47 protein-coding genes and 1 pseudogene (2 of these 48 only partly in view) are annotated in these 57,671 nt (G+C 71.3%); 32 read left to right on the top strand and 16 right to left on the bottom strand.

Going from position 1 to position 57,671, the window contains the following annotated elements:
- Together LDL49_RS15860 and LDL49_RS15855 are read right to left on the bottom strand one after the other, a co-directional pair.
- On the bottom strand, positions 1-445 hold the 5' end (the start) of the coding sequence (locus LDL49_RS15860) for a DUF58 domain-containing protein (protein ID WP_225291793.1). 818 nt of this gene lie to the left of the window's left edge; only the first 445 of its 1,263 coding nucleotides appear in the window; the start codon lies at positions 443-445; its stop codon lies beyond the left edge, outside the window.
- Entirely contained in the window at positions 442-1,485 is a 1,044-nt protein-coding gene (locus LDL49_RS15855) for an AAA family ATPase (protein ID WP_372470370.1), read from the bottom strand. The genes LDL49_RS15860 and LDL49_RS15855 overlap by 4 nt, the downstream gene beginning before the upstream one ends.
- Before the next feature lie 408 nt (positions 1,486-1,893).
- Between LDL49_RS15855 and mraZ the strand changes: the two genes are divergently transcribed.
- From mraZ to LDL49_RS15765, 18 genes are all read left to right on the top strand, one after another.
- Positions 1,894-2,325 (top strand): division/cell wall cluster transcriptional repressor MraZ, encoded by a 432-nt coding sequence (mraZ, locus tag LDL49_RS15850; RefSeq protein WP_225291791.1) that lies wholly within the window; start codon positions 1,894-1,896, stop codon positions 2,323-2,325.
- Between the two features lie 215 nt (positions 2,326-2,540).
- The gene (gene rsmH / locus LDL49_RS15845; RefSeq protein WP_225291845.1) at positions 2,541-3,512 is read left to right on the top strand and encodes a 16S rRNA (cytosine(1402)-N(4))-methyltransferase RsmH; all 972 of its coding nucleotides are present in this window, start codon (positions 2,541-2,543) and stop codon (positions 3,510-3,512) included.
- A complete protein-coding gene (locus tag LDL49_RS15840) occupies positions 3,496-4,014 on the top strand; it encodes a hypothetical protein (protein ID WP_225291790.1) in 519 nt (172 codons plus the stop codon). Before rsmH ends, LDL49_RS15840 begins: the two co-directional genes overlap by 17 nt.
- 758 nt (positions 4,015-4,772) lie before the next feature.
- Entirely contained in the window at positions 4,773-6,503 is a 1,731-nt protein-coding gene (locus LDL49_RS15835) for a peptidoglycan D,D-transpeptidase FtsI family protein (protein ID WP_504854012.1), read from the top strand.
- 40 nt (positions 6,504-6,543) lie between these two features.
- Positions 6,544-8,076 (top strand): UDP-N-acetylmuramoyl-L-alanyl-D-glutamate--2,6-diaminopimelate ligase, encoded by a 1,533-nt coding sequence (locus tag LDL49_RS15830; RefSeq protein ID WP_225291788.1) that lies wholly within the window; start codon positions 6,544-6,546, stop codon positions 8,074-8,076.
- Positions 8,073-9,632, top strand: coding sequence for a UDP-N-acetylmuramoyl-tripeptide--D-alanyl-D-alanine ligase (locus tag LDL49_RS15825; protein ID WP_225291787.1), 1,560 nt, complete (start codon positions 8,073-8,075; stop codon positions 9,630-9,632). Before LDL49_RS15830 ends, LDL49_RS15825 begins: the two co-directional genes overlap by 4 nt.
- Positions 9,629-10,684 carry a phospho-N-acetylmuramoyl-pentapeptide-transferase gene (gene mraY, locus LDL49_RS15820; RefSeq protein WP_225291786.1) on the top strand — a complete coding sequence of 352 codons (1,056 nt, stop codon included), beginning with the start codon at positions 9,629-9,631 and terminating at the stop codon, positions 10,682-10,684. Before LDL49_RS15825 ends, mraY begins: the two co-directional genes overlap by 4 nt.
- Complete coding sequence (murD, locus tag LDL49_RS15815) at positions 10,669-12,048, top strand: UDP-N-acetylmuramoyl-L-alanine--D-glutamate ligase (protein WP_225291785.1); 1,380 nt, start codon at positions 10,669-10,671, stop codon at positions 12,046-12,048. The genes mraY and murD overlap by 16 nt, the downstream gene beginning before the upstream one ends.
- Positions 12,045-13,340 carry a putative lipid II flippase FtsW gene (gene ftsW, locus LDL49_RS15810; RefSeq protein ID WP_308016126.1) on the top strand — a complete coding sequence of 432 codons (1,296 nt, stop codon included), beginning with the start codon at positions 12,045-12,047 and terminating at the stop codon, positions 13,338-13,340. Before murD ends, ftsW begins: the two co-directional genes overlap by 4 nt.
- 12 nt (positions 13,341-13,352) lie before the next feature.
- The gene (gene murG, locus LDL49_RS15805) at positions 13,353-14,429 is read left to right on the top strand and encodes an undecaprenyldiphospho-muramoylpentapeptide beta-N-acetylglucosaminyltransferase (protein WP_225291784.1); all 1,077 of its coding nucleotides are present in this window, start codon (positions 13,353-13,355) and stop codon (positions 14,427-14,429) included.
- Entirely contained in the window at positions 14,426-15,826 is a 1,401-nt protein-coding gene (murC, locus tag LDL49_RS15800) for a UDP-N-acetylmuramate--L-alanine ligase (protein ID WP_225291783.1), read from the top strand. The genes murG and murC overlap by 4 nt, the downstream gene beginning before the upstream one ends.
- Positions 15,827-16,026: 200 nt before the next feature.
- The gene (locus LDL49_RS15795; protein ID WP_225291782.1) at positions 16,027-16,689 is read left to right on the top strand and encodes a cell division protein FtsQ/DivIB; all 663 of its coding nucleotides are present in this window, start codon (positions 16,027-16,029) and stop codon (positions 16,687-16,689) included.
- A gap of 563 nt (positions 16,690-17,252) precedes the next feature.
- Complete coding sequence (ftsZ, locus tag LDL49_RS15790; RefSeq protein WP_225291781.1) at positions 17,253-18,746, top strand: cell division protein FtsZ; 1,494 nt, start codon at positions 17,253-17,255, stop codon at positions 18,744-18,746.
- A 577-nt stretch (positions 18,747-19,323) separates the two neighbouring features.
- Positions 19,324-20,070 (top strand): YggS family pyridoxal phosphate-dependent enzyme, encoded by a 747-nt coding sequence (locus tag LDL49_RS15785; protein WP_372470369.1) that lies wholly within the window; start codon positions 19,324-19,326, stop codon positions 20,068-20,070.
- A 141-nt stretch (positions 20,071-20,211) separates the two neighbouring features.
- Positions 20,212-20,712: a cell division protein SepF gene (locus tag LDL49_RS15780; protein WP_225291780.1), complete on the top strand. Its 501-nt coding sequence runs from the start codon at positions 20,212-20,214 to the stop codon at positions 20,710-20,712.
- Between the two features lie 80 nt (positions 20,713-20,792).
- Complete coding sequence (locus tag LDL49_RS15775) at positions 20,793-21,086, top strand: YggT family protein (RefSeq protein ID WP_225291779.1); 294 nt, start codon at positions 20,793-20,795, stop codon at positions 21,084-21,086.
- Between the two features lie 106 nt (positions 21,087-21,192).
- Complete coding sequence (locus tag LDL49_RS15770) at positions 21,193-22,065, top strand: DivIVA domain-containing protein (protein ID WP_225291778.1); 873 nt, start codon at positions 21,193-21,195, stop codon at positions 22,063-22,065.
- 42 nt (positions 22,066-22,107) lie between these two features.
- Positions 22,108-24,435 carry a hypothetical protein gene (locus LDL49_RS15765; protein ID WP_225291777.1) on the top strand — a complete coding sequence of 776 codons (2,328 nt, stop codon included), beginning with the start codon at positions 22,108-22,110 and terminating at the stop codon, positions 24,433-24,435.
- Positions 24,436-24,755: 320 nt separating this feature from the next.
- Here the strand turns inward: LDL49_RS15765 and LDL49_RS15760 are convergent, their stop codons facing one another.
- The gene (locus tag LDL49_RS15760; RefSeq protein WP_225291776.1) at positions 24,756-25,361 is read right to left on the bottom strand and encodes a TetR/AcrR family transcriptional regulator; all 606 of its coding nucleotides are present in this window, start codon (positions 25,359-25,361) and stop codon (positions 24,756-24,758) included.
- A 125-nt stretch (positions 25,362-25,486) separates the two neighbouring features.
- On the opposite strand from LDL49_RS15760, the gene LDL49_RS15755 reads away from it, so the two are divergent.
- The gene (locus LDL49_RS15755) at positions 25,487-26,467 is read left to right on the top strand and encodes an SDR family NAD(P)-dependent oxidoreductase (RefSeq protein ID WP_225291775.1); all 981 of its coding nucleotides are present in this window, start codon (positions 25,487-25,489) and stop codon (positions 26,465-26,467) included.
- A gap of 48 nt (positions 26,468-26,515) precedes the next feature.
- Here LDL49_RS15755 and ileS read toward each other — a convergent pair whose 3' ends face one another.
- Positions 26,516-29,662: an isoleucine--tRNA ligase gene (gene ileS, locus LDL49_RS15750; RefSeq protein ID WP_225291774.1), complete on the bottom strand. Its 3,147-nt coding sequence runs from the start codon at positions 29,660-29,662 to the stop codon at positions 26,516-26,518.
- 437 nt (positions 29,663-30,099) lie between these two features.
- Between ileS and LDL49_RS15745 the strand changes: the two genes are divergently transcribed.
- The 3 genes from LDL49_RS15745 to LDL49_RS15735 are packed head-to-tail and all read left to right on the top strand — an operon-like array spanning position 30,100 to position 31,956.
- The gene (locus LDL49_RS15745) at positions 30,100-30,489 is read left to right on the top strand and encodes a TraR/DksA family transcriptional regulator (protein WP_225291773.1); all 390 of its coding nucleotides are present in this window, start codon (positions 30,100-30,102) and stop codon (positions 30,487-30,489) included.
- Positions 30,453-31,034 (top strand): signal peptidase II, encoded by a 582-nt coding sequence (lspA, locus tag LDL49_RS15740; protein WP_225291772.1) that lies wholly within the window; start codon positions 30,453-30,455, stop codon positions 31,032-31,034. The genes LDL49_RS15745 and lspA overlap by 37 nt, the downstream gene beginning before the upstream one ends.
- Positions 31,027-31,956, top strand: coding sequence for an RluA family pseudouridine synthase (locus LDL49_RS15735; protein WP_225291771.1), 930 nt, complete (start codon positions 31,027-31,029; stop codon positions 31,954-31,956). The genes lspA and LDL49_RS15735 overlap by 8 nt, the downstream gene beginning before the upstream one ends.
- Positions 31,957-31,996: 40 nt before the next feature.
- Here the strand turns inward: LDL49_RS15735 and LDL49_RS15730 are convergent, their stop codons facing one another.
- From LDL49_RS15730 to LDL49_RS15705, 6 genes are read right to left on the bottom strand one after another with little or no spacing between them, the layout of a single operon-like run.
- Complete coding sequence (locus tag LDL49_RS15730; RefSeq protein WP_225291770.1) at positions 31,997-33,481, bottom strand: serine/threonine-protein kinase; 1,485 nt, start codon at positions 33,479-33,481, stop codon at positions 31,997-31,999.
- Positions 33,482-33,491: 10 nt separating this feature from the next.
- Positions 33,492-33,803: an AzlD domain-containing protein gene (locus LDL49_RS15725; RefSeq protein WP_225291769.1), complete on the bottom strand. Its 312-nt coding sequence runs from the start codon at positions 33,801-33,803 to the stop codon at positions 33,492-33,494.
- On the bottom strand, positions 33,800-34,462 hold the full coding sequence (locus tag LDL49_RS15720) for an AzlC family ABC transporter permease (protein ID WP_225291768.1): 663 nt from the start codon (positions 34,460-34,462) through the stop codon (positions 33,800-33,802). Before LDL49_RS15720 ends, LDL49_RS15725 begins: the two co-directional genes overlap by 4 nt.
- Positions 34,463-34,473: 11 nt before the next feature.
- On the bottom strand, positions 34,474-35,340 hold the full coding sequence (locus LDL49_RS15715; protein WP_225291767.1) for an AraC family transcriptional regulator: 867 nt from the start codon (positions 35,338-35,340) through the stop codon (positions 34,474-34,476).
- Positions 35,337-36,896: a serine/threonine-protein kinase gene (locus tag LDL49_RS15710; RefSeq protein ID WP_225291766.1), complete on the bottom strand. Its 1,560-nt coding sequence runs from the start codon at positions 36,894-36,896 to the stop codon at positions 35,337-35,339. Before LDL49_RS15710 ends, LDL49_RS15715 begins: the two co-directional genes overlap by 4 nt.
- Positions 36,897-36,906: 10 nt before the next feature.
- Positions 36,907-38,661 carry a serine/threonine-protein kinase gene (locus LDL49_RS15705; protein WP_225291765.1) on the bottom strand — a complete coding sequence of 585 codons (1,755 nt, stop codon included), beginning with the start codon at positions 38,659-38,661 and terminating at the stop codon, positions 36,907-36,909.
- 283 nt (positions 38,662-38,944) lie between these two features.
- On the opposite strand from LDL49_RS15705, the gene LDL49_RS58380 reads away from it, so the two are divergent.
- A complete protein-coding gene (locus LDL49_RS58380) occupies positions 38,945-39,961 on the top strand; it encodes a chorismate mutase (protein WP_308016125.1) in 1,017 nt (338 codons plus the stop codon).
- Positions 39,962-40,163: 202 nt separating this feature from the next.
- Here the strand turns inward: LDL49_RS58380 and LDL49_RS15695 are convergent, their stop codons facing one another.
- Positions 40,164-41,240, bottom strand: a complete 1,077-nt coding sequence (locus LDL49_RS15695; RefSeq protein ID WP_225291764.1) for an SGNH/GDSL hydrolase family protein — start codon at positions 41,238-41,240, stop codon at positions 40,164-40,166.
- Between the two features lie 153 nt (positions 41,241-41,393).
- Here LDL49_RS15695 and dnaE point away from each other — a divergent pair.
- A pseudogene (gene dnaE / locus LDL49_RS15690) lies at positions 41,394-44,911 on the top strand (DNA polymerase III subunit alpha).
- 14 nt (positions 44,912-44,925) lie between these two features.
- Positions 44,926-46,293, top strand: a complete 1,368-nt coding sequence (locus LDL49_RS15685) for an amidase (RefSeq protein ID WP_225291763.1) — start codon at positions 44,926-44,928, stop codon at positions 46,291-46,293.
- Between the two features lie 25 nt (positions 46,294-46,318).
- Here the strand turns inward: LDL49_RS15685 and LDL49_RS15680 are convergent, their stop codons facing one another.
- Entirely contained in the window at positions 46,319-46,828 is a 510-nt protein-coding gene (locus LDL49_RS15680) for a hypothetical protein (protein WP_225291762.1), read from the bottom strand.
- 63 nt (positions 46,829-46,891) lie between these two features.
- On the opposite strand from LDL49_RS15680, the gene murA reads away from it, so the two are divergent.
- Both murA and LDL49_RS15670 read left to right on the top strand, forming a co-directional pair.
- Positions 46,892-48,202, top strand: coding sequence for a UDP-N-acetylglucosamine 1-carboxyvinyltransferase (gene murA, locus LDL49_RS15675; protein WP_225291761.1), 1,311 nt, complete (start codon positions 46,892-46,894; stop codon positions 48,200-48,202).
- 58 nt (positions 48,203-48,260) lie between these two features.
- On the top strand, positions 48,261-50,597 hold the full coding sequence (locus tag LDL49_RS15670) for a transglycosylase domain-containing protein (protein WP_225291760.1): 2,337 nt from the start codon (positions 48,261-48,263) through the stop codon (positions 50,595-50,597).
- Here LDL49_RS15670 and ybaK read toward each other — a convergent pair.
- Together ybaK and LDL49_RS15660 are read right to left on the bottom strand one after the other, a co-directional pair.
- Positions 50,578-51,072 (bottom strand): Cys-tRNA(Pro) deacylase, encoded by a 495-nt coding sequence (gene ybaK, locus LDL49_RS15665; RefSeq protein ID WP_225291759.1) that lies wholly within the window; start codon positions 51,070-51,072, stop codon positions 50,578-50,580. The two genes, LDL49_RS15670 and ybaK, sit on opposite strands and share 20 nt — an antisense overlap.
- A 20-nt stretch (positions 51,073-51,092) precedes the next feature.
- Positions 51,093-51,851, bottom strand: coding sequence for an AraC family transcriptional regulator (locus LDL49_RS15660; RefSeq protein ID WP_225291758.1), 759 nt, complete (start codon positions 51,849-51,851; stop codon positions 51,093-51,095).
- Here LDL49_RS15660 and LDL49_RS15655 point away from each other — a divergent pair.
- Positions 51,774-53,057, top strand: a complete 1,284-nt coding sequence (locus tag LDL49_RS15655; RefSeq protein ID WP_225291757.1) for an MFS transporter — start codon at positions 51,774-51,776, stop codon at positions 53,055-53,057. The two genes, LDL49_RS15660 and LDL49_RS15655, sit on opposite strands and share 78 nt — an antisense overlap.
- Positions 53,058-53,069: 12 nt before the next feature.
- Here the strand turns inward: LDL49_RS15655 and ligD are convergent, their stop codons facing one another.
- Positions 53,070-54,059, bottom strand: a complete 990-nt coding sequence (gene ligD, locus LDL49_RS15650; protein WP_225291756.1) for a non-homologous end-joining DNA ligase — start codon at positions 54,057-54,059, stop codon at positions 53,070-53,072.
- 57 nt (positions 54,060-54,116) lie between these two features.
- Positions 54,117-54,320, bottom strand: a complete 204-nt coding sequence (locus LDL49_RS15645; protein WP_225291755.1) for a hypothetical protein — start codon at positions 54,318-54,320, stop codon at positions 54,117-54,119.
- A gap of 163 nt (positions 54,321-54,483) precedes the next feature.
- On the opposite strand from LDL49_RS15645, the gene hisD reads away from it, so the two are divergent.
- The 4 genes in view from hisD to LDL49_RS15625 are tightly spaced (at most 59 nt apart) and all read left to right on the top strand, a layout consistent with a single transcriptional unit that may run on beyond the window.
- Positions 54,484-55,806 (top strand): histidinol dehydrogenase, encoded by a 1,323-nt coding sequence (gene hisD, locus LDL49_RS15640; RefSeq protein ID WP_225291754.1) that lies wholly within the window; start codon positions 54,484-54,486, stop codon positions 55,804-55,806.
- Positions 55,807-55,814: 8 nt separating this feature from the next.
- The gene (locus tag LDL49_RS15635; protein ID WP_225291753.1) at positions 55,815-56,900 is read left to right on the top strand and encodes a histidinol-phosphate transaminase; all 1,086 of its coding nucleotides are present in this window, start codon (positions 55,815-55,817) and stop codon (positions 56,898-56,900) included.
- Positions 56,901-56,959: 59 nt separating this feature from the next.
- Positions 56,960-57,553 (top strand): imidazoleglycerol-phosphate dehydratase HisB, encoded by a 594-nt coding sequence (gene hisB / locus LDL49_RS15630; RefSeq protein WP_225291752.1) that lies wholly within the window; start codon positions 56,960-56,962, stop codon positions 57,551-57,553.
- Positions 57,550-57,671: the 5' portion of a CG2302 family histidine operon protein gene (locus LDL49_RS15625; RefSeq protein ID WP_225291751.1), read on the top strand. 34 nt of this gene lie beyond the right edge of the window; 122 of the gene's 156 nt are visible here — the first part of the coding sequence; it begins with the start codon at positions 57,550-57,552; its stop codon lies off the right edge, out of view. Before hisB ends, LDL49_RS15625 begins: the two co-directional genes overlap by 4 nt.

The following is a 57,671-nucleotide window of genomic DNA, read 5'->3' as shown; positions in this document are numbered from 1 at the left end:
GCCCGAACGGGTCGGTGATGCGCACGGACAGCGGGCCGATCGTGTAGCGGCCCCGCAGGTCGGAGCGGACCCGGTAGTCGATCTCCCGGATCCCGCGCGACTCCACCCGGTCCAGTACGAACCGGGGCCGCACGCCCAGCGCGTACGGAACGGTGTCCTCGATGAGCAGCAGCCCGGTGGGCAGCCGGGTGACGTTCTCCAGGCGCAGCGTCACGGTCGCCTCACCGCCCACCTCCGCCCTGGCCGGGTCGAGGCGCCGCGCGCAGCTCAGCCGGTAGCGGGTACGCGCCACCACCATCGCGGCGAGCAGCGGCAGCGCCGTCACCAGGACCCCGATCCTGAACAGGTCGTTCTCGCCCAGGAGGAAGGCCATCAACATCGCGGCCACCCCGGAGGCCAGGAACGAGCGTCCCCGGGAAGTCAGCGCCCGCAGTCCGTCTCTCACGACGCTCGCGTCTCCGGCACGGGCACGCGCCTGACCAGCTCGGTCACCACCTGCTCGGGCAGGCGGCGCTGGCCCTGGGCCTCGACGCTGGGCAGCAGCCGGTGCGCGAGCACCGGCACGGCCAGCTCCTGCAGGTCGTCGGGGATGACGTAGTCGCGCCCGGACAGCGCCGCGTTCGCCCTGGCCGCCCTGACCAGCTGCAGGGTCGAGCGCGGCGAGGCGCCCAGCCGCAGGTCGGGGGAGCGACGGGTGGCGACCGCGAGGTCGATGGCGTACTTCTTGACCGGCTGCGAGACGTACACGCCGCGTACCGCCTCGATCAGCGCGCGCACCTCGGCGGTCGTCGCGACCGGCTGCAGCTTGTCCAGCGGTGGGGTGCCGCCGTGCACGTCGAGCATCTCCAGCTCGGCCGAGGGCTCCGGGTAGCCCATCGCGACCCGCGCGGTGAAACGGTCGCGCTGGGCCTCGGGGAGGGGATAGGTGCCCTCCATCTCGATCGGGTTCTGGGTGGCGATCACCATGAAGGGCGCGTCGAGCGGGTAGGTCACCCCGTCGACCGTGACCTGACGCTCCTCCATGCACTCCAGCAGCGCCGACTGCGTCTTGGGCGAGGCCCGGTTGATCTCGTCGCCCACCACGATGTTGGCGAACACCGGTCCCGGCTTGAACTCGAACTCCCGGGTCTGCTGGTTGTACGCGCTCACACCGGTGATGTCGCTGGGCAGCAGGTCCGGCGTGAACTGGATGCGCCGGACCGGACAGTCGATGGACCTGGCCAGCGCCTTGGCCAGCATGGTCTTGCCGACTCCCGGCACGTCCTCGATCAGCAGATGGCCTTCGGCCAGCAGGACAGTCAGGGTGAGGCGGACGGCGTCCCCTTTGCCCTCGATCACCGACTCGATCGCCTGCCGAATCCGGTGCGCGGTGGAGACCAGCTCGTCGAGCCGGCTAGGGACGTCATGGGTTACTGCCACCAGGCCTCCATGAGAAGTGCTACGGCAGTCCCGCGTGCCGGGGCGTGATTGCGGGAGCCATGCCATTCCTTTTCCATTGTGTGTACGACCCTACGACGCTGGGGGTTCTTGGGCGACTTTTACCGATATTCCAGAGAACCTGCCCCGAGTTGCGGTTGTTGCGTCATACGGGTGCGAATCCCGTGACAGTGGCCCGCGCGATGCGCTCCACTTTCCACCACGCGGCGCTTCGTGAAGCGCTTGATCCGCTAATTCCATGGTCATTCCAACCCTCGACACGCCCATGAGGGTTGGGCCGCGCCCCACCGCCCCCCACCCGACGACGTGGCTCTGACCTGCACTAACGCGCGGCGATCTAGTGACGAAGCGGCTGGGAATCAGTTGACGGTGGGGAGAAGTGGAGTATGGTGGTGCGCAGTGGAGGGCCCGGTGCGCCAGCGCTGAGCGCTTCGCTAGGCACGGGAGGTGGGGCCGATGTTCCTCGGCACCCATCAGCCGCGTCTGGACGACAAGGGACGGCTGTTCCTGCCGGCTAAGTACCGTGAGGAGCTGGCGGAGGGTCTTGTGATCACCAAAGGCCAGGAGCGATGCCTCTACGTCTTTCCCGTAGAGGAGTTCCAGCGCATTACCGAGGCTCTCAGCACCGCCCCGGTCACCGCCAAGGCGGTGCGCGACTACAGCCGCGTCTTCTTCGCCAGCGCGTCCGACGAGACGCCTGACAAGCAGGGGCGCATCACGATCCCGCAGAGCTTGCGCCAATACGCGGGCCTCGTGCGTGACTGCGCGGTCATCGGGGCCAACACCCGGTTGGAGATCTGGGACGCCCAAGCCTGGGAGACCTATCTCGAAGCGCAGGAGCAGGCGTTCGCCGATCTGTCGGAGGAGGTGCTGCCAGGGATTCTCTAGAGCCACGGTCGATCCGTCGGAGATGTCGTTCGGCGAGGTCTCCACCCGCAACCACTGCCCGCCAGCTGATGCACCTTCCCCGGTGTCAGATGGCAGGCGTCCACGAAGAGGGTGCGGATGGGGACCTGGCCGGACGGCGCCGGGTGGGGGCCAGGTGGGCCGATGATCGTCCGGACGCGTCATCCGCGAGCAAGGACGCGAGAGGGGGGTTGGAGATGTACGACAACGCAGGCACGGGCGGTCACGTTCCGGTCATGCTCGACCGCGTATTGGAGCTCTTGGCTCCGGCGCTGACCGGCCAGGAGCCCGTCGTCGTCGACGCCAACCTCGGCCTCGGTGGCCACTCGGAGGCCCTGCTCGCCGCTCATCCGTCTCTGCACCTGATCGGCATCGACCGCGACCCGTTCGCGATCGAGTTCTCCACGCGCAGGCTCGCCCCCTACGCCGACCGGACCACGCTGGCCCACGCCTCGTCCGACGAACTGGCCGACGTGCTCGCCCGCGCGGGCCGCGCCACCGTCGACGCGGTGCTGTTCGACCTGGGGGTGTCCTCGCCGCAGCTGGACGAGGCCGAACGCGGATTCGCCTATTCCTATGACGCTCCGCTCGACATGCGGATGGATACGGATCAAGAGCTCACAGCGGAGAAGGTGGTCAATACCTACTCGGCCGGGGAGCTAACCCGCATCCTCCGCGATTACGGAGAGGAACGGTTCGCACCGCGTGTCGCACGGCTAATTATCCAGGAAAGGGCCAAGGGCCCCATAACGTCGACTAAGCGGTTGGCCGAGATCGTTCGTCAGGCGATTCCAGCCGCCACCCGGCGCACTGGGGGCAACCCCGCCAAGAGAACTTTCCAGGCGCTGCGCATCGAGGTCAACGCGGAGCTCGCCGCCCTGGAGGCGGCGCTGCCCGCGGCGCTCGACGCGCTGGTGCTCGGTGGGCGAGTCGTCGTGCTCTCCTACCACTCCCTGGAGGACCGGCTCACCAAGCAGGTCCTCGCGGCGCGAACCAAGGACACCGGCCCCCCCGGGTTGCCCGTCCCGCTGCCGGCTCATCAGCCGCGGTTCCGCCTGTTGACGAGGGGAGCCGAGCTCCCAAGTGAAGAAGAGTTGGCCCGCAACCCGCGGGCGACCTCGGCCCGGCTACGGGCGGCAGAGAGGATCCGTGTTGACCACCAGGACTGAGCAGGAGAGCAGGCGAGGCGCGGCCGTCCGCGGCGTACCGCCGAAGACGGCGCCCAAGCCCGGCCCGCGCAGGCCCGGCGTGCCTCACCAGTCCAAGCCCATCCCGCGATCGCGCCCCGACGCTCCCGAGACGACCGGTCCCGGCGGGACCCCGGCGAGCCGGGAGCGGGCGCGCCCGGCGCTCAAGCGACGTCCGTCGCGGGGGCGCCAGCGGGCCCCGTTCGTGCTGCTCGTCGTCGGGCTGATGTGCGGCGGCCTGCTGAGCCTGCTCCTGCTCAACACCGTTCTCGCGCAGGACTCCATCACCGCGGCCAACCTGCGTAAAGAGATCGAGGTGGCACGGCAGGCCAACGAGGACGCCAAGCTCACCAACGAGAAGAACATGGGTCCCGGCCCGATCGCCGACCAGGCCGAGATGCAGGGTCAGCACCGTGACTGGGACAAGCCCAACGTGCTGACCGAGGCGGGCGCCGTCACCAGCCAGGCGGACCAGGGACGGTGAGAGACACAGGCGGCAGGGGGCAGGGTCCCGGCCGCGGCGGCGCCGGTTCCCAGGGAGGGCCCGGCGCCTCTCGCCGTACCCCAGGCGGGCCGGGGCGGCAGGGGCGGCAGGCGGGATCGGCTCGCTCGGAGGGGGCGGGCCGGCCCGACGATCCACCCAAGGAGCCGCGAAAGCGCCCGGACCCGCTCGATCTCCCCTTCGGGCCGTTCGTCAGGGACGACGGCCGCGACGACGGAGACGACCGCGGGGCCCGGCGCCCGCAGGACCCGGCTGACGGGCCTCGCGGCCGCTCCCGCGAGGACGAGCGTGACGGTCCGCGTGGCCGGCCCGCTCCCGACGAGCGTGACGGTCCGCGCGGCCGATCCCGTGAAGACGACCGTGACGGTCCACGTGGCCGGTCCCGGCAGGGCGGTGACGGGCCGAGGTGGCGTTCCCGGCAGGACGGGGACGACGCCGCCAAGGAGCGTGCCCGCCAGCGTTCCGTACGCCCGCGCCCGGAGGCCGAACGCCCCAGGGACCGCATACCCCCGGCCAGGGACACGCGCTCCCGCGCCCGCCAGGACGACGGCCCGCTCCGCCGTACCCGCGAAGAGGTCCCCCGTGACGTGCGCCGGCCCCGCGACGAGGGTCCCGGCGACGGCAGGCTCCGCCGTACCCGCGACGACGAGCACACGCGCGCGCAGCCCGCCGGGCGGCGCGGCGGCGAGGGGCCGCCCCGCAGGCCCCCGGCGCCCCCGCGCCCGCCCAAGCCGTCGCCCGTGCTGCGCCTGGGCAACCCGCGCCGACGCATCAACATCGGCCTGATCGGCATGACGTTCATCCTGTCGATCTTCGGCGGCCGGCTCATCCAGATGCAGGGCCTCGACTCCAAGGTCTATGAGGCGCGGGCCGTGGGCCAGCGCACGCAGACCGAGGACATCCCGGCCAAGCGCGGGTCCATCACCGACGTCAACGGCCACGCGCTGGCCGTCACCGTCGAGGCCCGCGAGATCGCCATCGACCCCAGCAAGATCAAGGACACGGTGCGGGCGAAGATCACCGCCGTGCTCGCCGCGCAGCTCGGCCGGCCCCAGGAGGAGATAGCCGCCAAGCTGGCCAAGACCGACACCCAATACCAGCTCCTGGCCAGGGACGCCGACCCGATCGTGGCCAGCCGCCTGCTCAAGGCGGAAGTGCCCGCGCTGACCACGAAGAAGACCTACCGCCGCGTCTACCCGGGTGGTGACCTGGCGGGCAGCCTGATCGGGTTCGTCGGCGACGAGCAGAGCGGGCTGGGCGGCATGGAGCAGGCGCGCGACACCCTGCTGAAGGGGCGCGACGGCCAGCAGCGCGTCGAGACCGGGCGCGACGGCCAGCGCATCCCCATGACCAGCAGCCAGCGCACGGTCCCGGTCGACGGCCGCGACGTGCGGCTGACCATCGACCGCGACATCCAGTGGGCCGCCCAGCAGGCGGTGGCCAAGCAGGTGAGCGACTCCGAGGCGAGCAGCGGCACGGTCATCGTCATGGACGTGCGCAACGCGCAGATCATCGCCATGGCCAACGCCCCCGAGCTCGACCTGAACAACTGGCGCAAGGCCCCCCCGGCCCTCTACGTCAACCGGGCCGCCTCCGACGTCTTCGAACCCGGCAGCACCAACAAGGTGATCACCGCCGCCGCCACCCTGGAGGCCGGCGTGGTCTCGCCCGACACGGTCTTCCAGGTCAAGGACAACATCAGGTGCGCGGACCGGGTGCTGCACGACGCGCACCCGCACAAGCCGGAGCCGATGACCTACCGCCAGGCCGTGGCCGAGTCCAGCAACGTCGCCACCATCATGGCCGCGCGCAAGGTCGGCAGCGAGCGCCTTTACCAAATGCTGAAGAGCTTCGGTTTCGGCGCGCAGCCGGGCGGCGGCGTGCCCAACGCGGAGGCCGGCCTGCTGCCCAACTACAAGAACTGGTCGGGCAGCCAGAGCTGCACGATCGCCTACGGGCAGGGCGTGTCCGTGACCGCGCTGCAGATGGCCAGCGTCTACCAGACCATCGCCAACGGCGGCGTCAAGGTCGAGCCGCAGATCATCGCCGGCACGACGGACGAGTCGGGCAGGTTCGTACCGTCCGCTCCCGGTAAGCAGACCAGGGTGGTCAGCGACAAGACCGCCAAGGAGATCATCACCATGCTGGAGACCGCGGTGAGCGCCGAGGGCACCGGCGAGCTGGCCGCCATCCCGGGATACCGGGTGGCGGGCAAGACCGGCACCGCCAACCGCTACGACGCCCAGCTCGGCCGCTACGACGGCTACACGGCGTCGTTCGCCGGATTCGCTCCGGCCGACGCGCCGCGGCTGGTCGTGCTGTCCGTGCTGCAGAATCCCAAGAAGGACCACTTCGGGGGCCAGGTGGCGGCCCCTGTTTTCAAGGACGTGATGACGTTCGCCATCAAGAGCAAGAAGATTCCGCCGACCGGCTCGGCCGCACCCACGGTGCGGGCGCGCGCGGGACAGTGACCAGGGAAGGTACGCTGCGGCCGTGCGTCCCCCGTCGTCTATGCGTCCAACGACCAGTCCGCCCCGCCCGCTGACCGGGCTGGCGACCATGCTCGACGCCGATTCCGGCACGTCGCGGTCGCCGTACGCCCCGCTCACCGGTGTCACGATCGACTCCCGCCATGTACGGCGCGGAGATCTTTACGTGGCCTTGCCGGGCAACCGGTCCCACGGCGCCGATTTCGCCGCCGAGGCCATGGCGCGCGGCGCCGTGGCCGTCCTCACCGATCCCGGCGGCCGCGCCGCCGCCGCCGAGACGGGCCTGCCCGTCCTCGTCGTGCCCGACGTACGAGCCGTGCTCGGGCAGGTCGCCTCCTGGGTCTACGGCCGGCCGGCCGACGACATCCAGCTGCTCGGCGTCACCGGCACCAGCGGCAAGTCCACCACCTCGTTCCTGCTCGAAGCCGGCCTGCGGGCCGCGGGCCACACCACCGGGCTGGTGGGCGGCGTCGAGATCCGCGCCGGCGACCTGCGCTTCGAGCCCAGGCTGACCACCCCCGAGGCCACCGAGCTGCACGGCCTGTTCGCGCTCATGCGCGAGGCGGGGGTCACCGCGGCGGCTATGGAGGTCTCCAGCCACGCCCTGGCGCTCGGCCGGGTCGACGGCCTCCACTACGACGTCGCCCTGTTCACCAACCTGTCGCAGGACCACCTCGACTTCCACAAGGACTTCGACGACTACTTCGCCGCCAAGGCCAGGCTCTTCCAGCCCGAGCTGGCCCGCCTGGGCGTGACGAACCTCGACGACCCCTACGGCCGCGAGCTGCTGTCGGTGGCGAAGGTGCCGATGACCACGTTCTCCGCCCTGGGCGCGCCCGAGGCCGACTGGCGGGCGCTCGACGTGCGGCTGGGCGCCGACGGCAGCACGTTCCGCGTGACCGGTCCCGGCGGCGTCGAGGCCGACGCGCAGATCTCGCTGCCCGGCCCGTTCAACGTCGCCAACGCGCTCGGCGCGATCGTCACGCTCGTCGAGGCCGGGGTGCCGCTGCAGACCGCCGTCCACGGCGTCGGCACGCTCGTCGGCGTCCCCGGCCGTATGCAGCGCATCACGGAGGCGGGCGACGAGTTCCAGGCGATCGTCGACTACTCGCACAAACCCGCCGCGGTCGAGTCGGTGCTGCGCTCGCTGCGCGAGGTCACCGCGGGCCGGCTGGTCGTCGTGCTCGGCTGCGGCGGCGAGCGCGACGCGGGCAAGCGCCCGGTCATGGGCGAGTCCGCGGCGAGGCTGGCCGATGTGGCCATATTCACGAGCGACAATCCTCGTTCCGAGGACCCTCTGGACATTCTGGCCGCGATGATGGAAGGAGCGCTCCGCGTTCCGCAGCACGACCGCGCTCATGTGATCATTGAGCCCGACCGCGCGTCCGCGATCGACCTGGCGATCGGCCGGGCCGGGCGTGGCGACGTGATAGTCGTGGCAGGCAAGGGTCACGAGCAGGGCCAGTACGTTTCAGGTGAGGTGATCCCCTTCGACGATCGCGAAGTGGTCGCCGGAGCGATCGACGCACGCAAGGAAAGCAGGAAGCACGCATGATCCCGTTGCCTCTGGCCAGGATCGCCGAGATAACCTCGGGCGCCCTGTCGGGCATGGCCGACCCTCGCGCCGTGGTGCGCGGTCCCGTCGTGATCGACTCACGGGGCGTAGAACCGGGATCCCTGTTCGTCGCCCTGAAGGGCGCGCGGGTCGACGGCCACGACTACGCCGCCCAGGCCATCCGGGCCGGCGCCGTCGCCGTGCTGGCCACCAGGCCGGTCGAGGCCCCCACGGTGATCGTCCCCGACGCCGCCGCCGCGCTGGCCGACCTGGCCACGGCCCACGCCGCCGCGCTGCCCCAGGCCACCGTGATCGGCGTGACCGGCTCGGCCGGCAAGACCTCCACCAAGGACCTCCTGGCCAGGCTGACCGCGCGCATCGGGCCGACCATCGCGCCCGTCGGCTCGTTCAACAACGAGCTCGGCCACCCGCTGACCGTGCTGCGGGCCGACGCCGACACCCGCTACCTGGTGCTGGAGCTCAGCGCCCGCAACATCGGCCACATCCAGGCCCTGGCCCGCATCGCGCCGCCGCGGATCGGCGTGGTGCTCAACGTCGGCACCGCCCACATCGGCGTGTTCGGCGGCAAGGAGGCCATCGCCAAGGCCAAGGGCGAGCTCGTCGAGGCGCTGCCGCGCACCGGCGTGGCCGTGCTCAACGCCGACGACCCGCTGGTCCTCGAGATGGCCTCGCGCACCGACGCCAGGGTCACGCTGTTCGGCCGCTCCGAGGCCGCCGCGATCCGCGCCGAGGACGTCGTCGTCGACGAGCGCGGGCGCGCCTCGTTCACGCTGCGCACCCCGTCGGGCTCCGGGCAGGTCCGGCTCAAGCTGTACGGCGCGCACGCCGTGGAGAACGCCCTGGCCGCCGCCGCGGCCGGTTACGAGCTCGGCCTGCCCGTCGCCACCATCGCCGCGGAGCTGTCGGAGGCCACGCCGCGCAGCCGGTGGCGGATGGAGGTCACCGACCGCCCCGACGGGGTCACGGTCGTCAACGACGCCTACAACGCCAACCCCGACTCGATGCGGGCCGCGTTCGAGGCGTTCGGCGTGCTCGGCAAGGGCCGCCGCCGCTTCGCCGTGATCGCCGCCCTGCGCGAGCTGGGGGAGGACAGCGCCGCCCTCAACGAGGAGCTGGGGCGCCTGGCGGGCGGTTCCGGGCTGGCGGGCCTCATCGTCGCCGGTCCCGACGCCCAGCCGGTGCTTCAGGGCGCCTACGCGGCCGCTCAGGCGGCCGCCGCCGCGGGCCCGCCGCTCGCGGGAGGACCGCCGTTCTCGCCCGCCGCGGGCGCTCCACCGTTCCCCCAGGCCGCGGTCGCGCCGTTCCCGCCGGGTGCGGGCGGCCCGTCGCTTCCCCCGGTGATCGGCGGCCCGCCGATGGCGGCAGGGCCGGCGCAGCCGCAGCAGACGCTCATCCTGCATGTGCCCGACGCCGCCGCCGCGGCGGCCGAGCTGGCCGGGTGGCTGCGGCCGGGTGACGCGGTGCTGGTCAAGGGGCCCAGGGCGATGGGGCTGGAGCGGACGGCCGAGCTGTTGCTCGGGGGGGCCACGCAGTGACCGACATCATCATCGCCGGTGCGGTGGGGCTGATCCTCTCGATGCTCGGGACGCCCCTGGCCATCAGGTTGTTCTCCCGGCGCGGTTACGGCCAGGAGATCCGCGAGGAGGGCCCGTCCGGGCACCACGGCAAGCGGGGCACGCCCACCATGGGCGGCACCGTGATCGTGCTGGCCTCGCTGCTCGCCTACGGCGCCTCCCGCCTGGCCACGCTGTCGGCGCCGACCGTCTCGGGGATGCTGGTGCTGTTCCTGATGACCGGGCTCGGCGCGGTCGGCTTCCTCGACGACTTCATCAAGATCTACAAGCAGCGCAGCCTCGGCCTGCGCAGCGGCGCCAAGGCGCTCGGCCAGCTCGTCATCGGGGCGATCTTCGCGGTACTGGTGACCCAGCAGGCCAATGTCTACGGCATCACTCCCGCTGAGCCCAGGCTGTCGTTCCTGCGCGACTTCGGGCCCTCGCTCGGCATCGTGGGCTTCACCATCTGGGTCCTCATCATGATCGTCGGGTTCTCCAACGCGGTGAACCTCACCGACGGTCTCGACGGCCTGGCCAGTGGCGCGACCGGGGTGGTGCTCGGCGCGTACGTGCTGATCGGCAACTGGCAGCTGCGCAACAACTGCATCGACCAGCTCGGCCCCAACTGCTATTGGGTGCGAGACCCGCTCGACCTGGCCGTGGTGGCCGCGGCCGTGCTCGGGGCGCTGATCGGGTTCCTGTGGTGGAACGCCCCGCCCGCGAAGATCTTCATGGGCGACACCGGCTCGCTGGCCCTGGGCGGCGTGCTGGCCGGTCTGGCCATCGCCACCCGCACCCAGCTGCTGCTCATCATCCTGGCCGGGCTGTGCGTGATCATCACGATGTCGGTGATCATCCAGGTCGGCTTCTTCAAGATGACCGGTAAACGGGTGTTCAGGATGGCGCCGCTGCAGCACCACTTCGAGCTCAAGGGCTGGGCCGAGACCACGATCGTGGTCCGCTTCTGGCTCATCGCCGGTCTCTGCGCGGCCCTCGGGCTAGGGCTGTTCTACGTCGAATGGATGCCCAAGTAATGGCCCTCACCTGCGTGGCCGGGCTCGGCGTCTCCGGCACGGCCGTGGCGCGGGTGCTCGCCGCGCGGGGTGAGCCCGTCGTCGTGGTCGAGGCCGCCGAGGACGAACGCCGGCGCGCCGTGGCGGCCGAGCTCGCCGGGCTCGGCGTCGAGGTGCGCTTCGGCCCGATGGAACTGCCGGCGGGCGTCACCCGGCTCGTCACCACCGGCTGGGCGCCGCACCACCCGCTGATCGCCGCGGCCCTGGAGGCGGGCGTCGAGGTGGTCGGGGAGGTGGAGCTGGCCTGGCGGCTGCGTCCCGTCCAGGCGGCCCCGTGGCTCGCGCTGACCGGCACCAACGGCAAGACGACCGTGGTCCGCATGCTCACCTCCATCCTGCTGGCCGCCGGGCGCAAGGCGCTGGCGGTGGGCAACGTGGGCCTGCCCGTGGTCGAGGCCGTGGGGGAGCCGTACGACGCCCTGGCCGTCGAGCTGTCGAGCTTCCAGCTGCACTGGTCGAGCACGCTCGCCCCGCACGCCGCCGCGATACTCAACGTGGCGCCCGACCACCTCGACTGGCACGGCTCGATGGAGGCCTACGCCGCGGCCAAGGGCCGCATCTTCGAGCGCGCGGGCACCGTGGTCTACAACGCCGACGACCCCGAGGCGTCGCGGCTCGCCGCCCCCTACCCGGACAAGGTCGGCTTCACGCTGCGCGTGCCCCGGCCCGGCCAGCTCGGCGTGGTGGAGGACCTGCTGGTGGACCGGGCGTTCGTGGCGAACCCCGCCGAGGCCGCCGAGGAACTCGCGACCCTGGCCGACGTGCGCCCCCTCGCGCCGCACAACGTGGCCAACGCGCTCGCCGCCGCCGCGCTGGCCCGCACGCTCGGCGTCGCCCCCGACGCCGTACGCCAGGGCCTGCGCGACTTCGTGCCCGACCCGCATCGCATGGCGCACGTCGAGCGGGTCGGCGAGGTCGACTACGTCGACGACTCCAAGGCCACCAACCCGCACGCCGCCGCCGCGGCGCTGTCGTCGTACCCGTCGATCGTGTGGATCGCGGGCGGCCAGCTCAAGGGCGCCGACGTCGACGACCTGGTACGCCGGGCGGCGCCCAGGCTGCGCGGCGCGGTGCTGCTCGGCGTGGACCGCGCCCGGATCGCCGAAGCTCTGGCGCGACACGCGCCGAATGTCCCCGTCGTGGACATCTCCGCCCAAGACACTGGTGCGATGGATCGTGTCGTCACCGAAGCCGCCAGGCTCGCCTCCCCCGGAGACACCGTGTTGCTGTCGCCGGCCGGCGCGTCGCTGGACATGTTCGCCAACTACCCGGCCCGAGGGGAGGCCTTCGCGCGAGCCGTACGCGGCCTGGAGGCGGCCACGTGAGCACGACCACCTCTCCGCAGGCCCCGGAGCGGCCACGGCAGAGCGCGGTCGAAGGGCCGACCGGCTGGATCCGCGACCAGCTCGCCGTGCTCAAGGAGCTGCTGGACAAGCCGCTGGCCAACTACTACCTCATCATCGGCTGCAGCGGGCTGCTGCTCGCGCTCGGGCTGATGATGGTGCTGTCGGCCTCCAGCATCGAGGCGATGCAGAAGACCGGCGACCCGTTCACCTGGTTCATCAAGCAGTCGCTGTCGGCCGGTCTGGGCGTGACGCTCATGTGGGTCTGCTCCCGGCTGCCGCACAAGTTCTTCCGCTGGGCGGGCTACCCGCTGATGGCGCTGTCGTTCATCGGCCTGGTCATGGTGCTGTTCATCGGCTCGTCCCAGCTGGGCGCGCAGCGGTGGATCGACGTCGGCTCCTACAGCATCCAGCCCTCGGAGCCCGCCAAGCTGGCCCTCGCGCTGTGGGGGGCCGACCTGATGGCCCGCAGGGCGCGGCAGGGCCGCATCGAGTGGCGGCAGCTGCTCATCCCGCTCATGCCGGGCACCGCGCTCCTGGCCGTCATGGTCATGTTCGGCCGGGACCTGGGCACCACGCTGGTGCTGTTCATGGTCTTCCTGTCGTTGCTGTGGGTGGTGGGCGCGCCGGTGAAGCTGTTCGGCGGCATCCTGTCGCTCGCCGTGCTGGCCACGCTGATCATGATCAAGGTGGAGCCGTACCGCATGGCGCGCATCGGCGCGTTCCTCAATCCGTGGGCCGACGCCCAGGGCGACGGATACCAGGCCGTACAGGGGCAGATGGCCATGGCCTCCGGCAGCTGGTTCGGGCTCGGCCTGGGCAGCAGCCGGGCGAAGTGGAGCTGGCTGCCCCACGGCGAGAGCGACTTCATCTTCGCCATCCTGGGCGAGGAGCTCGGGCTGATGGGGACCCTGACCGTGGTGGTGCTCTTCGGGCTGCTCGGCTACGCGGGCCTGCGGGTCGCCGCCCGGGTCAAGGACTCCTTCGTACGGCTGGCCGCCGCCGCCGTCGTGGCCTGGATCGTCGGCCAGGCCGTCGTCAACATGGGCGCGGTGCTCGGCGTGGTGCCCATCACCGGCATCCCGCTGCCGCTGCTCTCCTACGGGGGGTCGGCGCTCCTGCCGACCCTCGCCGCCCTGGGGATGCTGCTGTCCTTCGCGAAACGTGAGCCGGGCGCGCGCGAGGCTCTGGCCGCTCGTGGCCCCGGACCGGCCGTACGGGCCCTAAGCTGGCTTGGCCTGGGGGGAACGACCAAAGGCCGAGTGAGACGTTAGGGAGTGACCTAGATGAGGGTGGTCCTCGCCGGTGGCGGGACGGCCGGGCACATCGAGCCGGCTCTCGCCCTTGCGGACGCGCTGCGCCATTATGACCAGCGCATCGGCATAACCTGCGTGGGCACCGAACGCGGCCTCGAAACCCGCCTGGTCCCGGCCAGGGGATACGAGCTCGAGCTGGTGCCGGCCGTGCCGCTGCCGAGGGCGATCACGCCCCGGCTGCTGACCGTGCCCGGACGGCTGGCCGGGGCGGTCAACGCGGTGGCGGCGATACTCGACCGCGTCCAGGCCGACGTGCTGGTGGGCTTCGGCGGCTACGTGGCGACCCCGGCCTACCTGGCGGCCAAGCGGCGCGGCCTGCCGATCGTGGTGCACGAGGCCAACCCGCGGCCCGGCCTGGCCAACCGGCTGGGCGCCCGGCTCACCGACCACGTCTTCACCGGCTTCCCCGACCACGTGCTGGGCAAGGCCGAATACATCGGCACCCCGCTGCGCCGCGAGATCGTCTCGCTCGACCGGCTGTCGATGGGCGACAAGGCCCGCTCCTGGTTCGGGCTGCAGACCGACCGGCCCACGCTGCTGGTGTTCGGCGGCTCCCAGGGGGCCAGGTCGCTCAACGAGGCCGCGCTGGCCGCCGCGCCGGTCCTGCGCTCGGCGGGCGTGCAGGTGCTGCACGTGCTCGGCCCCAAGAACACCGTCGAGCGCGAGCCGCCGCCCGGCGACCCCCAATACGTCCTGCTGCCCTACGTCGACCGCATGGATCTCGCGTACGCCGCCGCCGACTTCGCGCTGTGCCGCAGCGGCGCGCTGACCTGCGCCGAGCTCACCGCGGTCGGGCTGCCCGCCGCCTACGTGCCGCTGCCGCACGGCAACGGCGAGCAGCGGATCAACGCCGAGCGCATCGCGGCGGGCGGTGGCGGGTTCGTGGTCGGCGACGCCGACCTGTCATCTGATTGGATCGTCCACAACGTCCTTCCCGTGCTCCACAGTCCCGAGCGGGTCGTGGCCCTGTCGGAGGCCGCCTCCAGACTGGGACGGAAGGACGCCGATATCATTCTGGCCAGGAAAGTGTTGGAGATAGCCCGATGAGTCTCGTCAAGCTGGTCGATCCCGTCGCCGCAGAAGAGCTGGGGCGCGTGCACTTCATCGGCATCGGCGGCGCGGGGATGTCCGGGATCGCGCGCATCCTGCTCAAGCGCGGGGTGCGGGTGTCCGGCAGCGACGCCCGCAGCACCGATCAGGTCAACGAGCTGCGCGAGCTCGGCGCGATCGTGCACATCGGCCACGCCGCCTCCCACATCAGGGACGTCGACACCGTGGTGGTCTCCACCGCGATCCGCGACTCCAACCCCGAGCTGGGCGAGGCGCTCAAGCAGGGGCTGCGGGTCATCCCGCGGGCCGCCGCGCTCGCCTCCGTGATGGCCGGGCGCAACGGCGTCGCCGTCGCGGGCACCCACGGCAAGACCACCACCGCCTCGATGATGACCGTCGCGCTGCAGAAGTGCGGGGCCGACCCGTCCTACTGCGTGGGCGGCCAGCTCGTCACCACCGGGCTGGGGGCCGACGAGGGGTCGGGGGAGGTGTTCGTCGCCGAGGCCGACGAGAGCGACGGGTCCTTCCTCATGCTGGCCCCCGACATCGCCGTGGTGACGAACGTCGAGGCCGACCATCTCGACAACTACGGCGATCCGCGGGCCGTGCACGACAGCTTCGCCCGCTTCGCCGACCGCATCGGGTCGCTGCTGATCGCCTGCGCCGACGACCCTGGCGCGGCGGAGCTGGCCGAGGTGGCGCGGGCGCGCGGCCTCAAGGTCATCACGTACGGCGAGACGGGCGACTACCGCGTGAGCGACGTCAGGCCCGACGGATTCGGCACCACGTTCACGATCCAGGGCATGGGCGAGGTCCGCCTGGCCGTCCCCGGGGCGCACAACGCGCTCAACGCCACCGCCGTGGTGGCCGTGGCCGTGGCGCTGGGGCTGCCGTTCGAGGAGATCAGAGACGGGCTGGCGACCTTCACCGGGGCCAAGCGGCGCTTCGAGGCTAAGGGAGAGGCGGGCGGGGTCGCGGTGTTCGACAGCTACGCCCACCATCCGACCGAGCTGGCCGCCGACCTGAGGGCCGCGCGGGACGTGGTGGCCTCCTACTCGGGCGACGGGCGGGTCATCGCGATCTTCCAGCCGCACCTCTACTCGCGCACCAGGTTCTTCGCCGAGGAGTTCGGGACGGCGCTCGGGCTGGCCGACGAGGCGATCGTGCTCGACGTCTACGGCGCCCGCGAGGACCCGGAGCCCGGCGTCTCGGGGGCCATGGTGGCGGGCCGGGTGCGGCTGCCGGCCGAGCAGGTGGTCTACGCCCCGGACCGGGCCTCGGTGCCGGCCCTGGTGGCGGCTCGGGCCCGTGGGGGCGACATCGTGCTGACGATGGGCGCGGGCGACGTGACGGAGCTCGGACCGCAGATCCTTGAGCAGCTCTCCGCGGGATGACTCGGGGGTCCGCTATGCCCGGCGGCCGGGTGGCGGGGGTCTGGCGGTGGGGCTCTGGCGTGGCGCCGTGGGTGGTGGCCGGGCGCGGCGTAGGTTCGGTGGCGCACAGCGTGTGCGGCGTGGGCGGTGACTCCTGCGCGCCGTAGGTTCGGTGGCGCACGGCGTGCCGGTTGCGCAAGGTGGGCGACCCTGGGAGGGCGATGAAGGCGCGCAACGCTTTTCTGGTGCTGCTGACCGCCGGAGTGGTGGGTTGCGCCGTCTGGTTGATCTTCTTCTCGCCCGTGCTCGGCGTACGTTCGATCGACATCGTGGGAAATGTCACAGTGCCTGCTGAGCGCATCGAGCGACAGGCCGGAGTGCCCGAGCTGCACCCGCTGGCCACCGTCGATCTGGCCGGCGTGGAGGCCCGGGTGATGCAGATCAGGCAGCTCGCCTCGGCCAAGGTCGACCGGGTCTGGCCGGGCACGCTGAAGATCGAGGTGGTCGAGCGCGAGCCGATCGCGGCGATCACGGCCGGGGGCAAGGCGGCGCTGATCGACAAGGGGGGCGTGGTCATCGAGATCCAGGACATGGTCCCGCCCGGCCTGCCGACGCTCAAGGTGGACCGCCCGGCCGCCGGCGACCCCGCGACCATGGCCGCGCTGCGGGTGATCCAGTCACTGCCCGACGACCTCGCGGCCAAGGTACGGGGGGTCCGGGCCTCATCGCCCGAGGGCGTGTCGCTGGAGCTCTCCGACGGCCGCAGCGTCGTCTGGGGCGGGGCCGACCGGGGCGCGGACAAGGCCCGTATCCTGGCGATCCTCCTGCGCCGCAAGGCCGACGTCTACGACGTGAGCTCTCCCGACGTGGTGACGCTCAAGTGAGCCGGACCCCACCGACGTGGTGACGCTCAAGCGCCGGACCCACCCCCGTGGCGACGGTCCGGCGCCCGGGCGTGTTGACGGTCCACCGTCGGGCGTGTCGATGGTCCGGCGCCGGGGCGTGTCGACGGTCAAGTGCCCGAGCTCCACCCTGCCGCCGACGGAGCTGTCGTCCGGCGTGATCCGGGGGTGGGGTTGGCGCGTCGTATGGGATATGCGTCGCATAAAGGGCGGCGCACCTGTCAGCGCGCGCCGATCATGACGTCTGGCGATGGCCGAGTCTGTCCGGGATGGGGGTCCCGGCGTGAGAGCCTGTAACACGGCGCGTGGCAGAGGAGGGTTCCGACCTGGCGGGACGACGGAGCGAAACGGACAGCCCGCGACACGCCGGACGTGCTTGCGGCGCGGTTAGTTGACCCGCCCGGAGCGTAACTCCTACTGTCCGTATCAATCCTCAGGTTGACATAAATCTGAATCTCAACTTGAGGTTGAGAGTTAACGAAGCAGAGAACGCGGAGACGATCCGCACCGAAATGGCAAGTCAACGAGCGGAAAGGCCCCTCGTCGTGGCAGCACCGCAGAACTACCTCGCGGTCATCAAGGTCGTCGGCATTGGCGGCGGCGGAGTGAACGCCGTCAACCGGATGATCGAGGAGGGACTCAAGGGCGTCGAGTTCATCGCGATAAACACCGACGCCCAGGCGCTGCTGATGAGTGACGCCGACGTCAAACTCGACGTGGGCCGCGAGCTCACCCGCGGGCTGGGCGCCGGCGCCAACCCCGATGTGGGGCGCAAGGCGGCCGAAGACCACCGTGAGGAGATCGAGGAGGTCCTCAAGGGGGCCGACATGGTCTTCGTGACCGCGGGCGAGGGAGGCGGCACCGGCACCGGCGGCGCGCCCGTCGTGGCGAACATCGCCCGATCGCTCGGCGCGCTCACGATCGGTGTCGTGACCCGGCCGTTCAGCTTCGAGGGCCGCCGCAGGGCCTCGCAGGCCGAGGCCGGCATCGAGACCCTGCGCGACGAGGTCGACACGCTGATCGTGATCCCCAATGACCGGCTGCTGTCGATCTCCGACCGGCAGGTGAGCGTGCTCGACGCGTTCAAGGCGGCCGACCAGGTGCTGCTGTCCGGTGTGCAGGGCATCACCGATCTGATCACCACGCCTGGCCTGATCAACCTGGACTTCGCCGACGTCAAGTCGGTCATGTCCGGCGCCGGTTCGGCGCTGATGGGCATCGGCCACGCGCGCGGTGACGACCGCTCGGTCGCCGCGGCCGAGATGGCGGTATCCAGCCCGCTGCTGGAGGCCAGCATCGACGGCGCCCACGGCGTGCTGCTGTCGATCGCCGGCGGCTCCGACCTCGGCCTGTTCGAGATCAACGAGGCCGCCCAGCTCGTGTCGATGGCGGCCGCGCTCGACGCCAACATCATCTTCGGTACGGTCATCGACGACGCCCTCGGCGACGAGGTCCGCGTCACCGTGATCGCCGCCGGGTTCGACGACGTGCCGCCGCCGGCCGAGAAGCCGCTCCCGCGCCCGCAGAGCCGTCCCGCCGCCGCGTCCACGGCTCCGCCCGTGTCGTCGCCGGTACGCCCCAGCGTCTCGGCGCCCAGCGTGAAGGCCGAGCCCGCGCCGCAGCGTTTCGACCCGCGTCCCGAGCCCCGGCCCGAACTGCGTCCCGAGCCGCGCTCCGACTTCAGGCCGGAGCCTCGCCCCGAGCCGCGCTCCGACTTCAGGCCCGAGCCTCGCCCTGAGTCCCAGTCCGAGCCGCGGGCCGATCTCCGTCCCGAACCGCCGCGCCCGGACCAGCGGTCCGACTTCCGCTCCGACCATCGGCCCGAGCCGGTGCGTCCGGTGGAGAGCACGCCCGAGCCGGCGGCCCACGAGCCGATCGCCGACGAGCCCTCCGGCCCCGTCTCGATCCCGCGGCCCACGCCCGAGCCCGCCAATCCGCCCACGCCCATCACCTCCCGCATGTCGGAGCCCGCCAAACGCCGTCCGGTGGTTTTCGAGGAGCAGGAGGAGGAACTGGACGTCCCCGACTTCCTCAAGTAGCCCGACTCTCCGCCGCTCCTTCCTCACTGGGCCTCGACGGTCCTTCACCGGGGGAATGGAGCGGCGCAGCCGCGTTCGGGGCCGGTTCGTCCAGCCGGGTGATCTGACTCACCTGGCCGGGCGGTCGGAGCCAGGTAGCGGGGGTGATCGGACTCACGTAGCGGGCCGGCCGGGGTCGCGTTTCCGGGTGATCGGACTCACGCAGCGGGGCCGGCCGGGGTCGCGTTTCCGGGTGATCGGAGTCGCGTGGCGCCGGGCTGGTCGGAATCAGGTGGCCGAGATCGCCTTGGCGCGCAGCAGGGTGCCGTCCTCGCGTGGGCCGCGGTGGCCGGACTCGCGTAGAGGTGGAATGGTCGGACTCAGGTGGCCGGGGAGGTCGGAGCCGGGGTGACCGGACTCACGTGCCTCGTCACGGCGGCCGGCCCCGTGCGGGGTCAGCGGCCGTCTTCCTGGAGGCCCCCGGCCCCGTGCGGCGGGTGGGGCCCACCGGGCTTGCCGTACCAGAAAAACAGTGCCGCACCACATGGGAGGCGCGCCCTGCGGCATAGAGATACCCGAGCGGAGCGAAGAGGTGGACGTGAGCGTGAGTACGGACGAGACCGACCGGACGCGGCGGGACGAGGGTGACCCGGCGCGGCGAGAGGAGATCGCGGCGGCGCTGGCTGAGGTGGAGGGGCGGATCTCCGAGGCGTGCCGGGTGGCCGGGCGCGATCGGAGCGAGGTGACCCTGATCGCCGTGACCAAGACCTACCCCGCCTCCGACGTACGCATCCTGTGCGAGCTCGGCGTCCGTGAGGTCGGCGAGAACCGCGACCAGGAGGCCGCCCGGAAGGCGGGCGAATGCCGGGAGCTCCCCCTGACCTGGCACTTCGTCGGCCAGTTGCAGACCAACAAGGTCCGTTCAGTGGTCTCCTACGCCGACGTGATCCACTCCGTCGACCGGCCCAGGCTGGTCGAGGTGATCAGCCGGGAGGCCGGGAAGCAGGGGCGCCAGGTCGGCTGCCTCGTGCAGGTGGCGCTCGACGACGACCCGGCCAGGGGCGGCGCCAGGCCCGCCGACGTACCGGAGATCGCCGACCTGATCGCCGCGGCCGCGCACCTGTGGCTGGGCGGGGTGATGGCCGTGGCGCCGCTGGGGGAGGACCCGGGCAAGGCGTTCGCCCGGCTGCGAGAGTTGGCCGCCGCCGTACGGGAGCGCCACCCGCGTGCCACGATGCTGTCGGCGGGCATGAGCGATGACCTCGGCGCGGCCGTCGCGCACGGCGCGACACACGTTCGGGTCGGTACGGCGTTGCTCGGTCGTCGCAAGCCCTTCGTCAGGTAATGTCCCGTCAAGTGGGTCTTACAGGCCCGCTACCACCAGTAGAGGTCGATCAGCGGTGAGCTCCAAGGGGGTACGGCTACCGCCTCGGACCCGGCGACAGGCCCGAGCGAGTGCGACCATGAGCAGGAGGACGACGTAGCGATGGCCGGCGCGATGCGCAAGATGGCGGTCTACCTCGGTCTCGTGGAGGACGACCGCTACGAGAGGTATGAGACCTACCCCGACGAGTACGCCTACGAGGACGAGCCCCCGCGGACCGGCGAGGAGCGAGCCGTAGCGGTCCAGGAACGCGACGACGAGGCAGACTCCGGGGTCCCCGCGCCGAGGCCATCCACGACCGTCCTGGAGCGCCGTACGACCGATCTGGCGCGCATCACCACCCTCCACCCCCGGACCTACAACGAGGCCCGGACGATCGGCGAGCACTTCCGCGACGGCACCCCGGTCATCATGAACCTGACCGAGATGGTTGACAGCGACGCAAAACGCCTGGTCGATTTCGCGGCAGGTCTGGTCTTTGGCCTACATGGCAGCATTGAACGTGTTACCAACAAGGTGTTCCTGTTGTCCCCAGCCAATGTCGAGGTGACCGCCGAGGACAAGGCTCGAATCGCGGAACGCGGGTTCTTCAACCAGAGTTAGAGTCTCTGTATGTCTATCGCACCCAACCAGGCCTCACCGGGGCTCGGCGGGCACATCAGAAGTGGAGGCGCGGCCAGACCGTGGGGATCGTAAGCCAGATCTTGGTCGTAGTCCTGTCTCTGTACTTGGTGCTGCTCATCGGCAGGATGATCTTTGAGACGGTCCAGGCGTTCGCCCGTCAGTGGCGTCCTTCGGGCGTCGTGCTCGTCCTTGCCGAGGCCACCTACACCGCAACCGACCCACCTCTCAAGTTCCTCCGCCGTTTCATTCCCCCGCTCCGGTTGGGTACGGTGGCCTTTGACCTAAGCTTCACAGTCCTCTTCATCGTCGTCCTGCTCTTGATCCAGATCGCCGGATTGCTGGGCACGCGGTGACGGGGGCCGAGAGGCACCGGTCGTGATCCAACTCGTGTCCGCGCTGAAGTGATTCGGGTTAACCGTCCCTCCGGACAGACTCCAAGCGCGCCAAGGAGACCAAAAGATGCCGCTGACGCCCGCTGATGTGCGGAACAAGCAGTTCAGTACCACTCGGCTACGGCCGGGCTACGACGAGGAAGAGGTCGACGCCTTCCTCGACGAAGTCGAGGCTGAGCTCGACCGCCTGATCCAAGAGAACGAGGAGCTCCGCGCCAAGCTGGCCGAGTGCCTGCGCGGTAAGGTGCCCGGGGGCATGAGCATGCCCATGGCCTCCGCTCCGGTGCAGGAGCAGCCGAAGCCCGAGATGATGATGCCGCCGCAGCCGGAGCCGATGAAGGTTCCCGAGCCGCAGCAGCAGCCTCAGCCGGTCCCCGTCATGAACATGCCTCCGGCCGAGGACAACATGGACACCGCGGCCCGCGTGCTCGCGCTGGCCCAGCAGACCGCCGACCAGGCGATCTCCGACGCCCGCCGCGAGGCGGACGAGACGGTCACCCGCGCCCGCCGCGAGGCCGACGAGATCCTCACCAAGGCTCGCCGCCAGGCCGAGCAGGTCATCGGCGACGCCCGTGCCCGCGCCGAGACGCTCGAGCGCGACGCGCAGGAGCGTCACCGCCAGGCCATGGGTTCCCTCGTCCAGACCCGTGACGAGCTGGAGCGCAAGGTCGAGGAGCTGCGCAGCTTCGAACGCGAATACCGCAGCCGCCTCAAGCTCTACCTGGAGAACCAGCTCGCCGAGCTGAACGTCTCCGCGGAAGGCAGCGGTGGCTTCCCGGTCATGACCGGCGGCGGTCCCTCGGCGGCGGCTCCGGCCATGTCGCACGCGGTGCCTCAGGGTGGTCAGCAGCCTCTTCCCGGTGGTCCCAACCCGTTCGGCGGTGACTCCCCGCAGGGCGCTTTCCCCGGCGGTGACGGTCAGCACAACGACCGCCGGTAAAGTAGCGGGTCATCAAGGACCCGTCACTCGAAAGAGCCCTTTGTGATCCTAATCAGTGCTGGTTTGGTGCTCGCGGCGGTTGTCTTGCTGATCGCGGGCTTCGTTCTGGCAAAGCCGTTCCTGATCATGTGGTCCATCGTGGTCAGCGTGCTGTCCGCGCTGTTCCTGGTGATCGGGGCGCTGCTGCGGCGTCACGAGCTGTTTCCCGGTGGTGGGCGGGCCGCTGCGCCGGCCACCCCGCCGGTGGGGCACGCCCCGGCCGGCCTGCCGCATGGCCAGACCCAGCCGGGTCCCCTGGGGGCCCCGATGGGAGCGCCGCCGTCGCCGCGTCCACAGACGCTCCAGCAGACGGCCACCGCGCCGACGCAACGCCGTCCCGCGGTGCGCGGGATCTCCCCGGACGCGCTCGTCCTGGTGATCCCCGGACGCAAGCGCTATCACGTCCCGGGTTGCCGCCAGCTGATCGGACGGGATCAAGAGGAGCTCACGTACGAGGAGGCGCGCGAGGAGGGCTTCACGCCCTGTACGGCGTGCCTGCCGGATGCAGCGCTCGGCGGACGGCAGCTGCCGCCTGCCGCCGGCCCCGAGCCCGCTGCCACCTCCAAGCCCGGCGGCACTGAACCCGCCGTCACCCCCTTGCCCGGCGCCGCGTCCGCTTCCGGCCCCGTTACCGGCTCCGTGTCCGCCATGGGCCCCGCGCCGGTCGGCGGCGTCAAGCCTGGTTCCGCGCCTTCATCGGCTCCCAAGCCTGGTTCAGGCCCTTCATCGGCTCCCAAGCGTGGCCCCGAGCCTCCGCAGACTCCCAAGGTCCCCGCGGACCTCCGGGCCGAGGCGCCCGGCGCCACGCGCGACCTGCGCCCCCCGGTGTCCGGCGGCCCCGCCAAGCCGAAGCCCGACTCGAAGGCCTCCACCCCCGCCCCGGACCCGGCCGATGCTCCGGCCGAGCCGACCGGCTGGTTCGCCCGCCCCTCGGCGGAGCCCGCCCCGTCGTCCAGCGCGACGACCAAGCCGGCCGCTTCAGGACCCGCCAAGGACCGCACGGAACCCCCGTCATCCGACCCTTCCGCCGGCCCGAGGCTGGCCCCGTACATCACCACGATGCCGTCGTCCGGGCAGCCGCCGTCTGGTCAGCCTGGGAGCGGTAAGTCGTCGCCCGGCAGGCCCGGGAGCGGTCAGTCGTCGTCTGGTCGGCCTGGAAGCGGTCAGTCAGCGTCTGGCAAGCCTGGGTCGGGTCAGTCGTCCTCCGGCCCGTCCGGAAGCGGCCGTACGTCGTCCGGCCAGCTCGGAAGCGACCGTACTGAGACAGGCAAGCCCGGGAGCCGCCAGCCTGGGGTGACCGACAAGCCGGAGACGCCCGGAAGGCCGCAGACGCCCGGAAAGCCGGGAGCAGGCCGGGCCGGAGAGCGCCCCTCGTCTGTCGCGGCAGAGGCCGCCCCGGACCTCGACGACTCTGGGCCCGCGACGGCGCCTCAGCGTGCCGTACAGGCGGGAGATCCCGCGCCGCAGCGTCCCGCACCCGGCAAGGGCGGCTGGAGCCCGTCGTCGGAGCAGCCTGAGCGCCCGGCCGTGGCGCCCGAGCGTCCCGCCTCGTCGGCCGAGTCCGCAGCCAAGCCCAAGGGCCCCCTGCCTGCGGGGCCGACCGCGTCCGGCAAGCCGGGGCGGCCTGGATCCGGAGGTGAGGCGTCCGGGGCCAAGGGAGAGCGGTCGGAGCCGGTGGGCGGGACCGTGATCATGCCGGTGCAGCCAGGAGCCGGTTCCGGGCCGACGTCCAAGGCAGAGGGCGCAGGGTCCACGAGCGGGCCGCGCCCGGCCAGCGGGAGACCCGCTGCCGGTACGACGCCCGCGGAGAGCAGGCCCGCGGAGAGCTCCAAAGCAGCCGAGAGCGCCAAGGCAGCAGCCAAAGCGCCCGAGCCCGCATCCGGGCCCACGCCGCCCAAGCCGGACAGCACCGCCTCCGCCAAGCCGGACAGTGCCTCGTCCGCCAGGTCGGGTAGCGCCTCGTCCGCTAAGCCGGATAGTGGCTCGTCCACCAAGCCGGAGAGTCCCTCGTCCGCTAGGCCGGACAGTGCCTCGTCCGCTAAGCCGGACAGTGGCGCTTCCGCCAAGGAGTCCTCTGGCCGGGGAGACGTCGACCCCGCCAATGAGGCGACCGCCAAGGATGGCAAGCCCGGCAGTGAAGGCGCGGGGAAGAGCGGGCGGTCGGCCACGGTGAAGGTCATCATCGGCACCCGCCGCTACCACAGCACCGCCTGCCCCCTCATCCGGGGCGCGGGCGACACGGGTGTGGAGACCATGACGATCTCGCAGGCGGAGTCGGCGGGCCTGACCAGCTGCTCGGTCTGCCAGAACGACCGCGAGTCCGTCGGCTAGGTGAGCCCGGGCGTAAGCCTCGACGTTGGCTCAGCGGCCCACGTAGAGGTCGCCCGTGCGCTGGGCCGCTGAGGTCCGGTCGAGGCTGGCCCCGGCGGCCATACAGATCATCGGCGAGACGGGCTGGCCACCGGGGCTCTTCGCCTGCGGAAATCGCTCCGGCCTCCCTTGAGGACCGCACGGCCCGGGCCAAGCGGCAGAGCGAGCGGGCCCGGTGGGGCGGGTCGGGTCGAGCGCCAGAGCGAGCGGGCCGGTAAGGCGTGGTCCAGGTGGGGTTCAGCGGGGTGACACGCGGGTGGGGCTCTGCGGGTGGGGCGTGGTCAGGTGGGGTCCCGTCGGGCGTCCATGGGTGATGTGGGCCAGCCGGATTCGAGGAGGTCGAAGATGGCGTTCATCGCGGCCAAGGGGTCTGCTTCCGTGCCCGCGAGCTCCGGGATCTCCAGGACGTAGCGGGCGAGAGCGCGGACGGTCATATCGGCGGGGTCGCGGCCGCTCTCCGCGGCGATCGCCGCGGCCAGGGCGCCCTCGCCCGCTATCCAGAGCTTGCGGGAGTATTCCCGCAGGGCGGGCGTGCCCACGATCAGGTCGCGTTTGCGCCGAAGGTCGGGCGGCAGGTCTTCGGTGAAGGGTCCCCGGCTCGCCAAGCAGCGGCGCAGGGCTTCCAGCACCGACTGGCCGGAGGGGCGGTCGCGGATCGCGGCGACCAGCCACACGTGTCGTTCGGCGCCGTCGTCGAAGATCAGCGCTTCCTTGCCGTCCGGCACGTGCGCGAACAGGGTGGCGATGGACACGTCCGCCTCGTCGGCGATCTGCGCGACGGTGACGCCGTCGTAGCCGTGCTCGGAGAACAGCCGCAACGCCGCGTTCGACAACGCCCTGCGGGTCTGTGCCTTCTTGCGCTCGCGGCGCCCCATCGTCGTCGCCATGCCCCCAGCCTATCGTGAAACTAGAATGCATCTGAAACTATAGTGATTATAGTTTCTTAGTCAGTATGCGTCTGGTCGTGCTCGTGGTGCCGACATGACGACCTCACAATCTCAAGGAGCCGGACATGTCCTCCCTCCACCACCCAGCCCCCTGGGACGTGCGCCGCCTGCCGCCCGCCGAGGGTAAGAACTTCCTGGTCACCGGCGGCAACGCGGGCATCGGATACTTCGTCGCGGAACAGCTCGCCGGCACAGGTGCCACCGTCATCCTCGGCAGCCGGGACCCCGCCAAGGCGGAAGCGGCTCAGGTTTCGATCCGCGCCCGGGTCCCCGGCGCGCGCGTCCGTCACATCCGCCTGGACCTCGCCGATCTCTCCTCGCTCGAAGCCTCCGTGGACGCGCTGGGACTGGAGAGTCTGGACGCGGTCGTCTGCAACGCCGGAGTGCTGCTCGACCAGCCGCCACGGCGCGAGACCGAGGACGGCAACGAGCTGATGTTCGCCACCAATCACCTGGGGCACTTCGCGCTGACCTGGTGGCTGGCACCGCTGCTGACGGCCGCGTCCGCGAGCCGGGTGGTCACCACCGGCAGCTTTACGGCCAAGTCCGAGAGCCTGGATCTCGACGATCTCCAGAGCACGCGTGATTACCGGCCGAAGCGGACGTACGCGCGATCGAAACTCGCGCAGATGCTCTTCGGACTCGAACTCGACCGTCGCCTGCGCGCCGCCGGCAGCACGACGCTGAGTGTGCTCACCCACCCCGGCGGCGCACTCGACTCCCTCACCCCATCACGCCCGCCGGTCCACCTGAGGACCACCGGCGAACGGCTGCGCGGACTGCCCGCCGGCCTCCTCCTCCAGAGCAAGGAGGCCGCCGCCTGGCCCGCCGTCCGGGCCGTCCTCGACCCGTCCGTGCGGGGCGGCCAGCTGTGGGGGCCCCGGGTGTTCGGGATCCGCGGTGAGCCCACCCTCGAACCCCTGCGCGGCCACCTGGCCGACCCCGATCTCGCGGCGCGCGTGTGGACCGCCAGCGCCGACCTGACCGGGCTCGATCCGAGCTTCGGCCTCGGGGGAGCCGACAGCCGATCGATCCGAAGGGCGTAAAGGGGGTGGGACGCGGCCAAATGACACGTCCCACCCCTTAGCGGCTCGTCAGGCGCGGCGCAGCTGGAAGGTCAGCCCCAGGTCCGTCTCCGAGTGTGACGGCAGCCCGTCCTCGGTCCCCTCCGTGACGGTCGTGGCGAGTACTTCCTCCGCCACCGCCTGCCACCCCGACCGCAGCGCCTGGGCCAGGTCCGGGTCGGTGGACGACCACCACAGGGAGATCCGGTCCGTGATGGTCAGGCCCGTCGACTTGCGGGCCTCCTGGACCAGGCGGATGACCTCGCGCAGCAGACCGGCCCGGCGCAGCTCGTCCGTCAGCTCCAGGTCGAGCGCCACCGTCTCGCCGGTGCCCGTGTCGACGGCGCCGGTCTCGACGGCCCAGCCCGAGCGCGGCTGCTCGGTGACGATCACGTCGTCGGGGCCGAGCGACACCGCGCCGAGCTCCGGTACGTCCACCGTGGCAGAGGCGCCGGAGCGGAGGGTGGGCGCCAGGGAGGCGGCCTCCGCCGCGCCGACGGCCGCCGCCACCAGCTTGGTCTGCGAGCCGAACCGCTTGCCGAGGGCCCGGAAGTTGGGCTTGACGGTGTAGGACACGAGATCGGCGCTGAAGCCGGACATGTCCTCGAGAGCCTGGACGTTCAGCTCGTCGGCGATCAGATCACGCAGTTCGGACGGGAGCGAGGGCCAGCCGTGCGCCCCGACCAGGGCCCGGCCGAGCGGCTGCCGGGTCTTGACGCCGGACGAGGCGCGGGCCGAGCGGCCCAGCTCGACCAGCCGCCGTACCAGCGCCATCCGCTCCGACAGCGTGGGGTCGAGCAGGTCGTCGCGTACGGCGGGCCACGAGGTCAGGTGTACGGAGGAGGGCGCGCCCTCGCCGCGCAGCACGTCCCACAGGTAGTCGGTGACGAACGGCGCGATGGGCGCCATCAGCCGCGTGACCGTCTCCAGGCACTCGTACAGCGTCGCGAACGCGTCCGCCGACCCCTGCCAGAAGCGGCGGCGCGAGCGGCGCACGTACCAGTTGGACAGGTCGTCCAGGAACTCGGCCAGCCGGCGCCCGGCCCGCTGGGTGTCGTACTCGTCCAGCGCGTCCGTGACCTCGGCCACCGTCCGGTGCAGTTCGGCCAGCGCCCAGCGGTCGAGCAGCGGCCGCTCGGCCGCCGGGGTCGCCTGCGCCAGCCGCTCGGGTGTCCACGACTCGGCGTTGGCGTAGAGGGTGAAGAACGACGCCGTGTTCCAGTACGTCAGCAGGACCTTGCGGACGATCTCCTCGAGGGCGTTGTGCCCCACGCGGCGGGCCGCCCACGGTGAGCCGGAGCAGGCCATGAACCAGCGCAGCGCGTCGGCGCCGTGCTGGTCCATCAGCGGCATGGGCTCCAGGATGTTGCCCAGGTGCTTGCTCATCTTGCGGCCGTCCTCGGCCAGGATGAGCCCGAGGCAGAGCACGTTCTCGTAGGACGACTGGCCGAACACCAGCGTGCCCACGGCCATCAGCGAGTAGAACCAGCCACGCGTCTGGTCGGTGGCCTCGCAGATGAACTGCGCCGGGTAGAGGCCCTCCGGCTTGCCCCGCGCGCCCCACTGGGCGAACGGCATGGACCCGGAGTCGTACCAGGCGTCGATGACGTCGGGCACGCGGCGGGCCTCGGCCGAGCAGGTCGGGCAAGGGAAGGTGACGTCGTCGACATACGGGCGGTGCGGGTCGAGCGCGGACACGTCGCGGCCGGCCAGCGTGCCCAGCTCCTCCATCGACCCGACGCACGTCACGTGGGACTCGTCGGCGGAGCACACCCACAGCGGCAGCGGCGTCCCCCAGTAGCGCGAGCGCGACAGCGACCAGTCGACGTTGTTGCGCAGCCACTCGCCGAACCGGCCCCACTTGATGGTGTCGGGGTACCAGTTGGTCTTGGCGTTCTCGGCCAGCATCTGGTCCTTGACCGAGGTGGTCCGGATGTACCAGGAGGGGAGCGCGTAGTAGAGCAGTGCCGTGTGGCAGCGCCAGCAGTGGGGGTAGCTGTGCTCGAAGTGGTCGCCGCGGAACAGCAGGCCGCGGGCCCGCAGGTCCGCGGTGAGGCCCTCGTCGGCGTCCTTGAAGAACTGGCCGCCGACCATCGGCACGTCGTCGAGGAAGCGGCCGTCGGGGCCGATCGGGTTGACGACCGGCATGTCGTAGCGCTTGGTCACCGCCAGGTCGTCGGCGCCGAACGCCGGAGCCTGGTGGACCAGCCCGGTGCCGTCCTCGACCGTCACGTAGTCGCCGAGCACCACGTAGTGGGCGCCGGGGATGTCGACCAGCTCGAACGGCCTCGTGTAGGAGGTGTGCTCCAGCTCGCGGCCGGTGAAGCGGGCGACCTCGGTCGCGCCCTCGCCGAGCACCGACAGCAGCGGCTCGGCGACGACCAGCACCTCGCCGTCCGCCGTACGGGCGGCGACGTAGGTGACCTCGGGGTGCACGGCCACGGCGGTGTTGGAGACCAGCGTCCACGGCGTCGTCGTCCACACCAGCAGGGCGGCGCCGAGCTCGCTCAGCGGGCCGGAGGTGACGGGCATGCGCACGTAGACCGACGGGCTGGAGACGGTCTCGTAGCCGCCGGGCTGGCCCAGCTCGTGGTCGGACAGGCCGGTGCCGCAGCGCGGGCAGTAGGGGGTGATGCGGAAGTCACGGAACAGCAGGCCCTTGTCGAAGACGACCTTGAGCGACCACCAGACCGACTCGATATAGGACGGGTCCATGGTCCGGTAGGCGGTGGACAGGTCGATCCAATAACCCATCCGCTCGGTCATCTGCTCGAAGGCGTCGACGTGGCGCAGCACCGACTCGCGGCACTTGGCGTTGAACTCCGCGATGCCGTACGCCTCGATGTCCTTCTTGCCGGTCAGGCCGAGCTCCCGCTCGATGCCGACCTCGACCGGCAGGCCGTGGCAGTCCCAGCCCGCCTTGCGCGGCACGCTGAAGCCCCGCATCGACTTGTAGCGGGGGAACAGGTCCTTGAACACCCGGGCCTCGACGTGGTGGACGCCGGGCAGGCCGTTGGCGGTGGGCGGGCCCTCGTAGAAGGTCCAGGAGGGGTTGCCGTCGTTCTGCTCGACGGAGCGCTCGAAGATCTTCCCATCCCGCCAGCGATCGAGGACCTCGCGCTCGAGCGCGGGCAGGTCGACCTGCGCGGGAAGAGGGCGGAAAGAAGGGGAAGACATCTCGGGCGGGCCTCCACGCGATCACTGATTGACAGGGAGCGTGAAGGGACGAAGCCGTGCGGCCCCGCGGTACCACCCTTCTTGACCTCGGAGAGGCCCTCTTCGTTTGGTCTGCGGCCGGGTCTAGTGAGCTCGTGAGAGCCGTTCTTCCGGCGGCTCCGGGGTGATGTCCGTCACAGACGGGCCCCATCAACGCCTTGCAGCTTCACACCATAACGCAGAGTGGGCCGCAAAGCTTCCGGGTTGGCGGGCAGCAGGTAGTGAACTCGTAAACCCCGACAAAGTTGTGGAATGGGCGCCTCTGGGGAGGAGTTGAACGTGCGAGGCGGGATATTACGGGAGAGGTAAATCGTCCGGCGGGTCGTTTGCTGTTCTGTTATGGGGGACCTAAGCTGCCCGCACCATTTACGGCCTTGTTCCAGCATGGGGAGGTAGCCATGGCGCCAGTCACGCAGACCGCTACACCGTCGATGTGGTCTGAGGAGGAGCTCGCCGACGTCCGCGGCCGGCTGCAGAGCGAGATCGACGAGCTCAACGCCGACATTCTTCGCCATGAGTCCGAGATCGCCTCGGGTGACGTCACGCAGGGAGCCGGTGACGACCAGGCCGACGCGGGTGCCAAGACGTATGAGCGCGAACGCGAGATCGCCCTTACCCTGAATGCGCGCGACCTCGTCGCGCAGAACGAACGTGCGATCGCCCGGATCGACGCAGGGACCTATGGAGTGTGCGAATCGTGCCACAAGCCGATCGGCAAGGAACGTCTGCAGGCGTTCCCGAGGGCGACGCTGTGCGTGGCCTGCAAGCAGAAGGAGGAGCGCCGGTAGGGGGGCGGCGCGGCCGCCTCTTCGCGGTCCTCGTCGTGCTGGCGGTCGTGATCTACGCGACCGATCTGATCACCAAGACGCTCGTCCTGCGGACACTCGAAGGCAAGGCGCCCCTGGTGGTCATCCAGGACGTACTGCAGTTCCGGGTGATCTTCAATTCCGGTGCCGCCTTCAGCATCGGCACCGGAATGACGATCATCTTCACGTTCATCGCGGCGGGCGTGGTCGTGGCGATCCTCCGCACGGCCCGCAAGATGCGCAGCCTGCCGTGGGCGATCACGCTGGGGCTGCTGCTCGGCGGGGCACTGGGCAACCTGACCGACCGGCTGCTCCGCTACCCGTCCGGGATCGGCAGGTCCGTGCAGTTCCAGGGGCACGTGGTCGACTGGATCGAGGTGCTGCCCGGACACTTCCCGGTGATCGACTACTTCCCGGTGTTCAACGTGGCCGACTCGGCGATCGTCTGCGGCGGGATCCTCGCGGTGATCCTGGCCTGGCGGGGCTACCAGATCGACGGCACCAGGGAGGGCGGCAAGCGTGGCTGACCAGCGTAGCCTCCCGGTGCCCGACGGGCTGGAGGGCGAGCGGCTCGACGCCGCGATCTCGCGCCTGTTCGGCTTCTCCCGCACCCGCGCCGCCGAGCTGATCGTCGCGGGCGAGGTGCTCGTGGACGGGCACGCGCCCGCCAAGTCCGACCGGGTGCACGCGGGCGCCTGGCTCGACGTGACCCTGCCCCCGCCGGTCAGCACGCCCATGCCGGTCGCCGAGCCGGTGCCCGGCATGTCCATCGTGTACGAGGACGACGACATCGTCGTGGTCAACAAGCCGATCGGGGTGGCCGCCCACCCGACCGTCGGCTGGACCGGCCCGACCGTGATCGGCGGCCTGCTCGGCGCCGGCCACACGATCGCCACCAGCGGCGCGGCCGAACGGCAGGGCATCGTGCACCGGCTCGACGCCAACACGACCGGCGCCATGGTCGTGGCCAAGAGCGAGCACGCCTACTCCCACCTCAAGCGCGCCTTCAAGGAGCGCACGGTCGACAAGCGCTACCACGCGCTCGTCCAGGGACATCCCGACCCGTTCAGGGGTACGGTCGACGCGCCCATCGACCGGCACCCGTCGGGCGACGGCCGGTTCGCCGTGGTCGCCGGGGGCAAGCCGTCGGTCACCCATTACGACACCATCGAGGCGTTCCGGGCGGCCTCGTTGCTGGACATCAAGCTGGAGACCGGCCGTACGCACCAGATCCGGGTGCACATGTCCGCGCTGCGCCACCCGTGCGTGGGCGACCTGATGTACGGCGCCGATCCGACGCTCGCCGCCCGGCTGGGCATCACCCGGCAGTGGCTGCACGCGGTGTCGCTCGGCTTCGAGCACCCGAGCTCGGGCGAGTGGCTGACGTTCACCACCGACTACCCCGATGACCTGCGGCGGGCCCTCGAAACCGTGCGCGACGAGTCCTGACCGGCTCCCCACCTCCTGCGTGACGCGCGCTGTCCGCGCCCTACTCGGCGTTGTCAGCCGGAGGGACGTCGACGGGCTCGGCGGGCTCCTCGCTGGCCTTCGCCGAGGTCTTGGTGCTCTTCTTGGGGGTCTTGCTCTTGGTGGGTGTGGCCGAGGGCTTCTTCGTCGGCTGCTTGGTCGGCTCCTTCTTCTTCGCCGGCTCCTCCTTCCTCTTCGTCGGCGTGCCGGTCGGGGCCGGGGTGGGCTTGCCGGTCCGGTCGCTGGAGGGCGGGGTGCTCTGCCGTACCTGGTTCTGGTCGGTGGTCGGCTCCTGTGTCCGGGTGCGCGTCTGCGTGGGCGTCGGCGTCGCCGAGGGGGTCGGGCCCGACGGGCGGACATTGGTCGTACGCACCACGGCCGGGACCGTCGTCACCGGCGGGCGGGCTTGGGACTGCCGGTTCGTCCACCACGCAGCGCCCGCGGTCAGGACGACGAGGGCCAGCGTGCAGGCCGCGACGGCGGTGAGCGGCGGCCTGCGACGTCTCGCGTGTCGCGCCGGGGCCGCTTCAGCGACCGCGTCCGGCTCGGCCACCGCGTCGGGCGCGACCATGGCCCCCGGCCCTGCCATGGCTGCGGGCACGGCCATCGCCCCCGTTTCCGGCATCGGGGCCCCTTTGGGCACCGTGGGCGGCGTCGGGACGTACACCGGCGCGGTCTCCTCCGGAGAGCCGCCGATCAGCAGCCGGTGGATCCGGTGCTCGGCCTCGTCCAGCGTCATCCGCTCGGCCGGGTCCTTGCGCAGCAGCCCGAGGATGACCGGGGCCAGCATGCCCGCGCGGGCCATCGGGGCGGGCTCGGAGTGCAGCACCGCGCCCAGCGTGGCCAGCGCGTGGGGGCGCTGGAACGGCGACTGTCCCTCGACGGCGTAGTACAGCGTCGCGCCCAGCGCCCACAGGTCCGAGGCGATCCGGGCCTCGCCGCCGGACGCCCGCTCCGGCGCCATGAACGCGGGCGTGCCGAGCAGCACCCCGGTCCTGGTGACGGGTGCCTCGCCTTCGGTGGTGGCGATGCCGAAGTCGGTGAGCACCGCCCGGCCGTCCGGGGTGAGCAGCACGTTGTCCGGTTTGACATCGCGGTGCAGCACACCGGCGGCGTGCGCGGCCCGCAGCGCCTCCAGTAACTGCAGCCCGATGTCGGCGGCCTCGGCCGGTGCCATCGGGCCGTCATCGCGCACCAGCTCGCCGAGGGTGCGCGAGTGGATGAGCTGCATGACGATCCACGGATGGCCGTGCTCTTCGAGCACGTCGTAGACGGCGGCGACGCCGGGATGCGCCACCCGCCCCGCGGCTCTGGCCTCGCGGAAGGTACGCACGGAGAAGACATCTCGCTCGGGGTCGGTCAGGTCAGGAGGGGGATGGATCTCTTTGACCGCCACATCTCGGCCGAGTACTTCGTCGTGGGCCTGCCAGACGGTTCCCATCCCACCCTGGCCGATGGTCCTGATCAGTCGGTAACGTCCGCCGACCAGCAGCGCAGAATCGGACATGCTCCGCCGCCTACCCGATAAAAACCCGGACAAGCGCGGTCACTGTGGCTGCTGTCGCCAGAATCACCAAGAATGGGGCGCGTAGCAGGAGTGCGACCACGGCCGCGCCCAGTCCCGCCGCGCGGGCGGGGTCGAAGTGGAGCTCGCCGTGTTCGGTGAACATCTGCACCGCGATGAGGGCGGCCAGCAGCGCCACGGGCACGAGCTCGGCGAAGCGGCGGACCCGGGGGTGGTCGAGCACCCGGCGCGGTGCCGCCAGCCCGGCCAGCTTGAGGACGTAACATCCGGCGCACACGGCCGCGATCGCCCACCACAGTGTCATCGGACCAGCACCGCCAGCACGACGACCGCCGACAGCAGCACCGGCACGCCCGGCGGGAAGAACGGCGTGGCGCAGAGCGCGACCGCCGCGCCGGCCACCGCCAGCCACCTGAGCTGGGCGCTGCCCGCCAGGCGCGGCCACAGAATGGCCAGGAAGGTGGCCGGGCCGACCGCGTCCAGCCCCAGCATGCCCGGATCGCCGAGAAACGACGTGCCGAGCGCTCCGGCCAGCGTGGTGAGGTTCCAGGTGACGTACAGGCTGGTGAAGGTGGTCACGAACGCGGTGCGGGCCGCCTCGGGTGAGGGCTGGGCGAGCGTGACGGCGGTGGTCTCGTCGATCACGCCCTGCGCGGCGAGCAGCCGGCGCGGGCCGCGTACCCGGAGCAGGTCGGCCAGGCGCAGCCCGTACAGGGTGTTGCGGCCGCCCAGCAGCAGCGCGCCGGCGGCGGCCGCCACCAGGTCGCCGCCCGCGCCCACCGCCCCGGCCAGCGCGAACTGCGAGGCGCCGGTGAACGCCAGCAGGCTCAGCACGCACGCCTGCGCCACGCCGAGGCCCGCGGTGATCGCCGCGGCGCCGAAGGCGAGCCCGGACAGCCCCACGGCCAGGCCCACGCCAAGACCGTCCCGTATCGCGGCGGAACGGTGTGTTGTCTGTCCCATAGAACTTGAGGCTAGGTGAAGTGGAAATCGCCAGTCTTGTACGTTCCTGCTGACCGTTGGTAGGCCGCGGGTGGCACGCCCACGATGCGTTTGAAGTGCCGGTTCAGGTGGGCCTGGTCGGTGAAGCCCACCTCGGCGGCCACCTGCGCCGGCCGTACACCCGAGTCCAGGAGCCGGCGGGCCCGCTGGATCCGCATGGAGATCAGATAGGCGTGGGGCGGCAGGCCGGTCGCGGCCTTGAACGCGCGCAGCAGCGGGAACGGCCGCGCCCCGACGGCCTGCGCGAGATCGTCCAGGGACGGCGGGTCCACCAGGCTCCCGTGCAGGACGTCCAGCGCCTCGGCGACCGCCCGTCCGCCCTCGGCGGGCAGGACGGCGGACGGGCGCGGCGTGGCGTGCCGGATCAGCAGGCGGGCGAAGAAGCCGCGCATCAGCGACGAGGCGGCCAGCGCGTCACCGCGCTCGGCGGCCAGGTGCGCCCGGCCGAGCAGCGCCGCGACCGCCTGGTCCCGCACCACCTGCTCGGGGAAGAACGGCGTGGCGTACGGCAGGCCGAGCTCGGCCGCGAGCTCCGAGAGCGTCTCCACCGAGGGGTAGAGCATCCGGTACGACCAGCCGCCCGCCACGCCCGCCTGGCCGGTGTGCACCGCCTCCGGGTTGACCAGCACCACCTCGCCCGCACCGGCCCGGTGCAGGTCGCCGCGGTAGTCGAACTCCTCCACGCCGTCGAGGATGAGCCCGATGGCGTAGCCGTCGTGCACGTGCCGGGTGAAGCGGTGGGTGACGTAGCGGGCCTTGAGCAGGTCCAGCTGGGGCAGCGCCGGGTGGCGCCAGAAGCGCGCCCGCTCCTTCGCCACCTCGTCCACCGGGTCGTTCATCGGGGCCTGAACGTCTTGACGAACTCGTCGAAGTAGTGCCGGTCCTGGTCCCACCATGAGTCGGCCGTGTCCCAGTAGAGGGCGAAGTGGCGGCCGTCGGCGGTGCGGAAGCCGCGGTTGATCACGTGGATCAGCAGGCTGCCGCGCATCCTGGTGAACTCCCAGTCGGCGGCCGGCCGGCCGAGGTAGGTCGTGGCCCGGATGCCGATCCGCCGGTAGCGTTCGAACTCCCCCTTGGCCTGGATCTCCTTCTCCAGCTCCGCCCAGCGGCGCTCGGGGTCGGCCAGGGGCTTCTCGGGGACGGTCCACTCGACGATCATCTGGCCCGGTGTGCCGGGGCCGGTGATGGTGATGCTGTCCCTGGTGGGGTTCTTCTTGGCCTGCCAGCCCTCGGGGAGGCCGATCGAGAAGCGCCCGGTGGAGTTGACGAGCCGGCGCCAGCCGTCGGGCAGGCGCGCCGCGGTGGGGGTCGCGGACGGCTCGGGGGTGCGGGTGGGGGAGGGGCTCGTCGTCCCGCTGGAGGTCGAGGTGGGGGCGGGGCTCAAGGTAGGGGTCGGGGTGGACGTGCCGACAGGGGATCGCTGGGAGGTGATGACGTACCAGCCGCCCGTGCCCAGCGCCGCGACGGCGATCACGACCGCGGGCACGGCCATCAGCCACCCGCGCCGCCGGGGCCGCACGGCCACGGTCCTCGCGGGCCCGAACCCGCCGGGCTGAGGAGTGGGATGCCCGACATATCCGTGCATGATGGGCTCGGCGGCGGCGGCCCGCAGCAGGTGGGCGGCTTCGTCGGCGGACATCCTCGCGGCCGGGTCCCGGTGCAGCAGGCCCATGATCACCGGGCCGAGCACGCCCGCCCTGACCGGCTGCCCCGGCAGATCGCGCAGCACCGCCGCGACCGTCGCCGCCCACGAGTCCCGCTTGAACGGCGGCGCACCCTCGACGGCCGCGTACAGCGTCGCGCCCAGCGACCACAGGTCGGACTCGGGCCGGGCGGGCTCGCCGTTGAGACGTTCGGGCGGCATGTAGGCGGGCGTGCCCACCAGGCCCCCTGTGGCGGTCAGACCGGCCTCGGCCTCCAGCGAGGCGATGCCGAAGTCGGTGAGCACCACCCGGCCGTCGTCGGCGAGCAGCACGTTCTCGGGCTTCACGTCGCGGTGCAGTACCCCGGTCGCGTGCGCGGCCCGCAGCGCGTCGAGCACCCTGCCGCCGATCATCGCGGCCTGCGCGACGGGCAGCGGCCCGTGCTCGCGGATCACGTCGGCCAGCGACCGCGAGCGGATCAGCTGCATGACGATCCACGGGCGGCCGTCCTCCTCGACGACGTCGTGGATGACGATCACCGACGGGTGGTCGAGGCGGCCCGCCGCCCTGGCCTCCCTGATGGTCCTGCGGTTGAGCTCGGCCCGCTTGTCCTCACCGACGCCTGTGTAGCGGACCTCCTTGATCGCCACCGTACGGTCGAGCAGCTCGTCGTAGGCACGCCATACCACGCCCATCCCGCCCTCGCCAAGCGGTTCGATGAGCCTATATCGGTTGCTGACCTGCCTTTCCACGCAGGGAAGCCTACTTGGCCGGGGTGAAGGTCGCGGCGAACGTGTCGAAGAAGTGCTTGTCCTTCTTCCACCTGCTCTTGAGGTTGTGCCAGTAGATCGCGTAGCCGCGGCCGTTGGCGATGAAGCCGCGGTTGCGCACCCTGGTCGGGCCCGTGTTGGTGTTCCAGGTGAAGTCCCAGTCCGCGGCGCCCTCCATGTAGTCGACCGCCTTGATGCTGATCTTCTTGTAGCCGCCGAACCCGTATTTGGCGGTCCGCTCCTGCTTCTTCCAGTCCTTCACGGGGTCCTTGCCGGGGTTCGTCGTCATCTCGAACATGATGTACGCGTTGCTGCCCGCACCCTTGCCATGGAAGGCGATCTGGTTGCTGTTGTGCCGGTACCTCGTCCAGCCCTTCGGCAGCGCGACGGAGAACTTCAGCTTCTTGTTCGTGTACATCTTCCAGCCGTCGGGCACCGCGGCGGCCGTCTTGGTGGGTGTCGACGTCGGCGTCGGCGCGGCGGACGGGCTGACTGACGGTGTGGCGGACGGCGTGGCCGATGGAGCCGCGCTGCTCGGGGTGGTCTTCGGCGGCTCGGCGGTCCCCGCGGGCGGCTTGGCCGAGTCCTTGACCGGAGACGTGACGGACGCGGACTTGGTCACGTCCTCCGGGCTGCCCTTGGCCGAGCGCAGGCCGAGATAGCCGCCCAGGCCCGCCACGAGCACGACCGCGACGATCACGCCGACGATCGGACCCCACCGCCGGCCGTCGTGCCGGACGGCGTTCCGGGTGGACTGGAGAGGTTCCTCGGGAGGCGCACCGGTCGCCGGGGTGAGCCGCACACCCGTCTCGGGTGGGTCGGCGGCCACCGACGCCAGCAGGTTGGGGTCGGTCGGGGTGTCGTCCACGGCAGGCGGGATCACCGCGGTCGGCGCGGGCGTGGACATCGAGGACTTCCGTGACCGTTGCTGCGTGATGACGGCCCGCAGCAACTCGCCGGTCTCCTCGTAGCCGAGGCGCTGCACCGGCTCCTTGGTCAGCAGGCCGCTGATCACCTCGCTGAGCGGCCCGGCGTGGGGAGCCGGGTCCGGTTCGTCGGTCAGTACGGCGTGCATGGTCGCGAGCGCCATGCCGCGCTCGTGGGGCGAGCGGCCTTCCACCGCCGTGTAAAGGGTCGCGCCGAGCGACCACAGGTCCGACTCGCGCCGTGCGGGCAGCCCTTTGAGCCGCTCGGGCGCGATGAACGCCGGAGTGCCCGCCAGCCCCGTCACCGTGAGCTGCGTCTCCGTCTCCAGCGTCGCGATGCCGAAGTCGGTGAGCACCACCCGGCCGTCATCGGCGAGCAGTACGTTCTCCGGCTTGACATCCCGGTGCAGGACGCCGGACTCGTGCGCGCGATGCAGCGCGTCGAGCACGGCCAGGCCGATCTCGGCCACCCGCTTGGGCGGCAATGGCCCGTCCTGCTTGATCACTGCTCCCAGGGAGCGTGACTGGACGAGCTGCATGACGATCCAGGGCCGGCCGTCCTCCTCGATCACGTCGTGTACGACGATCACGTTCGGGTGCTCGAACCTGGCCGCTGCCCTCGCCTCACGCATCGTGCGCCGGTTCAGCAGCTGCACCTCGTCACCCAGGGCGGCGGCGTATCTGACCTCCTTGACCGCGACCGTGCGGTCGAGAAGCTCGTCATGGGCTCGCCAGACGATGCCCATGCCACCCCTGCCGATGGGTTCCTGCAGCTGGTAACGACCGGCGATGCGGCGTCCGTCCCGCTTGCGATCCGACATCAACGGCCTCGTACCCTCCTCTAGGCCAGGAAATACTCCCATAGCGAGGGATCAACGGCGACTCGCCTGAAGGCTAGTCCGCTATGTGAGAGGGGGAGTCCAGCAGGTGGAGGGCCGGTGTAAAGTTCAGACATGACTTGTCGCTACGCGTTTACCGAGCCGGCTCCGGGAGGGCCGGTCGGCTAGCGACCACCCGGAGTCGGCAACAGGCAGAGACGCCATCGTCTCTGCCTTTTTGATTTCCCGCCGGTTCCAGGGGAGCCGGCCGATGTGGGGAGCCGAGATGTCATCGACCTTGGAACGGCACGTGGTGACCGTGGGCGGCCTGCGGGTGGGCGACGGCCCGGCGGTGGTGATCGACCGCCGGATCAGCCTGCGCGGGCCGGGCGGGGCAACCGGGGCCTCCGGGCCTGGCGGGCTCGGCGGGGCCTCCGGTCCTGGTGGGCTGGGTGGGACCACCGGGCCTGGCGGGTCCGGCGCGGCGATCGGGTGGGACCGGGTGGAGGCCTGGCGTGACGGGGTGACGCTGGTCGAGCCGGGCTCGGCGGCCGACCTGCCGGCGATCGCCGAAGCGGCCGACGGCGTGGTCATCGGGGCGGCGTGGACGCGCGACATCCCCCTGGTGCGGGCCGTGGCCGGGCTGGGCCTGCCGGTGGTGGTCGAACGCCGGGCGTCGGCGACCCTGGAGGAGTGGCTGGGGCTGGCCGACTACTGCGCCCTGGAATGCGACGACCGGGTGATCCTGTGCGAGACGGGACGGCTGGACCTGGGGCTGCTGCGGGCCGCGCGGGCGGCGTCCGGGCGTCCGGTGCTCGCCGACGTGAGCGCGGACCTCGGGCTGTCGGCGGCGGCGGTGGCGGCGGGCGCGGACGGCCTGATCGTGCGCCGCCCCGTTGGGAGTACGGGTGACGCCCTTCGGACCGAAGAGCACGGGGAGGCCGATGTGCGGCTGGCAGAGGAGGCGGTGACGCTCGTCGGAGCGCTGCTCCGTCCCGAGACGCCCGCCACGCTGCCCAAGTGCAGGCAGGCGATCGACCGGGTGGACGCGGCGCTGGCCACGCTGCTGGAGCGCCGCGCCGCGCTCGCCGGGATCGTCCAGACCCTCAAGCCGGTGGGCGGCTTCGCGGGCCGCGACATGGCGCGCGAGCGCGCACTCGTCGCCCGGATGGCCGAACACGCCCCCGAGCTGGGTGAGGCCCGGCTGGTCCCCATCATGAACGCCGTCATCGAGGCAGGCCTGAGCCTGGCCGAGGAACGATCAGCCAACGGCCGGAGCCCCCGACCGGAAACGACGACCTAGAGGCAACAGACGTTCACCGGGTGCCTGTTCGTCCGCTCGCCCGGAGGGGGCGCCCCTCTGAAGGAGCCTCGGCCACGTGGGGCCGTCTCCTTGCGCGCCCCCGGCGAGGGTCCGCCCCTAGGGGTTTCTGCCACGTCGGGCCGTCACAGGGGCCGAGGCGGTCGTGTGACGAAACGCCCGGGGAAACCCTTGCGGCGACGCACTAGAAGCGGCCGTCGCCTGCGCTCGGGGTCGTGAGGTGGAAGTTGTTCATCGGCCGCCCCGGCCCGGCGGCGATCCGTGCGTTGATCAGTTCGGCGAACCGCCGGTAGCCGGCCCCCGTCGGGTGGAAGCTGCGGCTGTTGACGACGAACTCGTCCAGGTTCAGCGCCAGCCCGTTCACGTACGGGTCGGGCCGCCCCACCTCGTGCCCGGCGAAGGCGTCATAGGCGTCCACGTACTCGACGCTCCCCGTCCCCCCGAACGCCACGATCTCCCGGTCGAACTCCCCGGCCACCCGCGCCACGACGTCGTTCAGCTGCCGCGTCATGCCGTTGAGCCACCGCTGGTCCTCGACGGTCAGGTTGTCGACCCCGTCCGGCGGCGCGGCGGGGAACGGCCGGGGATAGCCGAGCACGATGATGCGCGCGTTCGGCGCCCGGCTCCTGAGCTCCCGCAGCACCTTCGTCATGCTGGGCCGCAGCCCCGCGATCCGCTTGGCCACCTCCGACTGCTGGTCGACGCACGCCGAGGACCAGGGCAGCTTGACGATGCAGCCGGTGAGCACGCTGGTGAACCCGGCGTCGTTGCCGCCGATGCTGAGCGTCACCAGGCTGGCGGCCGCGCCCACTCGCTCGATCTGCGGCTGCTGGCCGTACTGGCCGGAGAAGAGCTGGCGGGTGGTGGCGCCGCTGCAGGCCCAGAAGGCGCTGCCGCCGCCGAACCGGTGGGCGCCCGCGACGAGCGGGACGTAGGAGCCCGGTGAGCGGTGGCAACGGTCGGCGCCGCTGTTGACCGGCCGCGCGGCGCGGTCGTACACGCCCTCGCCGGAGGAGTAGGAGTCGCCGAGCGCCACGTACGCGCCGCTCTGCGCGGCCTGCACCGGCGACAGGCGGGTCAGGACCGGGAGCCGGCCGGGCGGCGGCCCCCCGGTGGGACAGCCCGCGCCGATGGTGGCGCAGGCCAGTGAGGTGTACAGGCCCAGGGGAGCACCCGCGAGAGCGAGCGCGGCGCCGAGCAGAGCGGCCGCGGCGACCTGGACGATCTTCCCTTTCGTCCCGTTCAGCGCGGCCTCCCCCAAGCGGTGACAAGTCCCCCAGGAAGCCTAATCGACCCGTGATCGTCGCGACCTGCCTTCAGGGTGAGGACGCCCGTTCCGTACGACATCAGGACTGTCGGTGGCGGCCACTAGAGTCGGAGCGCAGACCACGATTCAGACGGGAGGCGCCGCTCCATGTCGTCCAGCGACTCGTTCGTGCATCTGCATGTCCATACCGAATACTCGATGCTCGACGGGGCCGCGCGCCTCGAGCAGCTGGTCGGTCGGGTCGGCGAGCTGGGGATGCCGGCGATCGCGATCACCGATCACGGCAACCTGCACGGCGCCTACGACTTCTACCGGCGGGTCACCGCGGCGGGCGTCAAGCCGGTGATCGGGATCGAGGCATACTTCGCCCCGGAGTCGCGCCACACCAAGAAGCCGGTGCTGTGGGGCGAGCCGCACCAGAGGCGCGACGACGTCTCCGCGGGTGGCCACTACACCCACATGACGATCTGGGCGCGCGACAAGGTCGGACTGCACAACCTGATGCGGCTGTCCTCGCGCGCCTACACCGAGGGTTTCGTCCGCAAGTGGGCGCGGATGGACGCCGAGATCCTCGCCGAGCACGCCGCCGGGCTGATGGCCACCACCGGCTGCCCGTCGGGCGAGGTGCAGACCAGGCTGCGGCTCGGCCAGTACGACGAGGCGCGCGCCGCCGCCGCGAAATTTCAGGAGATCTTCGGCAGGGACAACTTCTTCCTGGAGATCATGGACCACGGCCTCGACATCGAGCGCCGGGTCCGCGACGGGCTGAGCCGCATCAGCCGCGACCTCGGCCTTCCGCCGCTGGTCACCAACGACTCCCACTACACCTACGCGTCCGACGCCGCCGCCCACGACGCCCTGCTGTGCGTCCAGACCGGAAAGCAACTGTCCGACCCCGACCGGCTGCGCTTCGACGGCAGCGGCTACTACCTCAAGAGCGCCGCCGAGATGCGCGCGGTCGACTCCTCCGACCTGTGGGCCGAGGGCTGCCGCAACACGCTGCTGGTGGCCGAGAAGGTCGATCCGACCGGGTTCTTCGCGTTCAAGAACCTGATGCCCACCTATCCGGTCCCCGAAGGGACGACCGAGCGGGAGTTCTTCCGCAAGACGGTCTGGGAGGGCATGGAGCGGCGCTGGCCGGCGGGCTTCGACGACGAGCATCGCCGTCGGGCCGCCTACGAGATGGGCGTCATCGAGCAGATGGGCTTCCCGAGCTACTTCCTCGTGGTCGCCGACTTCATCATGTGGGCCAAGGAGCAGGGCATCCGGGTCGGTCCTGGCCGAGGCTCGGCGGCGGGCTCGCTGGTGGCCTACGCGATGGGCATCACCGACCTCGACCCGCTGCCGCACGGCCTGATCTTCGAGCGGTTCCTCAACCCCGAGCGCGTCTCCATGCCCGACGTCGACATCGACTTCGACGAGCGCAGGCGGGCCGAGGTGATCCGCTACGTGACGGAGAAGTGGGGCGCCGACAAGGTCGCCATGATCGTCACGTTCGGCACCATCAAGGCCAAGGCCGCCGTCAAGGACGCGGGCCGCGTCCTCGGCTTCCCCTACGCGCTCGGCGACAAGGTGTCCAAGGCGTTCCCGCCCGCGGTGATGGGCAAGGACATCCCGCTGGCGGGCATCTTCGACGAGGGCCACCCCCGCTTCGCCGAGGCGGGCGAGCTGCGCCGGCTCTACGCCGACGACGTCGATGCCAGGGCGGCGATGGACCTCGCCAAGGCCTGGAGGGCCTGATCAGGCAGACCGGCGTGCACGCCGCGGGCGTCATCATGTCGGCCGAGGTGCTCACCGACCACGTCCCGGTCATGCGCCGCGAGTCCGACGGCGCGATCATCACGCAGTTCGACTATCCGGCCTGCGAGGCGCTCGGCCTGCTGAAGATGGACTTCCTTGGCCTGCGCAACCTCACGATCATGGACGACTGCCTCAAGATGATCGAGGCGACCTCCGGTGAGCGGATCGACCCGCTGACGCTGCCGCTCGACGACCGCAAGACCTACGAGCTGCTCGGCCGGGGCGACACGCTGGGCGTCTTCCAGCTCGACGGTGGCGGCATGCGCTCGCTGCTGCGGCTGATGAAGCCCGACGGCTTCGACGACTGCTCCGCTCTCATCGCGCTCTACCGCCCCGGCCCGATGGGCGCCGACTCGCACACCAACTACGCGCTGCGCAAGACCGGCCGGCAGGAGATCACGCCGATCCACGCCGAGCTGGAGGAGCCGCTGGCCGACATCCTCGGCACGACCTACGGCCTGATCATCTATCAGGAGCAGGTCATGGCCATCGCGCAGAAGGTCGCCGGGTTCTCGCTCGGCAAGGCCGACCTGCTGCGCCGGGCGATGGGCAAGAAGAAGAAGTCCGAGCTGGCCGAGCAGTTCGCGTCCTTCGAGAGCGGCATGCGGGCCAACGGCTACTCCGCCGCGGCGATCAGGAGGCTGTGGGACATCCTGCTGCCCTTCTCCGACTACGCCTTCAACAAGGCCCACTCCGCCGCCTACGGTCTCATCGCCTACTGGACCGCCTACCTCAAGGCCAACCACCCGGCCGCCTACATGGCCGCGCTGCTGTCGAGCGTCAAGGACGACAAGGACAAGTCAGCCCTCTACCTCCACGAATGCCGCCGCATGGGCATCAAGGTGCTCCCGCCCGACGTCAACGACTCCGACTTCGACTTCACCCCGCGCGGCGCCGACATCCGCTTCGGCCTGTCGGCGATCCGTAACGTGGGCGGCAACGTCGTCGACGGCATCATCGCCGCGCGCGGGCAGAAGGGCCGCTTCGCCGACTTCACCGACTTCCTGCGCAAGGTCCCGGCGCCCGTCTGCAACAAGCGGGTGATCGAGTCGCTGATCAAGGCGGGGGCCTTCGACTCGCTCGGCCACGTACGCAAGGGCCTGATCCTGGTGCACGAGCAGGCCGTCGACGCGATCGTCGACATCAAGAAGCACGAGGCCATCGGCCAGGACTCCCTGTTCGGCGCCGTCGAGGACCAGACGTTCGACGTACGGATCCCGGTGGGGGAGTGGGACAAGCGCACCCTGCTCCAGTTCGAGCGGGAGATGCTCGGCCTGTACGTCTCCGACCACCCGCTGTTCGGTCTGGAGCACGTCCTCGCCTCGGGGGCCGACTGCTCCATCGCAGAGCTCCAGGACGACAGCCGCACCGACGGGCAGATCGTCACGGTCGGCGGCATCCTGAGCGGCCTGCAGCGCAAGCTCACCAAGAAGGGCGAGACCTGGGTGCTCACCCAGCTGGAAGACCTCGAAGGCGCGATCGAGGTGCTGATCTTCCCGTCGGCCTACCAGCTGAGCTCGACGATCCTGGCCGAGGACGCGCTCGTCTTCGTCAAAGGGCGCCTCGACAAGCGGGAGGACGTGGCCAAGATCATCGCGATGGAGGTCACGGTGCCCGACTTATCGCGGGAGCCGGGCGGGCCGCTGCTGGTGAGCCTGCCGCTGACCCGCTGCACGCCGTCGGTGGTGGGGCGGCTGAAGGAGATCCTGGCCGCGCATCCCGGCACGTCGGAGGTGCATCTGCAGGTGTGCGACGGGCCCAGGACGACGGTCATGCGGGTCGGCGACGGGCTCCGGGTGGCGCCGTCGACGGCCCTGATGGGCGACCTCAAGCAGCTCCTCGGCCCTGCCTGCCTAGGCACGTGAGCGACAATCGGATCGTGACCGCACCGCACTACCTGACCGCGACCGAGATGGCCCACCTGGTCAGGACTCACCAGGTGAGCGCCGTCGAGCTGCTCCAAGCCCACCTCGACCGCATCGAGCAGGTCAACCCCCAGGTCAACGCCATCGTGACGCTGGTCGCCGAGCAGGCGCTGGACGCCGCCAAGGCCGCCGACGCCGGTGAGGTGACGGGGCCGCTGCACGGGGTGCCGGTGGCGCACAAGGACCTCGTCGACACCAAGGGCATCCGCACCACCTACGGGTCGCCGATCTACGCCGACCACATCCCCGAGAAGGACGACGTGATCGTGGAGCGGCTCAGGTCGGCCGGGGCGATCCTCGTGGGCAAGACCAACACGCCGGAGTTCGGCACCGGCTCCCACACGGTCAACGAGGTGTTCGGGGCCACCCGCAACCCCTACGACCTGTCCAGGTCCGCCGGGGGCAGCAGCGGCGGGGCGGCAGCGGCGCTGGCGTCCGGGATGGTGCCGCTCGCCGACGGGTCCGACATGGGCGGGTCGCTGCGCAACCCGGCCTCGTTCTGCAACGTCGTGGGGCTACGGCCGACGCCGGGCCGGGTGCCCGCCCTGTCGGACCAGGCCGCCTGGTACACGCTGTCCGTCCAGGGGCCGATGGCCAGGACGGTCGACGACCTGACCCTGATGATGTCGGTTATTTCGGGATTCGACGCTCGGTCTCCGTACTCGATCACCGAGGACTTCACCCCCGACGGGCGCGACGTCGCCGGGCTGCGCGTGGCCTGGAGCCCCGACCTGGGCGGGCTGCCGGTGGACCCCGAGACGGCGGCGGTCACCGCGACGGCGCCTGGCGTGCTCGAACAGCTCGGCGCGCGCGTCGAGCAGGTCGAGCTGGACCTGTCGGACGCCGACGACGCCTTCCGCGTCTACCGGGCCTGGTACTACACGCTCGCCTTCGGCGAGCTCGACGGGCTGGGCGCCAACACCGCCTGGAACGTCGAGCAGGGCCGCAAGCTCACGGGCGCCGACCTGGCCAGGGCCGAACGCCTGCGCAGCGGCCTCTACCACCGCATGGCGGCCTTCTTCGACACCTATGACGTGCTGATCGCCCCGGTCAGCCAGGTGCCGCCGTTCCCCGTCGAGCACCCCTACGTGAGCGAGATCAACGGGGTCCGGCTGCCCGACTACCTGGCGTGGATGCGCTCCGCGTACTGGATCAGCGTCCTGCACGCGCCCGCCGCGTCGGTCCCCGCCGGGTTCACGCGGTCGGGGCTGCCGGTCGGCGTGCAGATCGTCGGCCGGCCGTTCGCCGACGCCACCGTGCTGCGCGTGGCCCGCGCCTTCGAGCGGGCCACCGAGCACGGCCTGCGCCGCCCGCCCCTCTGACCGGCGGTCCTTTGAGAAGGCGCCGTCAACCGATCCCGTACGGCTTGCGCAGCGGCGACTCGCGATACCCGTGCATGCCCTCCAGCAGCCCGAAGAAGCCCACCGCGACCAGCGGCCAGGACACGATCACGCCCGTGGCGGTCAGCGCCAGCGACCCGGGGACGACCTTCACCCCGGGCTCGGCCGCGGCCTCCACGACCACCACGCCGAACGTGAACGTCGAACCCACCCAGAGCGTGAGGAACGCCGCCAGCACCCCGCCGGCGCCGAGCCCCAGCAGCACGGCGAGCTGGTGCCGCCGGCCGAGGAACCACGCGAGCGCCCCGCAGGCCAGCCCGAGCCCGCCGGTGATCACCGCGTACCATCCGTCGGCGGCGATCAGCGCCTGCGTGGACGGGTCCGCAAGCACCGGCCCCTGCGGCGTGACCTGGTACGGCGCGCGGGGAGACAGGTGGGACCACAGCAGTCCGGCCAGCACGGCCAGGGTGGCGAGGATGAGGACAGTAACCGCAAATGCGCGAACATGCCTCGCCACGCCGCTCCCCCTCACATTTACCTCTTAATCAGGTCGATCGTATCTCCCGGCTAGGCTCGCTTCGTGATTGAAGACAAGGTCTGGCTGATCGAACCCTCCGGCCCCCTCAGGGGTGACGTCGAAGTACGCGGGTCCAAGAACGCGGTGTCCAAGCACATGGTCGCCGCCATGCTGGGCACCGGGGAGAGCATCATCCACAACGTCCCCGAGGTCGGCGAGGTCGGCATCACGGCGGCGATGCTCGACGCGCTGGGCATCAACGTGGAGATCGACCGGGGGGAGATCCGCATCGGGCAGGGCCCGGAGATCAGGCCGCGGGTGCCCGACGCGTTCACCGGCCTGAACCGCATCCCCATCCTCATGCTGGGCCCGCTGCTGCACCTGGCGGGGGAGGCGTTCGTGCCGCTGGTCGGCGGCGACCCGATCGGCCGGCGGCCGGTGAACTTCCACGTCGAGGCGCTGCGCGCGATGGGCGCCGAGGTCGAGGTGGGCGACACCGGGATCTTCGCCAAGGCCAAGCGGCTGAACGGAACCCGGCTGGAGCTGCCCTATCCGAGTGTCGGGGCGACCGAGACGATCCTCATGTCCGCGGTGCTGGCCGAGGGCAAGACCGTGGTGAAGAACGCGGCGATGGAGCCCGAGGTCGTGGAGCTGGCGCTGTTCCTGCAGCGGATGGGCGCCAGGATCGAGCTCTCGCCCGACCGCAGGATCGTCATCGAGGGCGTCGAGCGGCTGCACGGCGCCTCCATCTGGCTCGCGGGCGACCGCATCGAGGCGTTCTCCTACCTCGCGGCCGGCCTGATCACCGGCGGCGAGGTGCGGGTGCACGGCTGCCCGCAGGACCGGCTGGTCACCGCGATCACCACGCTGGCCAGGATGGGCGCCCGGTTCGACATCAACGACGAATACCTGTGCGCCACCGCGCCGCCCGAGGGGCTGCGCGCGGCGGCCGTGCAGACCGACACGCATCCCGGGTTCATGACCGACTGGCAGACGCCGCTCATGGTGCTGTTCACGCAGAGCCAGGGCATGTCGGTGCTGCACGAGACCGTCTTCGAGAACCGCCTGGTGTACGTCCCGGCGCTGCAGAAGATGGGCTGCGAGATCGAGGTGTTCGACCAGTGCCTGGGCGGCCCGGCCTGCCGCTACCACGACACGAACGCCAGGCACTCGGCCGTCGTGCGGGGCGTGTCACAGCTCAAGGGCGCGGACGTGACGCTGCCCGACATCCGGGCCGGATTCTCGGCCGTGCTGGCCGCCGCGGTGGCGGACGGGACCTCGACGCTCCGCGGCGTCAACCACATCGAGCGCGGCTATCACCAGCCGTTCGAGCAGTTCGCGTCACTTGGTCTGAATATCCGCAGACAACAGTAAAGACGCGCGAGGCCGGTGTTTGCCGGGGCCTTCCCAGCCGCAGATCATCTGAGTGACTGTGCTCAGATCCGTCGGCGTGCTCGCCGTGGCCGGGGCGATCGGCGGGGTCCTGGCGGCGGCGCTGGCCGCCCCGGTCGTGACCGGGGCGGGCCTGTCCGCCAAGAACGTCGCCACGACGTTCGTCGACCTGCCGCCCGCCCCTCGTGAGGAGCCGCTGTCCCAGGTGACCCGCCTCCTCGACCGGAACGGCAAGCAGTTCGCCCAGTTCTACGAGGCCAACCGGACGACGGTCCGGCTCGACCAGGTGGCGCCCGTGATGCGCAAGGCGATCGTGGCCATCGAGGACGCCCGGTTCTACGAGCACGGCGGCCTGGACGTCAAGGGCACGCTCCGGGCACTGCTCACCAACACGCAGGCGGGCGGGATCAAGCAGGGCGGCTCGTCGCTCACCCAGCAGCTGGTCAAGAACATCCTGGTGGAGGGCGCCCGAAGCGACGCCGAGCGCGACCGGGCCCGCGCGCCCAACCTGGCCAGGAAGATCACCGAGCTGCGGTACGCGCTGGCGATGGAGGAGAAGTACCGCAAGGACGAGATTCTGGAGAAATACCTGAACATCGCGTACTTCGGCGCGGGCGCTCATGGCGTCGAGGCGGCGGCCAGGCGGTTCTTCTCGACCACGGCCGCCCGCCTTACCCTGACCCAGGCGGCCACGCTCGCGGGGGCCGTGCGCGTACCGTACTCGACCGATCCCTCGCTGGGTGAGCGGCACCTGGACCGGCTGCGGCAGCGGCGCGACATCGTGCTGGACCGGATGGCCGGGGTGGGCGCGATCTCGCCGCAGGAGGCGGCCGCGGCCAAGCAGACCGGCCTCGACCTCAAGCTCCGGCCCGAGCCCGGCGGCTGCGCGCAGAGCGACTACCCGTTCTATTGCTATTACGTTCAGCGGGAGCTCCTGACCAACCCCGCCTTCGGCAACACCGCGGTCAAACGGCAGGCCAGGATGAGCACCGGCGGTCTGGTGATCCGTACGAGCCTCGACCCGGTGGCGCAGCGGGCCGCCGAGCACGCCATCCGGCGGCGGGTGCACCCCGACGACACCCAGGTGGCCGCCGAGGCCATGGTCGAGCCGGGCACCGGGCGGATCACGGCGATGGCGGCGAGCAAGCGCTTCGGCCGCAACCCGGGCAACAAGAAGAACGGCGCCAGGACCACGTTCAACCTGCCGGCCGACATGGCGCACGGCGGCGGGATGGGGTTCCAGGCCGGCTCCACGTTCAAGGTGTTCACCCTGGCCACGGCGCTGAAGCAGGGCTGGCGGTTCGGAGACGGGTTTCAGACGCCCGGCGAGCTGACGCCCGATCAGGGCTATCGCGACTGCCACGGCCGGCGCGTCAACGACCCGCGCACGACCATCTACAACGCCTCCGGCGAGGGCGCCGGCGGCCCGCACAGCCTGGAGACCGGCACCTGGAAGTCGGTCAACATCTTCTACATGATGCTGGAGCGCAAGGTCGGCCTCTGCAACGTGGTCACGACCGCCAAGGCGCTGGGCGTCTCCCGCGCCGACGGGACGCCGCTGCGCGAGGTGCCCACGTTCACGCTCGGGGCCAACGAGATGGACCCGGTGACGGTGGCGGCGGCGTTCGCGACGTTCGCGGCCAGGGGGAGGTACTGCCGGCCGCTGGCGATCGTGGAGATCACCGGCCGGGCCGGCGAACGCACCCGGGTGCCGCCCGCCTGCGAGGAGGCCATCGACCGGCCGGTGGCCGACGCGGTCAACTGGGTGCTGCGCGGCGTCTTCACCGAGGGCACCATGCGCGGCCAGAGCATCGACCGCCCCGCGGCGGGCAAGACGGGCACCAACAACGGCTACACCTCGGCGTGGTTCGCCGGGTACACCCCGGACCTGGCGGCGGCGGTCAGCGTCGGTGACATCAGGGGCGCCTACCGCTTCCCCCTGCAGAACGTCCAGATCGGCGACGAGTACTACGGCTCCGTGCAGGGCGCCTCGCTACCGGGCCCGATCTGGGTCGACTCGATGCAGGAGGCCCTGCGCGACACCGCCCCGTCGGGCTTCCCCGGCCCCGACATGTCCCGCTTCGGCGGCGGCTACACCCCGGGCCTGAAGGAGGCGCTGGAGGCGGAGGCGAAGGCCCGCCACGAGCACGAGCGGCCCGCCTGGGACAGGCACCGGAAGTTCGCCCACCGCAGACGCTTCACGTTCATGGAGCCATGGAACCGCCGGGACGTCCGGGAACCGCGGCATCGCCGTGACGCCCTGGAACGGCGTCCCGACGATGCCCTGGAACCGCGGCGTCCCGGTGGGCCACGGCGTCCCCGTGATCTCCTGGAGCCACGTCATCGCCGTGAAAGGATCAACCGGCACCACCGATAGCGGCGGTAAGGGCGCCGGTCAGCGAGATCAGGTTGGCGGGGGCGGTCTCGATCTGCAGCCCCCGCTTGCCCGCGGAGAAGTAGATCGTCGCGAACTCCAGAGCCGACGCGTCGACCACGGTCGGCAGCCTCTTGCGCTGGCCGAGCGGGCTGATGCCGCCGACCACGTAGCCCGTGACGCGCTCGACCTTCGCCGCGTCGGCCATGGCGGCCTTCTTGCCTCCGAGCGCCGCCGCCAGCGCCTTGAGGTCGAGCTTGCCGGAGACCGGCACGACCGCCACCGCGAGCGCGCCCTCCACCTCGGCCACCAGCGTCTTGAAGATCCGCTCGTGCGGCACGCCGAGCGCGTCGGCCGCCTCCTCGCCATAGGCCTGCGCGTGGGCATCGTGCTCGTACGGATGAAGGGTGAACTCCGCCTTGGCCTTCGTCAGCGCCACCGTGGCCGGAGTGCCCCCTTGGGCTTTCGCTCTGCTCACAGGATGTCAGTGTAGCGAATCTACATTGTAAAGGCGCGGCCCGGGGTGTACCCGAGAGCCCGCCGGAACGCGACGATGAAGGCGCTGGCGGTGGCCCAGCCGCAGCGGTGCGCCACCGTGGTGACCGCGAGCCCGTCGGCCAGCAGCAGCAACGCGTGGTGCAGGCGCAGCTGCGTACGCCATTGCGGGAAGGTCATCCCCAGCTCGCTCCGGCAGAGCCGGGCCAGCGTGCGGTCGCTGGTGCCTGCCTGCCGCCCGAACTGGGCGAGCGTGCGGGGGTCGGCCGGGTCGTCGTGCAGGAGCGCGCAGACGGCGGCCAGCCGGGGATCCCGGGCCGTGGGCAGGTGGAAGGGCTGCTCGGGGGAGCGGCGGAGCTGGTCCAGCAGGACGGCCCGCAGTCGCTGCCGCTCGGCGCCGCCGTCGTCGGGGTCCGGTCCCACAGCGGCGGCGGTGTAGGCGATGATCAGCTCGCGCAGCAGCGGGCCGACGGCCAGCACGGCGGGCCGGTCGAGGCGCAGGGGGTTGTCGGCGACGGGCAGACCGACGAGCCGCAGGTCGGTGTCGCCGTGCGCCCGATGCTCGTGGACGGTTCCGGCCGGCACCCAGATGGCCCGGTTGGCCGGGGCCACCCAGGTGCCCGCGCTCGTCGTCACCGACAGGACGCCCCGGCAGGCGTAGGTGATCTGGTGGGTGTCGTGGCGATGCGCGTCGATCCCGGTGCCGGGCGCGAGCGGCCGGATCCCGGTGGGCGCCTCCGAAAGATGGCGGATTTCCATCATGAGTTGGCATTTTATCGGAAGCGGGCCAGGTCATCCCGGAGCGACGATCGGAAGGTGAAGGCGAACAAGATCATGATGCTGGCCGCCGGCCATGCCGGTGTGGATGTGTACCAAGGGGCGGTTCCGGCGCTGGTGCCCTTCCTGGTGGCGCAGCGCGGTTACGGGTACGTCGCCGCGTCGGGCATCGTGCTCGCCGCGACGCTGTTGTCCTCGATCGTGCAGCCGGTCTTCGGCGCGCTCACGGACCGCCGGCGGATGCCGGGGCTGATCCCGGTCAGCATGCTCACGGCCGGGCTCGGGGTGGCGCTCAGCGGTGTCACCGACGTGTACGTCCTCACCTGGCTGGCGGTGGCGCTGTCGGGCCTGGGCGTGGCGGCCTACCATCCGGAGTCGGCCCGCCTGGCCAGGATCGCCAGCGAGGGCAGTCACGTGCGGATGAGCTGGTTCTCGCTGGGCGGCACGCTCGGCTTCGCCACCGCGCCGATCGTGGTCACGCCATTGCTGTCGCTGTGGGGGCTGGGCGCCTCGCCGTTGCTGGTCGTCCCCGCCGTGGTGGGCGCGCTGCTCACGCTCACCGTGATCCGCTCGCTGTCCCGTCACGGTGAGCGGGCTCGGGCGAGCGCGCGTTCGGCCGGGCGTGACGACTGGCCGTCGTTCGTCCGGCTCACGCTGGTGATCGTCTTCCGGTCGATCGCGTACGTGGGGTTGAGCGCGTTCGTCGCCCTCTACATGGGCGGTGGCGCGGCGGGGGCGGTGGCGTTGTTCGTGCTGTTCGCCGGGGGTGCGGTGGGGACGCTCCTCGGCGGCCGGATGGCGGGCCGCTGGGGGCGGGTGCGCACCATGTGCCTGGCGTACGCGGCCGCCGTCCCGGCCATCGCCGGGGTGGTGCTGGCGCCGGGTCCTTCCGCGTACGTGTTCATCGCGGCCTCCTCGATCACCCTGTACGCCCCGTTCTCGCTGCATGTGACGCTGGGCCAGGACTTCCTGCCCAACCGGCTGGGCACCGCCAGCGGCGTCACACTCGGCCTGGCGGTGAGCGCCGGTGGCCTGACCAGCCCGCTCGTCGGGGCGGTGGCGGAGGCCACCTCGCTCCGGGTCGCGCTCGCCGGCCTGATCGCTTTCCCGGCCCTGGCCTGGCTGCTGGCCCGTACGCTCAAGGACCCCGCTCCGGCCGTACGGGAGCCGCTGCCCGCTCCCGGCGCGTAGCGATCGAGGGGCTCAGCCGGCGGCCCAGTCGCCGGTGTCCAGGCGTACGTCGTCCGGCTCGCGATCGGGGCGCAGGCCGCGCCAGGAGGGGTGGCGCAGGCGGCCGTCGCCGGTCACCTCGGCGTACTGGACCTCGCCCACCAGGCGCGGCTCGACCCAGTGCGCGTCGCGGGCGTGCTCGCGGGGCACCGGTACCGCGAAGGGCGACTCAGGCCGCTCCAGCGGGGTGAGGCGCTCGTGCAGGTCGTCCAGCATCGCCTGGGTGAAGCCGGTGCCCACGTGGCCGACGAACAGCAGCCTCCCGTCGCGGTCGTGCGCGCCGAGCAGCAGGGAGCCGATCGTGCCCGCGCGCCGGCCCGCGCCGGCCTTCCAGCCGCCGACGATCACCTCGACGGCCGTGAGGTTCTTGACCTTCGTCCATTCGGAGCTGCGCCGGCCCGGCCGGTACGGCGACGACAGGCGTTTGCACACCACGCCCTCCAGGCCGAGCCGGCGAGAGGAGTCGAGCGCGCCCTCCGCGTGGTCGTGGAACCACACCGGCACCTGCCAGCGGAAGCCGGGCGTCAGGACCCGCTCCAGGAGCTCACGGCGTTCGGTGTAGGGCCGGCCGATGGTGCTGTCGGAGCCGAGGTGCAGCAGGTCGAACGCCATGAGCGTCACCGGTACGGTCCTGGCCAGCTCGGCGACCTTGGCCGGGTGGCGCTGGTGCATGCGGGGTTGCAACGCGCCGAAGCTGGGCCGTCCGGCGTCGTCGAAGGCCACGATCTCCCCGTCGACGACCGCCGGCCGCCGGCCGGTGGCGCCCGCCATCAGCTGCAGTTCGGGGTAGGCCGCGGTGACGTCCTTGCCGTTGCGCGACAGCAGCCGGACGCCGCCGTCCTCCAGGTAGACGAGGGCGCGCACGCCGTCCCACTTCATCTCGACAGCCCACTCGTCCCCGCGTACCGACGGCAGGGAGCCGAGCTGAGCCAGCATCGGCGCGTAGACCGGCAGCTGCGCCATGACCCCTGGCATACCCCTGGGGCAAGATCGGCACAAGGGGCGGGGGTCTGCAGATGGTCAAGCCGGGCGACGGCCTCCGTCGCGTGGCTCTTCGACCAGTTCGGCCAGGTCGACGCCGTGCCCGCCGAGCTCCTCGACGCGGGAGCAGTAGCCGCGGAAGTAGGCCCGGCCGTTGACCTGCCGGGAAACGCGCAGCAGCGGCCGGTTGCCGAGCACGATCGCCTCGACGACGATGCCGTCCGGTCCGCGCCACTTTGCCATGCCGCCAGCGTACGAGATTCGTATATAAAAGGACAAATGCGTATAAAACCGGACAAGGCGTGCCGCCCGGAAAGTCCCCGAGCGGGGCCTTCGGGGCGACGCGCCCCCGTCCCGGATACTGGACAGAACCGGATTCAGGGAGGGGACTCCGTAAACTGGGTGGGTGATTTCCCGTATTGACATGCGCGGTTCCCTCCCGGCGAACCTGCGCGACGTGCTGCCCCGCGCCGAGCTCGACGTCGAGGCCGCCCTGGAGAAGGTGCGGCCCATCTGCGACGCGGTCCGCCATCGGGGGGCGGCAGCCGTACGGGAGCTGACCGCCAGGTTCGACGGTGTCGAGGTCCAGCAGGCCCGGGTGCCGCGGGAGGCGATCCAGGCGGCGCTGCGGGAGCTGCGGCCGGAGGTCGTGGCCGCGCTGGAGGAGGCGATCCGGCGCACCAGGCTGGTCCACCGCGACCAGCGCCGCGCCGACGTCACGACCCGCGTCGTGCCGGGCGGCACCGTGACCGAGCGGTGGGTGCCGGTCGACCGCGTGGGCCTCTATGTCCCCGGCGGGCGCGCCGTCTACCCGTCGAGCGTGGTCATGAACGTGGTCCCGGCCCAGGAGGCGGGCGTGGAGTCGCTCGCCGTGGCGAGCCCGCCCCAGGCGGACAACGGCGGGCTGCCGCACCCCACGATCCTGGCGGCCTGCGCGCTGCTGGGCGTGGACGAGGTCTACTCCGTGGGCGGCGCCCAGGCGGTGGCGATGTTCGCCTACGGCACCGAGGAGTGCCCGGCCGTCGGCATGGTGACCGGGCCCGGCAACATCTGGGTGGCCGCCGCCAAGCGCCTGCTCAAGGGCCGCATCGGCATCGACTCCGAGGCGGGGCCGACGGAGATCGCGATCCTGGCCGATGAGACGGCCGACCCGGTGCACGTGGCGTCCGACCTGATCAGCCAGGCCGAGCACGACGTGATCGCGGCGGCCGTGCTGGTCACCGACAGCCTCCGGCTGGCCGAGGCCGTGGAGAAGGAGCTGCCGGCCCAGGTCGGCGTCACCAAGCACGCCCAGCGCATCACCGAGGCGCTCGGCGGCCGGCAGTCCGGCATCGTGCTGGTCGACAGCATCGACGACGGACTCAAGGTCGTCGACGCCTACGCCGCCGAGCACCTGGAGATCCAGACCGCCGACGCGGCGGCCGTCGCAGCGCGGGTCCGCAACGCGGGCGCGATCTTCGTGGGGCCCTACGCTCCGGTGTCGCTCGGCGACTACCTGGCCGGCTCCAACCACGTGCTGCCCACGGGCGGCTGCGCCTGCCACTCCAGCGGCCTGTCGGTGCAGTCGTTCCTGCGCGGCATCCACGTCGTCGACTACACGCGCGAGGCGCTGGCCGAGGCGGCCGGGCACGTGACGGTGCTCGCCGACGCCGAGGACCTTCCGGCGCACGGCGCCGCCATCCGCGCCCGCTTCGACTGGCAGGTCCCATCGCGAAACGAGGCTCAGTGAATCCCCGCGTGAATCCTGACGTGACGCTCGCCGACCTGCCGATCCGCGACGACCTCCGGGGCCGCACCCCCTACGGCGCTCCGCAGATCGACGTGCCCGTCAGGCTCAACACCAACGAGAACCCCTACCCGCCCTCCCCGGCCCTGGTCGCCGACCTGGCGGAGGAGGTGCGCGCGAGCGCGGCCGAGCTCAACCGCTACCCCGACCGGGACGCCGAGGCGCTCCGCGCCGACCTGGCCGGCTACCTGGGTCACGGACTGACCAAGGACCAGGTCTGGGCGGCCAACGGCTCCAACGAGATCCTCCAGCAGATCCTTCAGGCGTTCGGCTCCTACGGGCGCACCGCGCTGGGCTTCGAGCCGTCCTACTCGATGCACCCGATCATCACCACCGGCACCAGCACGGAGTGGATCTCGGGGGCCCGCGAGCCCGACTTCTCGCTCGATCCGGACAAGGCGGTCGCCGCGGTCGAGGAGCACCGGCCCGACATCGTGTTCCTGACCTCGCCCAACAACCCGACCGGCACCGCGCTGCCGATGGAGACGATCAGCCGGGTGCTCGGCGCGGCCAAGGGCATGGTCGTGGTCGACGAGGCCTACGCCGAGTTCGCCCGGCAGGGCACGCCCTCGGCGCTCACCCTGCTGCCGGAGCACCCGAGGCTGATCGTCACGCGGACCATGTCCAAGGCGTTCGCCATGGCGGGCACCCGTCTGGGCTATCTGGCCGCGCACCCGGCCGTGATCGACGCGCTGCTGCTGGTGCGGCTGCCCTACCACCTGTCGACGCTCACCCAGACGGCGGCCCGCGTGGCGCTGCGGCACCGGGCCGAGCTGCTCGCCACGGTCGACGCGCTCAGGCAGGAACGCGACGACATCGTGGCCTGGCTGCGTGATAAGGGGTTGACCGTCGCCGATTCCGACGCCAACTTCGTGCTGTTCGGGCGCTTCGCCGACCGGCGGAAGGTGTGGGAGGCGCTGCTGGCGAGTGGTGTGCTCATCCGCGAGGTGGGGCCGCCAGAATGGCTGCGGGTGTCGATCGGCACCGATGAGGAGATGGCGGCGTTCCGCGCCGCCCTGGAGGGAGTCCTGCTGTGAGCGAGCCAACCAACGGAAACGGCGCTGCTGCGGCTCACAGCCCCGACGAAGGTGGGCCGGTGGGCCGGGTCGGTCGCGTCGAGCGTGCGACGAAGGAGACCTCGGTCCTGGTCGAGGTGGGTCTCGACGGCACGGGCCGGGTCGACGTCTCGACCGGGGTCGGCTTCTTCGACCACATGCTGGCGCAGCTCGGCAAGCACGGGCTGTTCGACCTGACGGTCAAGACCGAGGGCGACCTGCACATCGACTCGCACCACACGATCGAGGACACGGCGCTCGCGCTGGGCGCCGCGTTCCGCGAGGCCCTGGGCGACAAATCGGGCATCAGGCGGTTCGGTAATGCGTCGTGCCCGCTGGACGAGTCGCTCGCCCAGGTGACCGTCGACCTGTCGGGCCGACCCTACCTGGTGCACGCCGAGCCCGAGGGCATGGCGCCGATGATCGGGCCCGACTACGACACGACGATGACGCGCCACGTCCTGGAGTCGTTCGTCGCCCAGGCGGCGATCTGCCTGCACGTACGCGTGCCCTACGGCCGCAACGCGCATCACATCGTCGAGGCCCAGTTCAAGGCGCTGGCCAGGGCGCTGCGCGAGGCGTCGGAGTTCGACCCGCGCGCCACGGGCGTGCCGAGCACCAAGGGCGTCCTGTGACCGGCAACACGATCGCCATCGTCATGGTGTTCATCGGGCTGTTCCTCATCGGCGGCGTGTTCTCGCTGGGCAGGCAGGGGCTCAAGTTCGGCGCCGCCGCCTGCGCGCTCGGCGCCGC

It is taken from the genome of Nonomuraea aurantiaca, from assembly GCF_020215705.1.
GTDB lineage: Bacteria > Actinomycetota > Actinomycetes > Streptosporangiales > Streptosporangiaceae > Nonomuraea > Nonomuraea aurantiaca.
The sequence above is the reverse complement of the archived record's forward strand: the minus strand, read 5'-3'. Positions and strand labels throughout refer to the sequence as shown.

Bases quoted from the DNA above. Each gene is read 5' to 3' on its own strand.
- LDL49_RS15855 (WP_372470370.1), bottom strand. From the start codon at position 1,485: ATGGCATGGCTCCCGCAATCACGCCCCGGCACGCGGGACTGCCGTAGC.
- mraZ (WP_225291791.1), top strand. From the start codon at position 1,894: ATGTTCCTCGGCACCCATCAGCCGCGTCTGGACGACAAGGGACGGCTG.
- rsmH (WP_225291845.1), top strand. From the start codon at position 2,541: ATGTACGACAACGCAGGCACGGGCGGTCACGTTCCGGTCATGCTCGAC.
- LDL49_RS15830 (WP_225291788.1), top strand. From the start codon at position 6,544: ATGCGTCCAACGACCAGTCCGCCCCGCCCGCTGACCGGGCTGGCGACC.
- LDL49_RS15825 (WP_225291787.1), top strand. From the start codon at position 8,073: ATGATCCCGTTGCCTCTGGCCAGGATCGCCGAGATAACCTCGGGCGCC.
- murD (WP_225291785.1), top strand. From the start codon at position 10,669: ATGGATGCCCAAGTAATGGCCCTCACCTGCGTGGCCGGGCTCGGCGTC.
- murG (WP_225291784.1), top strand. From the start codon at position 13,353: ATGAGGGTGGTCCTCGCCGGTGGCGGGACGGCCGGGCACATCGAGCCG.
- murC (WP_225291783.1), top strand. From the start codon at position 14,426: ATGAGTCTCGTCAAGCTGGTCGATCCCGTCGCCGCAGAAGAGCTGGGG.
- LDL49_RS15795 (WP_225291782.1), top strand. From the start codon at position 16,027: ATGAAGGCGCGCAACGCTTTTCTGGTGCTGCTGACCGCCGGAGTGGTG.
- LDL49_RS15780 (WP_225291780.1), top strand. From the start codon at position 20,212: ATGGCCGGCGCGATGCGCAAGATGGCGGTCTACCTCGGTCTCGTGGAG.
- LDL49_RS15770 (WP_225291778.1), top strand. From the start codon at position 21,193: ATGCCGCTGACGCCCGCTGATGTGCGGAACAAGCAGTTCAGTACCACT.
- LDL49_RS15760 (WP_225291776.1), bottom strand. From the start codon at position 25,361: ATGGCGACGACGATGGGGCGCCGCGAGCGCAAGAAGGCACAGACCCGC.
- LDL49_RS15755 (WP_225291775.1), top strand. From the start codon at position 25,487: ATGTCCTCCCTCCACCACCCAGCCCCCTGGGACGTGCGCCGCCTGCCG.
- ileS (WP_225291774.1), bottom strand. From the start codon at position 29,662: ATGTCTTCCCCTTCTTTCCGCCCTCTTCCCGCGCAGGTCGACCTGCCC.
- LDL49_RS15745 (WP_225291773.1), top strand. From the start codon at position 30,100: ATGGCGCCAGTCACGCAGACCGCTACACCGTCGATGTGGTCTGAGGAG.
- LDL49_RS15730 (WP_225291770.1), bottom strand. From the start codon at position 33,481: ATGTCCGATTCTGCGCTGCTGGTCGGCGGACGTTACCGACTGATCAGG.
- LDL49_RS15725 (WP_225291769.1), bottom strand. From the start codon at position 33,803: ATGACACTGTGGTGGGCGATCGCGGCCGTGTGCGCCGGATGTTACGTC.
- LDL49_RS15720 (WP_225291768.1), bottom strand. From the start codon at position 34,462: ATGGGACAGACAACACACCGTTCCGCCGCGATACGGGACGGTCTTGGC.
- LDL49_RS15715 (WP_225291767.1), bottom strand. From the start codon at position 35,340: ATGAACGACCCGGTGGACGAGGTGGCGAAGGAGCGGGCGCGCTTCTGG.
- LDL49_RS15705 (WP_225291765.1), bottom strand. From the start codon at position 38,661: ATGTCGGATCGCAAGCGGGACGGACGCCGCATCGCCGGTCGTTACCAG.
- LDL49_RS58380 (WP_308016125.1), top strand. From the start codon at position 38,945: ATGTCATCGACCTTGGAACGGCACGTGGTGACCGTGGGCGGCCTGCGG.
- LDL49_RS15655 (WP_225291757.1), top strand. From the start codon at position 51,774: ATGCGCGTCGATCCCGGTGCCGGGCGCGAGCGGCCGGATCCCGGTGGG.
- LDL49_RS15660 (WP_225291758.1), bottom strand. From the start codon at position 51,851: ATGATGGAAATCCGCCATCTTTCGGAGGCGCCCACCGGGATCCGGCCG.
- ligD (WP_225291756.1), bottom strand. From the start codon at position 54,059: ATGGCGCAGCTGCCGGTCTACGCGCCGATGCTGGCTCAGCTCGGCTCC.
- LDL49_RS15645 (WP_225291755.1), bottom strand. From the start codon at position 54,320: ATGGCAAAGTGGCGCGGACCGGACGGCATCGTCGTCGAGGCGATCGTG.